General features: G+C 60.3%; 50 protein-coding genes (2 of these 50 only partly in view). 33 read left to right on the top strand and 17 right to left on the bottom strand.

Translation table 11 applies throughout. The features are described 5' to 3' along the window. The 10 genes from GVK95_RS06370 to GVK95_RS06325 form a co-directional block, all read left to right on the top strand. A protein-coding gene (locus tag GVK95_RS06370) for an ABC transporter permease (RefSeq protein WP_159947720.1) crosses the window boundary here: on the top strand, positions 1-147 show its 3' end. It extends 882 nt beyond the left edge of the window; only the last 147 of its 1,029 coding nucleotides appear in the window; the start codon falls outside the window, past its left edge; the stop codon is at positions 145-147. Further along, positions 147-1,028 carry an ABC transporter permease gene (locus GVK95_RS06365; RefSeq protein ID WP_159947718.1) on the top strand — a complete coding sequence of 294 codons (882 nt, stop codon included), beginning with the start codon at positions 147-149 and terminating at the stop codon, positions 1,026-1,028. Before GVK95_RS06370 ends, GVK95_RS06365 begins: the two co-directional genes overlap by 1 nt. A gap of 1 nt (position 1,029) precedes the next feature. Continuing rightward, on the top strand, positions 1,030-2,676 hold the full coding sequence (locus GVK95_RS06360) for an ABC transporter ATP-binding protein (RefSeq protein ID WP_159947716.1): 1,647 nt from the start codon (positions 1,030-1,032) through the stop codon (positions 2,674-2,676). Between the two features lie 17 nt (positions 2,677-2,693). Next, positions 2,694-4,250: a hydantoinase/oxoprolinase family protein gene (locus tag GVK95_RS06355; RefSeq protein ID WP_159947714.1), complete on the top strand. Its 1,557-nt coding sequence runs from the start codon at positions 2,694-2,696 to the stop codon at positions 4,248-4,250. Then, a complete protein-coding gene (locus tag GVK95_RS06350; RefSeq protein ID WP_159947712.1) occupies positions 4,243-5,376 on the top strand; it encodes a DUF917 domain-containing protein in 1,134 nt (377 codons plus the stop codon). The genes GVK95_RS06355 and GVK95_RS06350 overlap by 8 nt, the downstream gene beginning before the upstream one ends. Positions 5,377-5,424: 48 nt before the next feature. Beyond that, entirely contained in the window at positions 5,425-7,020 is a 1,596-nt protein-coding gene (locus tag GVK95_RS06345) for an ABC transporter substrate-binding protein (protein WP_159947710.1), read from the top strand. A gap of 175 nt (positions 7,021-7,195) precedes the next feature. Continuing rightward, positions 7,196-8,272 (top strand): DUF917 domain-containing protein, encoded by a 1,077-nt coding sequence (locus GVK95_RS06340; RefSeq protein ID WP_159947708.1) that lies wholly within the window; start codon positions 7,196-7,198, stop codon positions 8,270-8,272. Further along, a complete protein-coding gene (locus GVK95_RS06335; RefSeq protein WP_159947706.1) occupies positions 8,269-9,807 on the top strand; it encodes a hydantoinase/oxoprolinase family protein in 1,539 nt (512 codons plus the stop codon). Before GVK95_RS06340 ends, GVK95_RS06335 begins: the two co-directional genes overlap by 4 nt. Before the next feature lie 109 nt (positions 9,808-9,916). Beyond that, complete coding sequence (locus tag GVK95_RS06330; RefSeq protein ID WP_159947704.1) at positions 9,917-10,861, top strand: isoaspartyl peptidase/L-asparaginase; 945 nt, start codon at positions 9,917-9,919, stop codon at positions 10,859-10,861. A gap of 343 nt (positions 10,862-11,204) precedes the next feature. Then, the gene (locus GVK95_RS06325; RefSeq protein WP_159947702.1) at positions 11,205-12,050 is read left to right on the top strand and encodes a DUF2182 domain-containing protein; all 846 of its coding nucleotides are present in this window, start codon (positions 11,205-11,207) and stop codon (positions 12,048-12,050) included. Between the two features lie 114 nt (positions 12,051-12,164). Here GVK95_RS06325 and GVK95_RS06320 read toward each other — a convergent pair whose 3' ends face one another. The 6 genes from GVK95_RS06320 to GVK95_RS06295 all read right to left on the bottom strand — a co-directional run bounded on the left by GVK95_RS06320 (position 12,165) and on the right by GVK95_RS06295 (position 19,336). After that, entirely contained in the window at positions 12,165-12,971 is an 807-nt protein-coding gene (locus tag GVK95_RS06320) for an ABC transporter permease (protein WP_159947700.1), read from the bottom strand. Between the two features lie 13 nt (positions 12,972-12,984). Next, positions 12,985-13,920, bottom strand: coding sequence for an ABC transporter permease (locus GVK95_RS06315; protein ID WP_159947698.1), 936 nt, complete (start codon positions 13,918-13,920; stop codon positions 12,985-12,987). Between the two features lie 32 nt (positions 13,921-13,952). Then, positions 13,953-15,068, bottom strand: a complete 1,116-nt coding sequence (locus tag GVK95_RS06310) for an ABC transporter ATP-binding protein (RefSeq protein ID WP_244618674.1) — start codon at positions 15,066-15,068, stop codon at positions 13,953-13,955. Positions 15,069-15,141: 73 nt separating this feature from the next. Next, positions 15,142-16,320 carry a PotD/PotF family extracellular solute-binding protein gene (locus GVK95_RS06305; protein WP_244618673.1) on the bottom strand — a complete coding sequence of 393 codons (1,179 nt, stop codon included), beginning with the start codon at positions 16,318-16,320 and terminating at the stop codon, positions 15,142-15,144. 79 nt (positions 16,321-16,399) lie between these two features. Next, complete coding sequence (locus tag GVK95_RS06300) at positions 16,400-18,385, bottom strand: primary-amine oxidase (protein WP_159947694.1); 1,986 nt, start codon at positions 18,383-18,385, stop codon at positions 16,400-16,402. A gap of 255 nt (positions 18,386-18,640) precedes the next feature. Then, entirely contained in the window at positions 18,641-19,336 is a 696-nt protein-coding gene (locus GVK95_RS06295; RefSeq protein WP_159947692.1) for a LuxR C-terminal-related transcriptional regulator, read from the bottom strand. Positions 19,337-19,643: 307 nt separating this feature from the next. On the opposite strand from GVK95_RS06295, the gene GVK95_RS25210 reads away from it, so the two are divergent. Next, complete coding sequence (locus GVK95_RS25210) at positions 19,644-19,820, top strand: hypothetical protein (RefSeq protein WP_244618672.1); 177 nt, start codon at positions 19,644-19,646, stop codon at positions 19,818-19,820. On the opposite strand, the gene GVK95_RS06285 is transcribed toward GVK95_RS25210, so the two are convergent. From GVK95_RS06285 to GVK95_RS06260, 6 genes are all read right to left on the bottom strand, one after another. Continuing rightward, positions 19,789-21,222, bottom strand: a complete 1,434-nt coding sequence (locus GVK95_RS06285) for an aldehyde dehydrogenase family protein (protein WP_159947688.1) — start codon at positions 21,220-21,222, stop codon at positions 19,789-19,791. The genes GVK95_RS25210 and GVK95_RS06285 overlap by 32 nt on opposite strands. Before the next feature lie 12 nt (positions 21,223-21,234). Next, positions 21,235-21,972 (bottom strand): MBL fold metallo-hydrolase, encoded by a 738-nt coding sequence (locus tag GVK95_RS06280; protein ID WP_159947686.1) that lies wholly within the window; start codon positions 21,970-21,972, stop codon positions 21,235-21,237. Between the two features lie 10 nt (positions 21,973-21,982). Beyond that, entirely contained in the window at positions 21,983-23,068 is a 1,086-nt protein-coding gene (locus GVK95_RS25425; RefSeq protein WP_159947684.1) for an ABC transporter ATP-binding protein, read from the bottom strand. Beyond that, a complete protein-coding gene (locus tag GVK95_RS06270) occupies positions 23,065-23,853 on the bottom strand; it encodes an ABC transporter permease (RefSeq protein WP_200844230.1) in 789 nt (262 codons plus the stop codon). Before GVK95_RS06270 ends, GVK95_RS25425 begins: the two co-directional genes overlap by 4 nt. A 2-nt stretch (positions 23,854-23,855) precedes the next feature. After that, positions 23,856-24,719 (bottom strand): ABC transporter permease, encoded by an 864-nt coding sequence (locus tag GVK95_RS06265; RefSeq protein WP_159947682.1) that lies wholly within the window; start codon positions 24,717-24,719, stop codon positions 23,856-23,858. 266 nt (positions 24,720-24,985) lie between these two features. After that, positions 24,986-26,002, bottom strand: coding sequence for a spermidine/putrescine ABC transporter substrate-binding protein (locus GVK95_RS06260; RefSeq protein ID WP_244618699.1), 1,017 nt, complete (start codon positions 26,000-26,002; stop codon positions 24,986-24,988). A gap of 197 nt (positions 26,003-26,199) precedes the next feature. Between GVK95_RS06260 and GVK95_RS06255 the strand changes: the two genes are divergently transcribed. The 6 genes from GVK95_RS06255 to GVK95_RS06230 all read left to right on the top strand — a co-directional run bounded on the left by GVK95_RS06255 (position 26,200) and on the right by GVK95_RS06230 (position 32,402). Beyond that, on the top strand, positions 26,200-26,844 hold the full coding sequence (locus tag GVK95_RS06255; protein ID WP_159947678.1) for a TetR/AcrR family transcriptional regulator: 645 nt from the start codon (positions 26,200-26,202) through the stop codon (positions 26,842-26,844). A 4-nt stretch (positions 26,845-26,848) separates the two neighbouring features. Further along, positions 26,849-27,253, top strand: a complete 405-nt coding sequence (locus GVK95_RS06250) for a nuclear transport factor 2 family protein (RefSeq protein ID WP_244618671.1) — start codon at positions 26,849-26,851, stop codon at positions 27,251-27,253. Between the two features lie 237 nt (positions 27,254-27,490). Further along, the gene (locus tag GVK95_RS06245; protein WP_159947676.1) at positions 27,491-28,156 is read left to right on the top strand and encodes a hypothetical protein; all 666 of its coding nucleotides are present in this window, start codon (positions 27,491-27,493) and stop codon (positions 28,154-28,156) included. Positions 28,157-28,163: 7 nt separating this feature from the next. Then, positions 28,164-30,821, top strand: coding sequence for an OmpA family protein (locus tag GVK95_RS06240; protein WP_159947674.1), 2,658 nt, complete (start codon positions 28,164-28,166; stop codon positions 30,819-30,821). A gap of 12 nt (positions 30,822-30,833) precedes the next feature. Further along, complete coding sequence (locus tag GVK95_RS06235) at positions 30,834-31,328, top strand: Rab family GTPase (RefSeq protein ID WP_159947672.1); 495 nt, start codon at positions 30,834-30,836, stop codon at positions 31,326-31,328. A gap of 3 nt (positions 31,329-31,331) precedes the next feature. Next, entirely contained in the window at positions 31,332-32,402 is a 1,071-nt protein-coding gene (locus GVK95_RS06230; protein ID WP_159947670.1) for an adenylate/guanylate cyclase domain-containing protein, read from the top strand. A gap of 133 nt (positions 32,403-32,535) precedes the next feature. Here GVK95_RS06230 and GVK95_RS06225 read toward each other — a convergent pair whose 3' ends face one another. After that, positions 32,536-33,099, bottom strand: coding sequence for a hypothetical protein (locus tag GVK95_RS06225; protein ID WP_200844229.1), 564 nt, complete (start codon positions 33,097-33,099; stop codon positions 32,536-32,538). Between the two features lie 1,417 nt (positions 33,100-34,516). Here GVK95_RS06225 and GVK95_RS06220 point away from each other — a divergent pair. The 5 genes from GVK95_RS06220 (at position 34,517) to GVK95_RS06200 (ending at position 41,179) form a co-directional block, all read left to right on the top strand. Continuing rightward, positions 34,517-35,437 carry an ABC transporter substrate-binding protein gene (locus GVK95_RS06220; protein WP_159947668.1) on the top strand — a complete coding sequence of 307 codons (921 nt, stop codon included), beginning with the start codon at positions 34,517-34,519 and terminating at the stop codon, positions 35,435-35,437. Positions 35,438-35,505: 68 nt separating this feature from the next. After that, positions 35,506-37,104, top strand: coding sequence for an amino acid ABC transporter permease/ATP-binding protein (locus GVK95_RS06215; RefSeq protein ID WP_159947666.1), 1,599 nt, complete (start codon positions 35,506-35,508; stop codon positions 37,102-37,104). 43 nt (positions 37,105-37,147) lie between these two features. Next, positions 37,148-38,389 carry an acetamidase/formamidase family protein gene (locus GVK95_RS06210; protein ID WP_159947664.1) on the top strand — a complete coding sequence of 414 codons (1,242 nt, stop codon included), beginning with the start codon at positions 37,148-37,150 and terminating at the stop codon, positions 38,387-38,389. Positions 38,390-38,433: 44 nt separating this feature from the next. Beyond that, positions 38,434-40,788, top strand: coding sequence for an acetamidase/formamidase family protein (locus GVK95_RS06205; RefSeq protein WP_244618670.1), 2,355 nt, complete (start codon positions 38,434-38,436; stop codon positions 40,786-40,788). 4 nt (positions 40,789-40,792) lie between these two features. Next, positions 40,793-41,179, top strand: coding sequence for a RidA family protein (locus GVK95_RS06200; protein WP_159947662.1), 387 nt, complete (start codon positions 40,793-40,795; stop codon positions 41,177-41,179). Between the two features lie 6 nt (positions 41,180-41,185). Here the strand turns inward: GVK95_RS06200 and GVK95_RS06195 are convergent, their stop codons facing one another. The 3 genes from GVK95_RS06195 to GVK95_RS06185 form a co-directional block, all read right to left on the bottom strand. Then, positions 41,186-42,907: a nitrilase-related carbon-nitrogen hydrolase gene (locus GVK95_RS06195; protein WP_159947660.1), complete on the bottom strand. Its 1,722-nt coding sequence runs from the start codon at positions 42,905-42,907 to the stop codon at positions 41,186-41,188. Between the two features lie 62 nt (positions 42,908-42,969). Beyond that, on the bottom strand, positions 42,970-43,968 hold the full coding sequence (locus tag GVK95_RS06190) for an acetamidase/formamidase family protein (protein ID WP_159947658.1): 999 nt from the start codon (positions 43,966-43,968) through the stop codon (positions 42,970-42,972). Positions 43,969-44,009: 41 nt separating this feature from the next. Beyond that, positions 44,010-44,741, bottom strand: coding sequence for an ABC transporter ATP-binding protein (locus GVK95_RS06185; protein ID WP_244618669.1), 732 nt, complete (start codon positions 44,739-44,741; stop codon positions 44,010-44,012). A 615-nt stretch (positions 44,742-45,356) separates the two neighbouring features. Between GVK95_RS06185 and GVK95_RS06180 the strand changes: the two genes are divergently transcribed. The 9 genes from GVK95_RS06180 to GVK95_RS06140 all read left to right on the top strand — a co-directional run bounded on the left by GVK95_RS06180 (position 45,357) and on the right by GVK95_RS06140 (position 55,425). Further along, positions 45,357-46,997: an ABC transporter ATP-binding protein gene (locus GVK95_RS06180; protein WP_159947654.1), complete on the top strand. Its 1,641-nt coding sequence runs from the start codon at positions 45,357-45,359 to the stop codon at positions 46,995-46,997. A 293-nt stretch (positions 46,998-47,290) separates the two neighbouring features. After that, the gene (locus GVK95_RS06175; RefSeq protein WP_159947652.1) at positions 47,291-47,776 is read left to right on the top strand and encodes a MarR family winged helix-turn-helix transcriptional regulator; all 486 of its coding nucleotides are present in this window, start codon (positions 47,291-47,293) and stop codon (positions 47,774-47,776) included. After that, positions 47,776-48,486, top strand: coding sequence for an SDR family NAD(P)-dependent oxidoreductase (locus tag GVK95_RS06170; protein ID WP_200844241.1), 711 nt, complete (start codon positions 47,776-47,778; stop codon positions 48,484-48,486). Before GVK95_RS06175 ends, GVK95_RS06170 begins: the two co-directional genes overlap by 1 nt. 1 nt (position 48,487) lies before the next feature. Beyond that, complete coding sequence (locus GVK95_RS06165) at positions 48,488-49,819, top strand: FAD-binding oxidoreductase (protein WP_159947648.1); 1,332 nt, start codon at positions 48,488-48,490, stop codon at positions 49,817-49,819. Positions 49,820-49,956: 137 nt separating this feature from the next. After that, on the top strand, positions 49,957-51,621 hold the full coding sequence (locus GVK95_RS06160; protein ID WP_159947646.1) for a peptide ABC transporter substrate-binding protein: 1,665 nt from the start codon (positions 49,957-49,959) through the stop codon (positions 51,619-51,621). Positions 51,622-51,792: 171 nt separating this feature from the next. After that, entirely contained in the window at positions 51,793-52,743 is a 951-nt protein-coding gene (locus tag GVK95_RS06155; RefSeq protein ID WP_159947644.1) for an ABC transporter permease, read from the top strand. 42 nt (positions 52,744-52,785) lie between these two features. Further along, on the top strand, positions 52,786-53,676 hold the full coding sequence (locus tag GVK95_RS06150) for an ABC transporter permease (protein WP_159947642.1): 891 nt from the start codon (positions 52,786-52,788) through the stop codon (positions 53,674-53,676). A 13-nt stretch (positions 53,677-53,689) separates the two neighbouring features. Beyond that, entirely contained in the window at positions 53,690-55,015 is a 1,326-nt protein-coding gene (locus GVK95_RS06145) for an FAD-binding oxidoreductase (RefSeq protein WP_159947640.1), read from the top strand. 62 nt (positions 55,016-55,077) lie between these two features. Then, the gene (locus GVK95_RS06140; protein ID WP_159947638.1) at positions 55,078-55,425 is read left to right on the top strand and encodes a cupin domain-containing protein; all 348 of its coding nucleotides are present in this window, start codon (positions 55,078-55,080) and stop codon (positions 55,423-55,425) included. Here GVK95_RS06140 and GVK95_RS06135 read toward each other — a convergent pair. Next, positions 55,409-56,503 (bottom strand): LacI family DNA-binding transcriptional regulator, encoded by a 1,095-nt coding sequence (locus GVK95_RS06135; RefSeq protein ID WP_159947636.1) that lies wholly within the window; start codon positions 56,501-56,503, stop codon positions 55,409-55,411. The two genes, GVK95_RS06140 and GVK95_RS06135, sit on opposite strands and share 17 nt — an antisense overlap. Positions 56,504-56,730: 227 nt before the next feature. Between GVK95_RS06135 and GVK95_RS06130 the strand changes: the two genes are divergently transcribed. Both GVK95_RS06130 and GVK95_RS25365 read left to right on the top strand, forming a co-directional pair. Further along, complete coding sequence (locus GVK95_RS06130) at positions 56,731-57,567, top strand: ABC transporter substrate-binding protein (protein ID WP_159947634.1); 837 nt, start codon at positions 56,731-56,733, stop codon at positions 57,565-57,567. 59 nt (positions 57,568-57,626) lie between these two features. After that, positions 57,627-57,671, top strand: partial view of an amino acid ABC transporter permease/ATP-binding protein gene (locus GVK95_RS25365; protein WP_159947632.1) — the beginning only. Its footprint extends 1,464 nt past the window's final position; the window shows 45 of its 1,509 coding nt (coding positions 1-45); its start codon is at positions 57,627-57,629; its stop codon lies off the right edge, out of view.

The following is a 57,671-nucleotide window of genomic DNA, read 5'->3' as shown; positions in this document are numbered from 1 at the left end:
GGCCTGACCTCGATCCTGCAGAAGGATCTGAACGCGGTGACCGCCGTGGTGCTGGTCGCGGGCCTGTTCTTCATCATCGCCAACCTGATCGTCGACGTCGTGATCTCGATCATCGACCCACGACTGCGCCGCAAGGAGGCACGCTGATGGCCGACATGAAAATGCTTGACGCTTCCGATCGTGGCCTCAGCTCAGGCTACATGATGTGGTATCGCTTCAGCCGCAATCCGGCGGCTGTGATCGGCTCGCTGATCCTGATCTCGATCGTCATCCTTGCTGTCTTCGCGCCCTGGCTGACGCCTTATCCGAAGCATGTCGGCGCGGTCGTCGATTTCCGCGCCCGGCATCTGCCGCCGGATGCCAGCCACTGGTTCGGCACCGACAAGGCTGGACGCGACATCTTCTCGCGCACAGTCTTTGGTCTTCGGGTGTCGCTGCTGCTGGTGATCGGCGTTCTCGGGATTTCGGTGCCGGTCGGCACGGTGCTTGGCCTGATCGCCGGCTATTTCGGTGGCTGGGTGGAAAAGCTGATCACCGGTCTGACCAATGTCATGCTGGCCATGCCGCCGCTGGTCATGGCGCTCGCCGTCTCCAACCTGCTCGAGCCGACGCTGACCAATGCGATGATCGCCATCACCCTGCTGTGGTGGACCTGGCATGCGCGGCTGATCTACTCGGTCTCCAAGTCGATCGCGTCCGAAGACTATATCGAGGCGGCGCGTCTGGCCGGTGCCGGGCCGATCCATATCCTGTTTCGCGAAATCCTGCCGAACTGCCTATCGGTGATTTCGGTGAAGACGACGCTCGATGCGGCCTTCGTCATCCTGTTCGGCGCAACGCTCAGCTTTCTCGGTTTCGGCGTCAAGCCGCCGACCCCTGATCTGGGCTCGATGGTGGCCGATGGCCGGCAGTTCATGCCCGATTTCTGGTGGGAAGTGCTCTGCCCCGGCGCGGTGGTCTTCTACGTGACGCTCGGTTTCAACCTGCTGGGCGACGGCCTGCGCGACATGTTCGATGTGGAGAACTGAGATGGCCGAACCGCTTCTGAACGTCGACAATCTCAATGTCTCCTTCGTTACCTATGGTCGCAGCCGCCAGGTGCTGCGCAATGTCAGCTTCTCGGTGGCAGCCGGCGAGCGTGTCGCCCTGATCGGCGAAACCGGATCCGGCAAGTCGGTGACGGCAAAGGCAATCATCGGCACATTGCCGAAGAATGCCAATATCAGCGCCGGCACGATCAGCTTTGCCGGTCGCGACGTGTTGTCGATGCCGCGGGCCGAGCGCGAGGCTCTGAAGGGTACCGCCTTCTCGCTGATCATGCAGGACCCGTTGTCTTCCTTCAATCCGGTGTTCAAGATCGGTACGCATCTCGATGACGTGATGCGCTTTGCCGACAAGCGCAACGGCATTTCCTCGTCCAAGTCCGAGCGCCGCACCCGGATCGCCGCCGTGTTGCGCAGGGTTCAGCTGGCCGATGGCGAGCGGGTGATGAATGCCTATCCGTCGGAACTGTCAGGCGGCATGCGCCAGCGCGTGCTGATCGGCCTTGCGCTTCTGCACCAGCCGAAACTTCTGATCGCCGACGAACCGGGCACGGCACTCGACGTCACGACGCAGGACGAGATCCTCAACCTCATCAATCAGTTGGTGAAAGAGGAGAACATGGCGCTGCTGATGATCACCCACAATCTCGGCGTCGTGCGCAAGGTCGCCGACCGGGTGGTGGTCATGCATCACGGCGACATCATCGAAACCGGTCCTTGCGCCGAGATCCTCAGCAATCCGTCCGAGGACTATACCAAAGCGCTGCTGGAAGCGGTGCCGCCGCTGTATGGCCCGCGGGTGATCGATCTGCCGCAAAGTGACCGCGCGCCGATCGTGACGATCAAGGGGCTGAACAAGATCTATGGCAAGCGTCCCGGTTTCCATGCGATCCGCGATGTCGACCTGACGCTGCGCGAGGGCGAGATCTTCGGTCTGGCCGGAGAATCCGGCTCGGGCAAGACCTCTGTTGCCCGTATCATCATGGAGCTGTCGCGGGCGACATCCGGCACGGTCGATATCGATGCATCGGCTCCCGGCCGCGGCCGTCGTCTCACCCAGATCGTCTACCAGAACCCCGGCACGTCGCTGAACCCGAAGCGTACCGTCAAGCAGACGCTGAGCCTGCCGCTGACGTCGATCGGCATGGATGCGGATGCGCGCGAAGCACGGATGCGGGAATTGCTTGATTTGGTGCGCCTGCCGCAATCCTATCTGGCGAAATATCCGCATGAACTGTCGGGCGGTCAGAAGCAGCGCGTGGCGATTGCCCGGGCGCTGGCGGCCGAACCGAAGATCCTGATCCTCGACGAGCCGACTGCTGCACTGGACGTCTCGGTGCAGAAGACGGTGATCGAGCTTCTGGTGCAACTGCGCCAGGATCTCGGCCTGACCTATCTGATGATCAGCCACGACCTGTCGCTGATGCGCAATTTCTGTTCACGCATCGCGGTGATGCTGCGTGGCGAGATTGTCGAGGAGGGCGTAACGCCCGAGGTCTTCGCCGACCCGAAACACCCCTACACACGGGCGCTGATCGCCGCGATCCCCGTCGTCACCGACGTCGAAGAGCGGTTGAAGCCCATCGTTACCGAGGAAGAGCGGATGCGCTTCCTTGTCAAAACAACAGCATGATTGAGGAGGCACCTGACGTGTATCGCGTGGGGATTGATGTGGGCGGCACCAATACGGACGCTGTCGTTCTGGATGGAAAAACGGTCCTGGCCGGGGTCAAGGCCTCGACAACCGAGGATGTGACGTCGGGCGTGCTCGAGGCGCTGGAAAAGGTGATCGCTGCATCCGGCATCGACCGGGCCCGGATCGCCGCCGTCATGATCGGTACGACGCATTTCACCAATGCCGTTATCGAGCGGCGCCATATGGACGAAGTCGCGGCGATCCGTCTGGGCCTGCCGTCCGGCGCCGGCCTGCCGCCAATGGTCGACTGGCCGGATGACCTGCGCGATATCGTCGGTAACCATGGCTATCAGATCAAGGGCGGCTATGAATTCGATGGCCGCGTGCTGTCTCCCCTCGACGAGGACGCGATCGTGCGCATCGCCGGCGAGATCCGCGCCAAGGGTCTGAAGGCTGCGGCCGTGACCTGCGTGTTCAGCGGCATCAATGATGCGATGGAACTGCGGACCAAGGAAATCCTGCAGCAGCAATGCCCGGGGCTTCCGGTGGTGATGTCGAAGGATATCGGCCGTCATGGTCTGCTGGCCCGCGAAAGTGCCGCGATCATGAATGCCAGCCTACTGTCGCTGGCCGACCGCACGGTTGCCGCTTTCGGCGAGGCGCTGAAGGCCGCGGGCATCACGTGCCCGTTCTATATCACGCAGAATGACGGAACGCTGATGGCGGCCGATGTGGTCCGGTCCTTCCCGGTGCTGACATTTGCCTCCGGCCCGACCAATTCGATGCGCGGCGCGGCATTTCTCACCGGCATCAAGGACGCCGTTGTCGTCGATGTCGGTGGCACCACGTCCGACGTTGGCTCGTTGTCGCATGGTTTCCCGCGTCAGGCCTCGACGACTGTCGATATCGGTGGCGTGCGGACCAATTTCCGCATGCCCGACGTCTTCTCCATCGGTCTCGGTGGCGGTTCGCTGGTGGTCAAGGGCGAGAGCGGCATCACCGTCGGTCCCAAGTCTGTCGGCTACCGCGTTCGCAGCGAGGCGATCTGCTTCGGCGGCTCGACGCTGACCGCGACCGATATCGCCGTGGCATCGAACAAGGCCGATGTCGGCGAGCGCGCACTGCTTGACGGTCTCGACAAGGCGCTGGTCGAGGCGGCGATGGCCAAGATCGACCAGATGCTCGAGGCCTGCGTCGAACGCAGCCGCATTTCCTCGACGCCGGTGCCAGTCATCGCTGTTGGCGGCGGTTCGATCCTGATGCCGGACCGGATCGGTGATCTGGAGGTCATCCGGCCGGAGAATTTTGCGGTTGCCAATGCGGTTGGCGCTGCCATTGCCCAGATCAGCGGCGAGACCGACCGGGTCTTCTCGCTGATCGATGGCCGCACGCGTGAAAGCGCGCTGGCCGAAGCCGAAGCGGAAGCACGTGAAAAGGCGATCGCTGCCGGTGCGCTGGCCGAAACGCTGGAAGTCATCGAACGCGAGGACATGCCGCTGGCCTATCTGCCGGGCAATGCCACGCGCATTCACGTCAAAGTCGTCGGAGAAATGGGAGTCCATCATGGCTGAGGTGCGCAAGCTGAAATATGACGAAGCCGACCTGCGCACGCTGACGGTGGAAGATCTGGACGCGCTGGAAATCGGTGCCGGCATTCTCGGCACCGGCGGCGGCGGCAACCCTTATCAGGGCAAGCTGCTGGCGCTGCAGGCGATGAAGGAAGGTTACGAGATGAAGATTCTCGCCACCGACCGGATCGAGGGCGATGCCCTGTGCATGTCGATTGGCGGCATCGGTGCTCCGGTGGTTGGCGTCGAGCGGCTGCGCGAAGGCCGCGAGGGCCTGCGTTGCCTGAGGGCGATGGAAGACCTGATCCGCGCGCCGATCGATGCAATGGTCTGCGAGGAAATCGGCGGTGCCAATGCGATCAACCCGCTCGTGACTGCGGCGCTCGGCGGTCTGCCGATGCTCGATTGCGACGGGATGGGCCGTGCCTTCCCGGAAATGCAGATGACGACGTTTTCGATCTATGGCCATAGCTCGACGCCGTCTGTGATGTGCGACCTGCATGGCAATGCGGTGATCTTTAGCCATGCGGTTTCAGAAGTCTGGCACGAACGCATGGCGCGTGCCTGCGTGGTCGCCCAGGGCGGCGGCGCGATGCTGGCGACGGCGCCGATGCAGGCGCATTATGTTCATCAGTACGGCATTCCGAAGAGCTACACCAAGGCGATCGCACTTGGAGAAGCGGTGATCCGTGCCCGCAAGGCGCAGGAAGATCCGATTGCGGCTGTCTGCGCGCTGGAAGGCGGACGGCGTATCTTCAACGGCAAGATCAGCGACCTGAAGCGTCATTTCCGCGGCGGCTTCTCGGTCGGCGATATCGAGCTCACCGGTTTCGATGACTGCAACGGCCAGACGGCTGGCGTGGCGATCCAGAACGAGTTCCTGATCTTCCGCCGCAATGGCGAGGTCGAGGTGACCGTGCCCGATCTGATCGTGCTGCTGGATGTCGACACCGGATATCCGATCACCACTGAAATGCTGCGTTATGGCCAGCGCGTCGCGGTGATCGCGATCCCATGCCATGCGCTGCTGCGCACTGCGCGCGCGCTTGATGTCGTCGGCCCCGCGGCCTTCGGCTATCCGGAAATTACCTATTCGCCGCTGCCTGCCTTTGTGCAGAAGGCTGCCTGAAGAGCTTCAACACAAGCGGGGACAATCCCGCGAAAGAGGAGAACTTGAATGAACGTGCATTCCATCAAATCGCGCCTCGCCATGCTGGCGGTCGGCACTGCCATGGGCCTGTCCCTGACGTCTGCCGTTGCCCTGTCTGACGACAAGGTCTCGATCGCCGTCAACACGATGCAGATCTTCTCGTCGCTCGATCCGGCCAAGGTCACCGACTATACCGGCTACATGGCGATCGTGAACCTGTATGACGGTCTGACCACCGTCAGCCCGTCCGGCGAGATCGTGCCGCATCTGGCGAAGTCCTGGGATATTTCTCCAGACGGCCTGACCTATACGTTCCACCTGCGCGACGATGCGAAATTCCAGGACGGTACGGCGCTCAAGGCTTCCGACATCGCCTGGTCGGTAAAGCGCCTGATTGGCATCAACAAGGGACCGTCCAACCTCGTTGTCGGCCTGATCAAGCCGGAAAACATCACCACGCCGGACGATGTGACCGTCATCTTCAAGCTTGAACGCCAGTTCGCGCCCTTCATGTCGGTCACCCCGATCTTCATGGCTTTGAACCAGAAGCTGGTCGAGAGCAATGCCACGGCTGACGACAAGTGGGGCGAAACCTATGTCGGCGAACATTCCTCAGGTTCCGGCCCCTACAAGCTGGTCAGCTACAATCGGTCTGCCGACATGGTCATCGACCGAAATGCCGATCATTTCCTCGGCTGGACCAAGGGCAAGCCGATCGACGAAGTGCGCTTCGTCCAGACCAGCGACGACGCAACCGTCAAGGCGCTTGCCGAAAAGGGCGAACTCGGCCTTTCCTCGCATGGTCTCGGCAACGACACCTATGAGGCGATTGGCAAGATGGACGGCTACAAGCTGATCCAGACCCGCACGGCCGGTGGCTTCGTCATCAAGCTCAACACCAAGGTCTACCCGACCGACGACGTGCATGTGCGCCGCGCCATCGCCTACGCAACCGATTACAAGACCATTCAGGAAGTCATCTATCCGGGCTTCGACATGAAGGGGCCATTGTCTGACGCGTTCAAGGACGCCCATAACGACGGCATCGAGCCTGGCGTCTTCGACCTCGAAAAGGCCAAGGAAGAACTGGCGAAGTCGAAATATGCCGGCCAGCCGATCACGCTGGTCAACAGCTATGTCGCTTCGCTCGCCTTCGAGGCGGAAGTGGCACTGCTGCTGCAGGCCAATCTCGAGCAGATCGGCATCACGCTCGACATCAAGCCGGAGCCTTGGAACCGCATCGTCGAGCTGTCCGCCAAGCCGGAAACGACGCCGGCCTCGACCCAGGTCAACGTCTCACCGAGCTATCCCTCGCCGGATGCGATGTTCTACAACCAGTATCATTCCAAGGCTGCCGGCACCTGGTGGGCGATGGAATGGCTGCAGAACCCGGAGATCGACGCGCTGATCGACAAGGCGCGTGGAGAAACCGATGTGGCTGCCCAGAACGCCACCTACAAGGAGTTGCAGACCAAGATCGCAGAACTGCAGCCCGACGTCTGGGCCGTTGCGCCGAACCGCCGTTACGGCGCGAACAAGTGCCTGCAGGGCTATGCTTTCATTCCGATGCAGAGCTGGGACCTGAACTTTTCCAACTTCCATTGGGATTGCAACGCGAACTGATCTTCGCATTGCGCCGAGACAAGCCGGTTCCGCGGATGCGGGGCCGGCCCCCCCTTGCAACATCGCCGGTTGGCTGTTGCCCCGACGATGAAAAATCCAAGCCGCAGAATGACAGATTGCAGCTCGCCGCATGGTCGATCGACCGCGGGCGACGTTGCATGACCGAAGGTGACACATGCTTCAGGAATTCGCAGAAGAGAATATCGAGCCGCTCGCCACCGGCGCGTGGATTTTGGGAACCGGGGGCGGGGGCAATCCCTATATCTCCACCCTCAACCTGCGCCGCCTCTATGCCGAAGGCCGCCGCGTCCAGCTGATGGATCCGATGGCGCTCGAGGATGACGACATGGTGGCGGTCGTGTCGAATATGGGCGCACCACTGGTTGGCCAGGAACGTCTCGGCGATCCCGCCCATCTCGCCCGGGCGGTCGAGGTGATGGAAGATTATCTCGGCAAGCCGTTCCGCGCCATCATGAGCGTCGAGATCGGCGGCTCGAATGCGCTGTCGTCATTTCTCGCTGCCGCCATGCTCGGTCGCCCTGTCGTCAATGCCGATGCCATGGGCCGCGCCTATCCGGAAGCGCAGATGACCTCGTTTGCGATCGGCAATCTGCCGATGTTCCCGCTGTCGCTGGTCGATGTGCGCGACAACGAAGTGATCGTGACGCGCGCCGCCTCGTGGAAATGGATGGAGCGCATTTCGCGCAAGGTTTGCACCGAAGTCGGCTCGACGGCTGCGACCTGCAAGGCGCCGCGCACTGGCCGCGAGGTCAAGGACTGGGGCATTCACTACACCGTCACCAAGGCGGTCGAACTCGGCCGGGCGGTGATCGAAGCGCGGGCACGCCACGACGATCCGGTCAAGGCAGTGCTCGACCATGAAGGCGGCAAGCAGCTGTTTCGCGGCAAGGTGATCGATGTCGCCCGCGAAACCACCGGCGGCTTCCTGCGTGGCACGACCCTGATCGAGGGTATCGATGCCGACAAGGGCTCGCGCATGGAACTCGGCTTCCAGAACGAATGGGCGGTTGCCTTCCGGGATGGTCAGCCGGTTGCCATGACGCCTGATCTCATCTGCCTGCTCGACACGATTTCGGGCAGCGCCATCGGCACGGAATCGGTGCGCTACGGCCAGCGGGTGACAGCTATCGCCTTGCCGGCGCCCGCGCTTTTGACCTCACCTGCAGGTATCGCTGCCGTCGGCCCCCGAGCCTTCGGTTATGACATTGACTTTACATCGGTATTCCCATGAAGCGCATCGGTATTGACGTTGGCGGCACCAATACGGATGCCGTGCTGATCGACGGCGAGACAATCCTGTCCTCGATCAAGGTTCCCACAACGCAGGACGTGATGTCCGGCGTGAAAGCGGCTCTGGCGCATGTCTCCGGCTTTGTCGGCCCGACGGACCGGCCGATCGACGCCGTGATGATCGGCACGACGCATTTCACCAATGCCGTCGTCGAGCGCGCCCGCCTCGAACGGGTAGCGGCGATCCGCATCGCGTTGCCGACCGGTGGCTCGCTGCCGCCGATGTGCGACTGGCCGGTTGATCTGCGCGCGGCTGTCGATCCGATGATCTTCATGGTGCATGGTGGTCATGAATATGACGGCAGCCCGCTGGTGCCGATGATTCCGGACGAGATCCGCGAAGCGGCGATGAAAATCCGCGACGCCGGCATCACCTCGATCGCGATTTCGGCGACGTTTTCGCCGCTGACCACCGAATGCGAGGTGGTGGCTGCGGAAATCGTGCGTTCGGTGATCCCCGACGCAAAGATCACGCTGTCGCACACGCTTGGCCGGATCGGCCTGCTGGAACGTGAGAATGTCGCACTGTTGAACGCGGCGCTGCAATCGCTCGGCAGGACGACCGTGCAGGCATTTTCGGATGCCCTGCGCGAGGCGGGGGTGACGGCACCCTTCTACCTGACGCAGAACGACGGCACGGTGGCGCTGGCGGATGTGGCGGCGTCAAACCCGGTGCACAGCTTTGCCTCGGGACCAACCAATTCGATGCGCGGGGCTGCCTTCCTGACCGGATTGACGGACGGAATGGTCGTCGATGTCGGCGGCACAACGTCGGATATCGGCTGCCTTGTCGGCGGTTTTCCGCGCGAAGCCAACAATATCGTCCATATCGGCGGCGTGCGCACGCTGTTCCGCATGCCTGATCTGCTACCGATTGCGCTCGGTGGCGGCACGATCGTCGATCCGGAAACCGGCAAGATCGGTCCGCGTTCGGTCGGTTACCGCATCCTCACCGAAGCGCGCGTCTTCGGCGGTCAGACGCTGACGACTTCGGACATCGCGGTTGCCGCTGGCCTGATCGAAATGGGCGACCGGGACCGGGTGAAGGATCTCGATCCGGCATTCGTTAAGGCAAGCCTCGAGCGCCTCCGCACCATGGTCACCGACAGTTTCGACCAGATGAAGACCTCGGCCGATGATGTGCCGCTGATTGCCGTCGGTGGCGGCGCCTTCCTGATCCCGGATCAGATCACCGGAGCCTCCGAGGTGCTGCGGGTCGAGAATGCCGGTGTGGCCAATGCGCTGGGCGCTGCGATGGCGCAGGTTTCCGGCGAGGTCGACCAGGTGTTTTCCGGCTTGAGCCGCGACGAGGCGCTTGCCAAGGCCGAGACCGAGGCGCAGGACGCGGCCGTTGCGTCGGGTGCCAGCCGGCAGAGCCTGAAAACGCTCGAGGTCGAGGATATCCCGATCGCCTATCTGCCCGGCGGTGCACGCCGCGTACGAGTGCGGGTGATCGGCGACATCGCCTTCGTCTGAGACGGCGCGTCCGGTGCAGTCACCGGGCATTTGCCAATGCGGGTTTGCATGAGAGCAAGATCGGTCCGGTGGGTGCCGGCTGATCCTGCGATGATTATCGGAGCAGGACATGAAGAAGATTGCACTGGCCATTCATGGCGGATGCGGCGTGATGCCGGAAGCGAGCATGACGCCGGAAGACTGGCAGGCGGCCCGACAGGACCTCGCGGCGGCACTCAAGGCCGGTTATGCAGTGTTGCAGACCGGCGGATCGGCGCTCGATGCGGTCGAGGCTGCCGTCGTAGTGATGGAAGACAGCCCGCATTTCAACGCCGGTCATGGCGCCGCACTGAACGAAAACGGCGTGCATGAGCTAGATGCCTCGATCATGGACGGTGCAACGCTGGAAGCGGGCGCAGTCTCGGCTTCGCTTGCGATCCGCAATCCCGTCAAGGCGGCGCGCCTGCTGATGCAGGATGGCCGCGCCGTTCTTCTGACCGGGGCGGCAGCCGATCGTTTCGCTGAAGCGAGCGGTCTGGCCACGGAGCCACAGTCCTATTTCACCACGGCAAAACGCGTCGAGGCGCTGGCGGCAATGAAGGTCCATGCTGCGGCCGGCACCGACGGCACCGAAAACGAGAAACACGGCACGGTCGGCGCGGTAGCGCTGGATGCTGCCGGACATCTGGCGGCCGCGACCTCGACAGGAGGTTATACCAACAAGCCGGACGGTCGTGTCGGCGACAGCCCGATCATCGGCGCCGGCACCTATGCGCGCGATGGCGCTTGTGCCGTTTCCGGCACCGGCAAAGGCGAGTTCTTCATCCGCCATGTCGTGGGGCACGAGATCGCCAGCCGGGTCGCCTATCTCGGCCAGGACCTTGCAACCGCCGCAGATGGTGTCGTCAATGGTGATCTGGCGGCCCATGATATCGGTGCCGGACTGGTGGCGGTCGGTGCAGACGGAGCCATCACCGCGCCTTACAACACGCCGGGCATGTTTCGCGGCTGGGTGACGGGCGATGGCAAGGCTTTTGTCGCCACACATGAGACAATCTACGAGGTCACTGTGTGACGGAGCCAAGCATGAGCAATGACATGATCAGGATCCCGGTCTTCGATGACCGAAACAATATCGTGTCGCGTCTTATGCGTGAATGACGTGAGCGACGCGAAGGCGCAGAGGAGCGCGTCCTGAATCGGCAGCCAGTCTGCACATCGATCTGCTGTGCGCTCATGAAGGTGGGCTCGCTGGTGGGCCTTTGCACTGTCTGAGTTCCGTCGCCTGGCATGGCATCTTGATACCAACCAATGTCGTTCCAGACCCTCCACCAAACGGTCGATTGCGTAGCGACCCCCTGGCGCGCAGACTTGGGTCTCATATCACGATACGGTCAGCCTGGAGAGGAACGACCGGGATGGCTTCTCTGCGATTTTCGCCTTCAATATGGTTTCCGCATTTCGCACCACCGCCATTTCTGCTGGCGGCAAGCATTGTCGCGCTCGGGTGGCTGGCTATTTTCGATATGCTCAGTGCGGCGATTTTCTCGCCTGAAACTGGGTCGCTCGGCCCCGGCATGGCGACCGCCAGTGGCATCGTCCTTATGATGAAAGGTATGCCCTTTGAACTCTGGCAGTCACTGTGTATCACGGATGTAACGCCATCTTTCTCATGGGGTTCCTGGAGCCAATTCTGCGAAATGGGGGCAATAATGACGCTGGCGATGATGTTGCCCTGCGCTACTCCTGCGTGGCGCGTGCTCAGAACCGGTGGTTCTGCCGCCGCTGCTTTCGGCTTCCTCGGCGGCTACGGCGTCATCTGGACGCTGTTTTCCCTGGTGCTCGCGACAGTCGATATGGCCTTGCACCTTCAAGTCGGCCCACACCTCGTCTCCACGGCGGGCATTGCGGGTGTTGTTGCTGCCGGCGCTATCATCGGTGCCGGAGCTTTTCAATGGACACCGTTCAAACACAGCGCCCGGCTCAAGATCGCAACACGCAACGTTCCGGCAACTCATGGCGACGCGAACATTTGCGCGTCGTTTGCGGCAGGCATTCGCTACGCCGGATACTGTGTAAAATCCAACGGACCGCTGATGATGACCATGATTTTTCTTGGCATGATGAACATCGTTGCCATGACGTTTCTTCTCTTGGCAATGGCCTTAGAGAAAGGAGTGGCGAAAAGCCATGTCTCGCACGGCATCGGCATTTCCCTCGTTCTTGCCGGATCTACGTGGATGTATGCCGCGGGAACAGCCTAATGCATTCCTTGCATTCAGGCTTGCTTCTACCCGAGGGCCTTGTCGTGCTTCGTCGGCCTCGGCGAACCAAGTGGCGGCCCTTTATCAGCGGCCAACCCGCTGATCTGGTTTGAGCTACTCGCCTTTGATCTGACGGCGCTTCATGAGAGCCGAGACCTGGTGACCGATTGCCATCACTACGGCCGCGGCGAGGATTGTGAGAGTGCCGACCGCCGGGACCTGTGGTGTATATCCGGATTGAAGTTTGGCGCTGACCCATTCCGGAATGGTGGAATCGGCCCCTGACGACAGCATGGAGAGCGGGAAATTCGCCCAGGACAGCAGGAAGGCGAAGGTGAAGCCGGAAAAGATGCCCGGAGCCAGCAAGGGCAGGGTGATTTCACGCATCACCTGCCAGCGGCTCGCTCCCAGATCATAGGCGGCCTCCTCCACCGCCGGATCGAAGGAATAGACCTGGATGGCGATCACCAGCGTGGCGATCGGCGCGATCCAGACCAGATGGGCAAAGACGGTCGCCTGCCAGGTGGGCGTGATGCCGAGTGCGGTGAACCACAGCAGCAAGGCAAGGCCCAGCACGGCCTGCGGAAAGAGGATGGGCAGCAGAATGACCTTTTGGAACAGGCGTCGACCTTTCCAGTCGTAGCGGGCAAAGGCCAGCGCGCCGAAGAAGGCCAGAACCGTCGACAGGCAGGCGACCGCGATGGCAACCACCGTCGAGGTCCAGAAGAAATCACGGATCGACAGGGACGCGAAGACTTCGAGATACCATTTGTCCGAGTATTTCGGCACCGGGAAGCTGAAGTATTTGGAGCGCGAGAACGACGCAAGCGCCATGGTGATCATCGGCAGATACATGAACAGGATGAGGGCAGCCATGGCGCTGCCATAGACGAAAGTGGCGCGGCGGCTGAAATCGTTCATGGGCGTGGTCCTCTCATCCCTTGCGACCGAAGATGGCGTCGAGATCGACGCGCTTGAACATGGCAAGCGCCAGCGAGCCGGCCAGCACGATCATCAGCATCGATAGGGCCGAGCCTTTCGGCCAGTTCTGCGCGAAGGTAAATTCCTTCTGGATGTCCTGGGCGATCATCACCACGGCCGTGCCGCCGAGCACTTTGGCCTCGGTGATGGCGCCGGCGGCGAGGATGAAGGTGATCAGCGCGCCGATCATGATGCCGGGCATGGCCAGCGGTATGTCGACTTCCTTCATCACCTGCCAGCGGCTGGCGCCGAGATCGAAGGCTGCCTCGCGCATCTGGGCGGGCACCATGGAGACGCCGAGGATCATCGGGAAGAGCATCATCGGCAGGTTGATGTAGACGAGGCCGAACAACGTGGCGCTGAAGGTGTAGAGCATGGAATCGACCGGAATACCGAAATAGGTCTGCATTGTGCCGGAGACGACGCCGCCCTTGACCAGGAACAGCATCCAGCCCATCAGCCGCAGATTGTCGGCGACGAAAAGGGGAGCGGCCAGAACCAGCGCCAGAATACCGGCCTTTCGGGTAAACACCCGCACCATCGCGACAGCCAGCGGATAGCAGATCACCAGAAGGATGGCGACGGTGGAGGCGGCCAGTTGCAGGGAGGCGAGGAAGGACAGGTAATAGCTGTCGGCAAAGATCGTGCGGAAATTCTCAAGCGTCGGCATCTGCCGCACGGAAAAGGTCTGCGGCGGCATGAAGGCGAAGATGAAGACCAGCGTCAGAGGGCCGAGAAAGCCCAAAAGTAGCAAAAGCCCAACCGGAAGTGCGGCCAGAAAACCCGGTTTCCTCATGCCACGGCCCAGCCGCACCGGCCAGGGCTCCGACCGTGACATCCGGCGCGGCAGAGCGACATTGTGGCTGAGCGTTTCGCTAGCATCCGTCATGCTGTACAAGTCCCTCGTCAAGTCTGGTCCGGTCAATTGGCAAAACGGGCGGTCGGGAAGATGGTCGAATCCTTGGCGTCCCAGGCGATCGTCACCCTGCCGCCGCGGGCGTTTGTCAGCTGCTGCTCGCGCAGCTTCTCGACCAGGAAGACCTGGGCATCGCCGACGCGCACCTGATATTGCACCCGCGATCCCAGCAGGTATTCATTGTAGACCACGCCTTCGAGCTTGTTGGCGGCCGGGGCGGCGGGATCGTCGAGAAAGCGGATGTCTTCGGGGCGGATGACCAGCGAACCGCCGGCAAAGGCATCGGCGATCGGCGGCGCGTGATAGGAAGCACCGGTGTCCTGGTCGATCACGGTGCCGTCCGGGCCGGGGCCGACGTCGAGAATGTTGACCTCACCCATGAATTCGGAGACGAAGCGGGTCGAGGGATTGCCGTAGATCTCGTTGGGCGTGCCGATCTGCACGAAGCGTCCCTTGTTCATTACGCCGATGCGGTCCGACATCACCATCGCTTCCTCAAGCGAATGGGTGATGTAGACGAAGGTCTTGCCGGTCTCGCGGTGAATGTCCTTGAGTTCCTTTTCGAGGATCTTGCGCAGCTTGTAGTCGAGCGCCGACAGCGGCTCGTCGAAGAAAAGGATTTCGGGATCGAAGGCGAGCGCCCGGGCGAGCGCGACGCGCTGGCGCTCGCCGCCGGAGCATTGCAACACGCCCTTGCCGTAATAGCTTTCCGGAAGGCGTAGTTGCGCCATCAGTTCGAGCGCCCGTTCCTTGCGGCTTGCTGCCTTCACGCCGCGGATCTTCAGGGGGAATTCGATGTTCTGGCCGACGGTGCGATGGGGAAACAGCGCCAGGGACTGGAAGACCATGCAGGTCGGACGCTTGTTGGCCGGCACGTCGTTGATGCGTTCGCCGCGCAGCAGGATATCGCCATTGGTCGGCTTGTCCATGCCGACCAGCATGCGCACCATGGTCGTCTTGCCGCTGCCAGACGGGCCGACGATGGTGAAGAACTCGCCCTCGCGAATGTCCAGGCTGATGCGGTCGACGGCCGGGAATTCACCGAAGAACTTGTCGACGGCGCGCAGCTGGAGAATGGGCATGGAGGATGCGATATCGGTGTCGCCGGTGGCTGCTGTCATCATGCGGTCCTATCGGTCTGTTGAGCAGGGTCAGAACGGTGGGGTGGCCGGGAGTGCCGGCCTCCCGTTTTTGTCAGGCCTTTTCGCGCACGGCAGCGGAGAAGATCTCATGCAGCTTGGTGTAGCTCGGGATGATGTCGAAGTCGGCGCATTTTGCCATGTCCGCCGACAACGTATCGTACTGGAAGGCGTCGAGTTCTTCCGTGTTGAATAGCGCCATGACCTTGGGATCACCCATCTGGCCGACCGGATTGTAAGTTCCCTCGGCGAATGAGACGTTCTTGGCTGTTTCCGGGCGGAAACAGTATTTGAGGAAATCCTCGGCGCGTGGCGAGAGCTCAGGGTTGTTGACCAGTGAGGTCAGTTCCATCCAGCAGACGCCGGCCTTGCCGCCCATTTCCTCCGGCCCCTTGTTGGGCACGACGCAGCGCAGGTTCGGGTTGCCGTCATAGCGGGCCGCCGAGACCGAATAAACGCTGCCGGGGAAGGAGCCTTCGATCGAGCCGTTGATCATGCCGAGCGCAATGGCGTTCATGTCATCCGACAGGAAGGCGGCATTGTTGATCAGCTTGCGCATCACCGTCTCGTATTTGCCGATTTCTTCATCCGTCAATTCGCGGAACGGGCTGAAGCCGGCGGCGATCACCACATGCATGATGACCCAGTCGTCATACATCAGCACGGCATATTTGCCCTTGTAGCTATCCTGCAGCATCAGGTCGTAGCCTTCGTCTGCCAGGGTCGCGGCCGACACCTTGTCGGTGTTGACCAGCATGCCGGACGGTCCATAACGCTGGATCATGCCGAGCAGGGAATTGCCGTCGTCGGACATGGCCCAGTGGTAAGGCCATTTGAATTCCGGGATCATCATGTCCCACAGCGGTTCGAACTTCGCCTTGTCCAGCGGCTTGATCAGGTTCTCCGGATACAGCTGCCGGCGGCCCCAGGCATTGTTGAGGTTGATGATGTCCCAGACCTTGGTGTCGCCGGCGCGCAGCTGGTTGACCGCTTCCGGGTCGGAGATAAGCCCCTGCGCCTTGACGTTGCAGTCGAATTCCTTGCGAAACGGGTCGAGCACCTTGTCGGAATTGTAGCCCTCCCAGCAATAGATGTTCATTTCCTTCTCACGAGCAGCCCAGGCGCCGCGTGGCAACATCGAGGCGGCGGCAATACCGGCCGATATCGACACGGTGTCGCGCAGGAAGGCACGCCGGGATTGGCTGAAGGACTGCAAGAGGTTTCTACGCTTCATGGATGGGGTCCCTCTGGTTGGACATCGACAATCATTGCGAAGTGGCATTGCGGGTGAGATCGTAAGCGGGCAATGCCGGTCAACTGTGGCAGCAGGCGGCACCTTGCGTATTGGACTTGCTGGCCTTGTTGGTGTCCGGCGGCAGGTTGATCAGCGGATTGCCGTTGAAGAAGCCGACCGGCATCAGCTTGAAACCGCACAGCACGCAGGGCTGGACCGGGTGATCCTCGAGGCGCGGAATGTGGTGCAGGCCAAAGGAGTGCCAGACGACGATATCGGTATTGTCGGTCGGCCGGTCCTTCGCCGTCCAGGCAGGAAGGCCGTCGCCACCGATCGAATGGTTCATGTATTCGCCGGCCGGAAAGCGCTCCTCGGGGTCGTAGGGCGTCACCCAGAGATGGTTGTAGACGAAGCCGCCGCGTTTGCCCGATGGCCCTTCCGGATTGGTATAGGCCTGGATGGCGGACGGCGTTTCCAGCTTGTAGGCGGTTGGCTTGCCGACCCAGTTCTTGACATTGGGATTGGTGATCTTCCAGTAGCGCGACTTTTCGAAGTCGACCCGGCGCTGTGCCTTCAACTCGCTGGTCAGCGGCGTCTGCTCGACATAGAAGGCATTGCCCATCGGATTGTCCGGTCCGATCGGCGGGGCCACCGTGTCGCATTCGACGACGGTATTGTCGGGGCCGTCGACCTCCATGTCGAGGCGCATGCAGAAGACGTGCTGGTGGATGTGGCCGACCACGCCGGGGGCGACTTCGGTGCCGTATTTCTGTTCCGTGCCGGGAATGCAGGCGGCGGTGTTGATGACGCCGGTCGCCTTCATCTCGAATTCGATGGTGCCATCCTGGAACAGATACCAGTAGCAGCAGTATTCGTAGTTGCCGACGGTGGTGATCGAGGAGATGACCAGACGACGCATGCGGCGGGTTTCGGTGCGCTCCGAGCGGAAGTCGAAATGTTTCCAGGCAAGGCCGGCATCCTCTTCATGGATGCAGATGGCGCTGGGGATCAGGCGCGGATTGCCCATCATGTCGGGCAGAACGACATCCATGTAGTGGATATGGCCGAGGCAATCGCAGCCGAGCGCCAGGGAATTGACCAGCTTGCCGAAGCCGTATTCGCCGCTGTCGAAGACGTTCTTGCGATAGTGCACGCCCTCCGGGGTACCGTAGGGCACGACCATTTCGGCCATCGACACCCGGTAGAGGATCGGCCGGCGCTGGCGGTCGATGGTATAGCCGACCTGCTGGAGGACCAGACCCTCGCGGCCGTTGAAGCTGATGCGCACATCCCAGTTGTCCCAGGTGAGTTTGTTGCCCTCGATCGTGAAGCTCGGTCCTTCGCTCTGCACCACATCCAGCGGCTTCAGCGGTGTGCGGAAATCGGTGAGCAGTTCGGGATCGTAGTTGATCAGCGTTTCCGGCACCGGAATATGCTGGCCGGAGGCGGGCAGATGATTGTCGACCCGCAGCACCTCGAGCCTGTCGATATCCACGACGACATTCAGTCCCTCGACGGGATGGGCGTAATAGTTGTCAAGGTCGGACATGCGCAGCCAGACGAAAGCATGTGACAGACGCCGGTTTTCTTCTCCGGGAACCGGGAAATTGCCGGCCGGCCAGGGATCGACGCAGACATGGGCCATGTTCTCGATGCCGCGCGCCCGAATGGCGTCCTGGAAGCGTGGATCGGCTTTCGCGACCTCCTCGATCAGCAGAAATTCTTCCGGCGAGATCATTGGCCGGGCATCGGCCAGGAACTCAACGCTGGTGATCGTGCCGAGCCCAAGATCCAGCCGGCCGCGCCAGACGCCTGTACCACCGCGCTTGTGCACGTTGAATCGGGCCTTGCGTTCGATCGGCATGCCGGGAACGAATCCCCGGACGACGTCTTTGGCCGGCTCCAGCAATTCGATCGTCTCGAACAGCAGGGCAGGGCCGAAATCGAAGTGGGCGCGCAGGATCGAGGCGGCCTTGACCAGTTCTTCCGCCGTCAGCGGATCGAGAGGATGCTCGAAGGTGGGCGATGCCTGCAGGGACAGGGAAACATTGGGCCTCTCGTTCATGGCCGATCCTCCATTTCAGGTTTTTCACCGAAGATATCAGCAGGTGTCATTCCTGCGTTGCGTCAACTCTTGGAGGTCAATATTTGTGCACGCCTAAATAATGTCCATCCACCGAACGGTTGACATAAGTCAAAGGGGAGGAGGTGTTGTCCGCAACTGCAAAGAGATGCGTCCGAAGTCAGCCACCCGGCCGCGAACGGTCAGGCCAAGATGCCGTGCTTTGATCGGTCTTCGGTTTTCGAATGGGTCGGGCGCTTAGCTGAACTGCATCATCCGCGACACCAGGCCGGCCCGATTATCAACGCCGGCCTTGTCGAAGATGTGGATGAGATGGGTCTTGACCGTCGAAAGCCCGATCCCCAGACATTGGGCGATGTCGGCATTGGTGCGGCCGCAGCACAGAAGCCTGGCAACTTCTGCCTCGCGCTGGGTCAGATGCAGTAGCGCATTGGCGTTTTGGGCTGTGCCTGCCTTGGAGCGAGGCAGGACCTCCTTGAGATTGAAGGAGATGTAGGGATGAAGCGTGTCGGCCAGATGAAACTGATCGTCGGTCGGCACAGTGTCGTCGGCCGTCCACATTACGCTTATTCCCGCGTAAATCTGGCTGTCGCGCTGAAAGATCAGTTCGATTGTATTGCTGACCTGGAAGACGTCGAGGAATTGCCGGTACAGGGCCACTTCGCTTTCCGGCGCATAGCGGCCGGCATCCATCATATTGATGACCGGGTTCTGTTCATGCTCGATCTGGCGCACATGCAGCGGGTCATGGGCGTACATCTCGCGGATGTAGATTTTCAGGAAGTCGGAGGGGACACGCGAGCACACAAAATTATGCAGGTTATTGTTGTCATCAACTGAGTAAAATACCAGTCGGCTTGCCCCCAATGCCCCGGAAAGCAGCCGAAATGTCTCATCGATGAATTCCCGCTTGCGAACTTCTGAGAAAGCCATGACCATGCTCCACAGTGCGCCAAAACGCCGCATGGCAATTAATGGTGCGATGCAGCAAGCGAGTCAAGCGCCCGTTCGATGTCGCTCTGAGTAGAATGATGTGGAGTTGCCGCGTCAGAATTGCCCAGGATCAACCCCGGCAGTCGCGGTCATAGCCAGACTGCACTGATATTAAACCCTGATCACCCCATGGGGCAGGCCTGCCCTGGCCGACCGCCACGATGCGGCCGATGCCCGCGTGACCCTGGACGAGTGGATACATGTCTTGCGGCAGGTTCTCATCGCCGTTTCGGAGATGCGGGTCTGAATGGCAGACACCGCAGTTCTCGCGCTTGATCAGGAACCGACACCGTCGGAGTTCGGGACGGGTATGTATCAGATGACAAGGGCCGGGCCTGGAGCCTCGGAGACCGCAGCCTTCATCGTCTTCGGGATCGTCACAGAGGCCACCTTCATGCTGCGTGCGGCCGGTGGACCGTCTTGATTTCGAGGAAGTCCTCGAGCCCGAACATGCCGCCTTCACGGCCATTTCCCGACTGCTTGTAGCCGCCGAAGGGACTGCCATAACGATGCGGTGCACCATTGATGTGCACCATGCCGGCGCGCAACTGGCCGGCCACGCGCTCGGCGCGGCCGAGATCGCCGGTCTGGATGTAGGCGGCCAGACCGTAATTCGTGTCGTTGGCGATCTCGATTGCTTCTTCCTCCGTCTCGAAGGGAATGATGGTGAGCACAGGGCCGAAGACCTCTTCGCGTGCGATCCGCATCTGGTTGTTGACACCGGCAAAGATCGTCGGCTTGACGTAGTAGCCGGCCTCGAAGCCTCGTGGCTTGCCGGTGCCGCCGACGAGGAGCTCCGCACCTTCTGCGATACCAGCCTCGATCAGGGTCTGAACGCGACCATACTGGATGTCGCTGACCAGCGGCCCGATATGCTCGCCTGCCTCGTCCGGATTGCCGACCTTGACCTCGCTGCCGACCCGCCGGGCGATCTCCACCGCCTGGTCATAAACCGAGCGCTGAACCAGAATCCGTGTCGGCGCATCGCAGGACTGGCCGGAATTGTTGAAGCATTCGAGCACGCTGCCGGTTATGCGCTCTTCAAGATCTGCGTCCTCGAAGACGATATTGGGCGACTTGCCGCCAAGTTCGAGGGTTACACGCTTGACGGTGTCTGCGGCATCCTTGGCGACGGCGGTGCCCGCGCGGGTAGAACCGGTGAACGACATCATGTCGACGTGTCTGTGTTTGGACAGTGCGGCGCCCACAGTCGCACCGTCGCCATTCACCAGGTTGAACGTACCGGCCGGGAAACCTGCCTCGTGGATCATCTCGGCGTAGAGCAGGGCATTCAGGGGGGTAAACTCGGATGGCTTGAGAACGCAAGTGGAGCCGGTCGCCAGCGCCGGAATAACCTTCAACGCGATCTGGTTGATCGGCCAGTTCCAGGGAGTGATCAGGCCGCAGACACCGATCGGCTCGCGAAGCACGATGTCTCCATTCGGCAGTTCTTCACGCATCTTGATGCGCTTCAGGGCTTCGATGAAGCCTTCAAGATGGCCGACGCCGACATGGGCCTGCTGATCGATGCTCATGCTGATCGGCGCGCCGAGTTCGAGCGTGATCGTCCGTGCCATCTCGTCATAGCGGCGCGTGTAGATCGAAAGCAGTGTCTCCAGCAGCGCGATGCGGTGGTCGATGCTGGTGCGGTTGTAGCTCTTGAAGGCCGTCTTGGCAGCTGCAACGGCGCGGTCGATATCGGCAGCGCTTCCCATCGAGATCACGGCGATGGGCTGTTCGGTCGCTGGATTGATAACCTCAAGGTCGTTCGGCGTGATCGGATCAATCCACTCGCCATTGATGTAGAACTTGCGCTTGTCGAGCATGCTTGCCTCCAGTCAGATTGTCTTGTGCTTGGCGTCGAGCCAGCCGGTGATCAGCTCCCGGCATCGTTCGCCGCTGAAGCTTGAAAAATGGCCGCCATGGACCACGCGCACCGGAAGCGTCAGAAGACGCTCCATCGAGGCGACATAGTCGCTGGCATTCGAATGGTAGGTGTCCTCGATCAGCGGACCGTCATAGAGGATATCGCCGGAAAACAGGATCTCGGTCGCCTTTTCGTAAAGCGCGATTCCACCCGGAGAATGCCCGGGCGTGTGGATCACCTCGAATTGCCGGTCGCCGAGATCGATGACGTCGCCGTCTTCGAGAATGCGTGTCGCCGGGGCCCGCTTCACCGCATAGCACTTCGAGCAATAGGGCTCGGGCGGCAATGCATCGAAGATCTCGTCGGTGACGTAAGGATCGGCGAGCGTGTTCTCGCGCGTCGGCTTGGCCAGTAGATCGGCCTCTGCTGCATGCACGGCGCGGCATTCGAATTCGTGATGGCAGCCGATATGATCGAAATGGGTGTGGCTTGCGACCGCGATCAGCTCGCGTTCCGTGACAAGCGGTACCCATTCGCGAAGCGAGACGACGCCCATGCCGCTGTCGATCAGCATGTCGCGATCACGGCCGCGCACATGCCAGATGTTGCAGCGATAGAACTCCTGGATATGGGGTTCGCAGATATAGGTCACTTCGTCATAGAGACGGCGGACACTGTACCAGTCTTGCGGGCGCATGCGCGGTTTCATGATCTGTCTCCTAAGCGTCGACCAGGGCGACGATCGTGTCCGCCTTGACTGTCAGCTCCAGTTCATCGCCGGGCCGCGGCTGCGCGGTCTGCGGCAGATGGGCGGTGATAACGATGTCGGAAACGGCCGTCGGCTGAAGATGGCATCGGTGATGCGCCCCGAAAAAGGCACTGTCGGTGATCCTCGCACGACCGAGTGCAACCGTTGCGCCGTCTTGGCCGGCGGACCGGAAATGTTCGGGGCGGATGCATAAGGTGATCTTGCGATCTGGTGCAGGCATGGCCCCGGTGAAAGCCGTGACCGGAATGATGGCTGTGCCGAGCGCCGTTTCCACCTGCGCTTCGGCGGCTTCAATCGAGATCACCCGACCGGGCAGGAAGTTCGCCTCGCCCATGAAGCCGGCGGCAAAGAGCGAGCGCGGCCGCATGTAGATGTCGCTGGGTGCGCCGACATCCTCGATGTGGCCGTGGTTCATCACCACGATCCGATCAGCGATCGCCATTGCCTCTTCCTGATCGTGGGTGACATGGATGAAAGTGGTGCCTACGCGCTTCTGGATTGCTTTCAGCTCGTCCTGCATCTGCCGACGCAGCTTGAGGTCCAGCGCGCCGAGCGGCTCATCGAGCAGCAGCACGTCCGGATCGACGGCCAGCGCGCGGGCGAGCGCCACGCGCTGACGCTGGCCGCCGGAAAGCTCGTGCGGTTTCTTCGCTGCCGATGCCTTGAGCCCGACCAGATCGAGCATGGCGAGCGCCTTTTCATTGCGCTCGGTCCTGGCCATGCCACGCATGCGCAGGCCGAATCCGACATTCTCGATGAGCTGCATGTGTGGGAACAGCGCATAGTCTTGGAACATGGTTGTGGTTGGCCGTTTCGCCGGCTCCACATGCGTCATGTCCTTGCCGCTGATGGCAATGGTGCCGGAACTCGGCTCGATAAAGCCGCCGAGAATGGAGAGTAGGGTCGTCTTGCCGCAACCAGACGGGCCAAGCAGGACGATGAACTCGCCGGCTGCAATCTCCAGCGATACATTGTCGAGCGCGCGGAAGGCACCGAAGACTTTCGTGGCGTTTCGGATCGAGACGTCTGCGGTCATTGGGATTTCCCGGATTTTCTAAAGACGGCGAGTTCCAGAACGATGAGGAACGCGACCGAGATGAGGAAGACGACGCTGCCGATGGCATTGGTCTTGGGGTCGAGGCCGGAGCGCAGCATGCTCCAGATCTCGACCGGCAGCGTCACGTCGAAGCGCGACAGCAGGAAAGCGATAATGAACTCGTCCCAGCTGAAGGTTACCGACAGGAAGAAGGCGGCGAGGATGGACGGCATCAGCATCGGTGCGGTGACGAGCGCCATGACCTGCCAGTCCTTCGCGCCGAGATCGCGTGCCGCGCGTTCGATGTTGATCTGGTGTCCGCCCATGGAGGCATAGATGATCGCAAAGCAGAGCGGCAGGTTTATCACGACGTGGCCGATGCCAACTGTCCACAGCGACAGCGTGACGTTGAGCCGTGACAAGACCGAGAGCAGGCCGAGCCCGATGATGAGGGTGCTGACCGTCATCGGAGCAACGATCAGTGCGCGCTGGAGGCTTGACGCGGGAAGCTTGTAGCGCGCCAAGGCGTAGGCTGCGAGGAAGCCGAGCAGACAGGAGACCGCAGACGATACAATGGCAACAACAAGCGAATTGAACAGCGCCGACATCAGCTTTGAATCGGCAAAGACTTCACCATACCAGCGCAATGTGAGTCCATGCAGTGGCGGCACTGGCAGCGTGCCCGCCTGGAAGGAGAAAAGGACGAGGACGGCGACTGGCAGGAAGATGAAGATGTAGAGCGCACCAGCATAGAGGAGTGCGAGCGCCGTGCTGATGTGCCGCATGGTCAGGTCCTTTCCATCTTCAGCCAGCGGGCGCAGGCCAGATAGGCGATCGTCACCACCACCATCAGCACCAGCGAAAGGGCTGCCGCCATGGGAAAGTCGGCGCGGCGCCCGAGCTGCAACATGATGACCTGCGGCAGCACGAGTTCGTTGTTGCCGCCTAGGATCTGCGGCGTGATGTAGTCGCCGATGCACAGAACGAAGGTCAGGAAGGCACCGACCATGATGCCGGGCAGTGTCAATGGCAGGATGACGTGCCAGAAGGTCTGCAAGCTGCTCGCCCCGAGATCGGCAGCCGCACGGCGGTAGTTCGGCGAGAGTTGCACGAGGTTGGCGTAGATCGTCAGCGTCAGGAGCATGACGAAGAAGTGTACGAAGCCGATCACCGTGCCGGTCCGGTTGGCCGAGAGCTCCAGTGGCTCGGCAATAAGCCCTGCCCACATCAGCGCCTGGTTGACGACGCCGCCCTCGGAGAGCACCAGCAGCCAGGAATAGGAGCGCACCACATAGGATGTCCAGAACGGCAGGATCGCCATGATCAGCGCAAAGCGCTGCCAGCGCCGAGGCACGCGCTCGGCAATGATCCAGGCCAGCGGATAGGCGAGCAGGATCGAGATGACGGTGACGGTAGCGGTCACTTCGAGAGAGTTTAACAGTGCTTTCAGGAGATGCGGTTTGCCGAAGAAGGCCGCGTAATTGTCGAGCGTCCAACTGGCGACGATCTCACGCCTCTCGCGTGTCCAGAAGCTGATCGCCGCCATATAGAGAAATGGCACGAGGAAGAAGGCGACGGTCCACAGGATCGCCGGTAGCGCAAATCCCCAGGCCTTGCGGCGTTCTCGACGGTCCAGGGCAGTGACGGTCATGGACGAGACACTCCGTTCGTGCTTGGGTATGGCTGTCCTCATGGACGGCTGTTGGCGAATGCCGGCCCGTAGCGGCGGCGAACAGGTCATATCTGTTCGGTGAACCGAGGTGAGGCAGGATATCTCCGCGTTACGCCAATATGCGGGCGCAACCCCCGGTTGACTGCGCGAAGATGACGGTCGGTGAACGGCGATTTGACCCAAACATCGTTGTCGAAAGAGGCCGGGCGCGGGAGATAATTGGCTGCCGCGCCCGTCCCAACGGTTTACTGCTGCAGCATTTCCGTCCAGATGTCCTGCATCGCTGTGTCCATATCAGCATCGACCACCGGATAGAGCTGGGTGTTCTTCAGGTAATCCGGCTGCTTGTCCCACCGCAGAGCCGCCTTCTGCTCGCCTGAGAGCTGCTCGCCGGCCTTCGAGTTTGCCGGCATGCCCCAGTAGCATGAGGAGGTGGCAAGCTTTGCCTGTCCTTCAGGGCTTAAGATGTACTGCACGAACTTGATGGCGAGATCCTGTTTGGTCGAATCCTTGAACACGCCGATCGACTGTGCCCAACGCAGGGCGCCCTGGTTCGGGACAGTCCAGTCGAGGTTCGGCTTTTCTGCGGTCAGGCCGGCGGTTACCCACTCGCCGCCGCCAAGGATGATGTCGACTTCACCGCTGACCAGCGCCGTCTGCGACGCGACGACGTCGCTCACCTGGCGCGCGACCTTTTTCATCTCGAACAGCTTTTCCCTGATCGCCGGCAGGTCATCTTTGGTCAGGTCCGCTGTGTTCTTGCCAATGGCAAGGCCCGCCAGGCCCATCACCGGCAGGTAATAGTCATAAATAGCAATGCGGCCCTTGTACTTGTCGGACCAGAAGATCGACAGGTCTTCCATGTCCTTCGGGTCGACCTTGGTCTTGTCGTATGAAATCGTGTTGTAGCCGAACTTTTCCGTGACGGCGTAGATCTTGCCATCCTTCGTGTTGTTGGCCTCCATGCGGACCTCCGGGAAGATGTCGGCGGTCGGCAGCTTGTCGGCCGGGATTTCGGCCAGGAGGTCCATCTCGACGGCACGCGGCACGTCGACACCGTCGATCACGAAGACGTCCCAGTCACCCGGGCGCGACTGCTCGACGATCGAGAGACCAGCGCCAGTGCCTTCATATTCCTTGAGATTGACCTTGACGTTGTTGGCCTTTTCGAAGGGTTCGATCAACGCCTGGTCGGTGTGGTCGCACCAAACGAGCGCATTCAGTTCTTCCTGTGCCAAGGCCCCGCCGGACAAGGCAGACATGGCAACTGTCGCAAGAAGCAAGCGGCGGGAGAGCCCGCCCAGTACGGTCTTATCCATATGTTCACCCTCTTGTCGAAGACCCGCATCGAGCCCTCGCGTTGAATAGTAGCGCTCGTTTCGGCGCCTTGAGAAAAAGATTGAATGAATTCATTTTTTAAGTCAATCTCAAATTTGAGGAGATTCCAAAGGAGCTGGCCATGACCGGATTGCGCGCCCGACAGAAGGCCGACAGGAACCGTCGTATCCTGGAAGCGGCCACAACTTTATTCCGCGAACAGGGTTATGACAGTGCGCGTATCGAGGACATCGCCGAGATGGCGGAGGTCTCGGTCGGCACGCTTTACAACTACTATCAGAACAAGGGCGATGTTCTTGTCGCTACGGTTTCGATGGAAGTGACCGAGGTGCTCGAGGCCGGTGAACGCATTGTCGCCAACCCGCCGCCCAATGTGAACGAGGCGCTCGGCGCCTTGATCAACCAGTATTACGATCACTCGCTCGTCTATCTCAGCAAGGAGATGTGGCGCACCGCGATGGCGTCCGCGATCCAGCAGCCTGAGACACCCCTGTCGAAGCGCTATACCGAACTTGACGCGCGTCTATGCGCCCAGGTCGTCCAGCTCATCGAGACGCTCCAGCGGCGTGGCGTGATCATCGCCGGCGTCGAAACGCGGGCGCTGGGCGAGGTATTCTTCAACAATCTCAACATGATGTTCATCGAGTTCTGCAAGCATGAGAGCATGCCACTTGAAGAGCTCAAGGCCCGCGTCGCCGAGCAGAACCGCCCGATCGCCGAATTGATCAGCAGCGTCAAGCGCGTTGGAATTCCACGGAAATCCTGAAGAAATGACAGAGATGACAGATTACACGACCGCAGTGCTTTCCGCAGCCGACGCTCTCGTTACAGCCTTCGGCCGCCACGACACCAAGGCTTACTTCGATGCCTTTTCCCCGTCTGCAACCTTCATCTTCTACAATCTCAATCGCACTCTCGCCAACCGCGCCGCCTATGAGGCTGAATGGGCGCTCTGGGAAAGCCGCGACGGCTTCCGCGTCAAGGCCTGCCGCTCGAAAAACCGCAGCGTGCAGCTCTTTGGCGACATCGCGATCTTCGCACATGCGGTGGAGACCGATCTCTCGATTGGCGGCGAGAACGTGACGAACTACGAGCGCGAGACGATCGTCTTTGCCCGTCAGCCTCACGGTCAATGGCTTGCCGTTCACGAGCATCTCTCGCAGCTCTTGAGCTGAGACCCATTGCTCTCCGCCGTCTATATCTTGAGCGACACCTGATTAGCCCAAAATTTACATCGCTACGTCGGTGACTTAGCGCTCGACTGCGTCACGAATCGGCTTGAGCCGATGGTGCTGCGTCATGAATCGTTTTGGGTCAAGAGAGTTCCGGCTTGTGGGCCAGCTATTTTGCTGACATTCTTCGCTTTCAACGGGGTTGCACTGTGGCACGGGTTCAAATGGAGGGATTTAAGCATGGCAAAGGAACCTTCGATTGCTGCTTCTTCTACGAGTAAGGCGGATGAAAATCTGTTAGGTAATATTGAGGGAAACGGGCTGAACTTCCTGGCGGCCCAGGGCCGCGAGGGCGGGATCTCCGGTGACGCTGTAGGTGTCGACAAGATACGCGATCTGCTGTTCGGCAACCAGATGCAGGATTATGACCGCCGTTTTTCCAAGCTTGAAGAACGGTTCCTGCAGCGCTTCAAGGATGTCGAATCCGAGGCCAAGCGCAATCTTGAAACCTACGAGTCAAATGCAAAGAAACAGGTCGAGTCGCTCGCGGCACAATTGCGGAGCGAAAAAGATGCGCGAGCCGAGGCCGACAAGGAGATTGACCGAAATCTTCGCGAGCAAAATCAGGCGCTTGAGAAGCAGGTGCGCTCGTTGTCGGATCAATTGAGTGAGCTTGAGCGCGACGTTGCGGACCGGATAAATCGCATCGATCATTTGCTGCGTGAGGAAATCAAGCAAAAGAACGAAAGCATTCAGATGCTTATGGAGAAAATGTTCTCCGATCTCAACCACGTCAAGACCGACAGAAACCTTCTTGCTGGCCTGTTTGTCGAGGTTGCAAAATGCATAAATCAGGATCCCGGCGGCAGCAATGGCAACTCGGAACGTAGCTGGAAAGGGAGTTGATCGGAACTTGACGTCGAGCGTCGACCCGATCAGGATTCCGCAAAGAGCCGCCTCGAACGATACCGAAATCGATCGCGCGGCTCTGGCTCTTCTTTTGGTCGAAATTGCCCGGAACGTCGATCCGGATCATCATGCGCGTCTTGACGGAGTTCCAGCCTCCGATCATCGCATGGAAACGCTGCGCCAGTTGCTGGTCGGCCGCGAAATTTCGGAGCTTACACGCGTTACGCATCTGCTGGGCGAACCGGAGCAGTTTGCGGACGCAGTGGGCGGCGTTCTTCCCAGTGCAACCGCACGTGCGCCTCATGCGCAACTCGGCGAGGCCCTTGTGCCAGCCGTAGAGAGAGCTGTGCAACGGTCGATCCAGAAGAGCCCGGGCACGCTTACGGATATAATGTACCCGGTGTTTCTGCCGGCAATTCGCAAATCGATCGCGGAAAAGATCGACCAGACCTTTCAGTCGCTGAATGAAACTTTAAGGCACATATTTACCTGGCATGGGCTGAAGTGGAGATTTGAATCCTGGAGAACTGGTGCCAGCTTCTCGGAAGTTGTCCTGAAGCATTCCCTGGTCTATCGGGTAGAACATGTCTTCCTCATCGACCGAAATTCGGGGCTTTTGATCGCGCATGTAACTGCCGATAATGCAACGAGTGAGGATCCCCAACTCATTTCCTCGATGCTCAGCGCCATCCAGGACTTTGTGAAAGACTCATTTCACGAGAAAGAACAGAGCGGCCTCGACACGATCCGCTTCGGGGAGCTTCGTCTCTGGTCGGAAGTGGGACCGTTTGCGACCTTGGTTGCGGTGATCCGGGGAAATCCGCCAGAGGAACTGCATGAAATCGTTCGCGATGTGTTGCTTCGAATCCATGATGAATACGCGCAGGCTTTAGAGCAGTTCGACGGCGACGGCTCTCAGTTGGCCGGCATAGAAACGCGGCTGCAGGCCTGCGTTGAACTGAAGCAGGAGGACTCAAACCAGGGATTTCCGTGGCTGGTGGTGGCTGCAGTCCTGCTGGTTTCGATCCCGACAGCCGTTTGGCTCTTTCTTTCCTGGCAATCCGGGCAGCGCTGGCAGGCGTATGTGTCGCGACTGGAGGCCCAACCGGGCATTATCGTTGCCGAACAAACGGTGAGGGGCGGGCAATTCTACATTTCCGGCCTGAGAGACGCGCTTGCAACCGACCCGCTGTCGCTGTTGTCCGGAACGCAGGTTGATCCCGCCCAGGTTCATTCGCAATGGCAATTCTATCAGAGCCTTGAGCCGGAGTTCGTGTTGAAACGGCTGACGGCGTCGCTGGCTCCGCCCGATACCGTAGGACTTTCGATCGTCAAGAATAGCATCGTTGCCGAGGGCGAGGCTCCCGACACCTGGATAGAACGGGCGCGTGCTGCGGCCAGACAGCTTTCGGCAGGCGGACCGGAATTCGACATCTCCAAGGTTCGTGACGTGAGCCCCGAAGCACGCGCGGCAGAGCGCTGGCAAGCCTATGTGTCGCGGCTTGAGGCCCAGCCTGGCATCGTCGTCGCCCAACAAACGGCGAGGGGCGGGCAATTCTACATTTCCGGCCTGAGAGACGCGCTTGCCACCGACCCGCAGTCGCTGTTGTCCGGAACGCAGGTTGATCCCGCCCGGGTTCATTCGCAATGGCAATTCTATCAGAGCCTTGAGCTGGAGTTCGTGTTGAAGCGACTGACGGCGTCGCTGACTCCGCCCGATACAGTACGACTTTCGATCGTCAAGAATAGCATCGTTGCCGAGGGCGAGGCTCCCGACACCTGGATAGAACGGGCGCGTGCTGCGGCCAGACAGCTTTCGGCAGGCGGACCGGAATTCGACATCTCCAAGGTTCGTGACGTGAGCCCCGAAGCACGCGCGGCAGAGCGCTGGCAAGCCTATGTGTCGCGGCTTGAGGCCCAGCCTGGCATCGTCGTCGCCCAACAAACGGCGAGGGGCGGGCAATTCTACATTTCCGGCCTGAGGGACCCGCTCGGCGCCGACCCGCAGTCGCTGCTGTCCGGAACGCAGGTCGATCCCGCCCGGGTTCATGCGCAATGGCAATTCTATCAGAGCCTTGAGCCGGAGTTCGTGTTGAAGCGGCTGACGGCGTCGCTGTCTCCGCCAGATACAGTACGACTTTCGATCGTCCAGGGCCGGATCGTTGCCGAGGGTGTGGCTCCTGCCAACTGGATAAACCGTGCGCGGGCCTCCGCGGAGCAACTTTCGGCGGACGGTGTGGTTCTGGATGTCGCGCAACTGCGTGAGCTGAACCTTGCAGAACTTAATTATTTGAGAGAGGCCATCCAGGCGACCGATATCTTCTTCTATTCCGGCAAGGCTGTGCCGGGACCGGAGCAGACGCCGGTCCTCGACAGGTTGGCGGAGCAGATCAAGGAATTCGCCCAAAAGGCTCGCAAGGCAGGCGTAACAGCGCGGTTCATGTTGACCGGCCATGCGGATGCCACGGGCCGTGAGGCGGCCAATGTGTCGATGAGCGCTTCCCGCGCCGAAACGGTTCGTGCGCTGCTCAACAAGCGCGGTGTTGCGCCGGAACTGCTGCTGGTTCGGGGTGCTGGCACCTTTGAACCGGTGGTGCCTGAAAATAGTCGAACGGGGAGCTCCACCAATCGCCGGGTTTCGATTACGGTAAACCTGGAGTAGTGCGGAGCTGGGATGTTGCAAAAGAAGATCTGCATGTTGGGTGGCTTCTCTGTCGGAAAGACGAGTCTGGTGCGCAGGTTTGTGCAAAGCATCTTTTCAGATACCTACCTGACCACGGTGGGAGTGAAAATCGACAAGAAGAGTGTCGCACTCCCGAACAGAACCGTGGATCTGATTTTGTGGGATCTGGCCGGCGAAGACGACATCGGTTCATTCCGCGTCAGCAATGTGAGGGGTGCGACCGGGCTCGTGCTTGTCGCCGATGGGACCCGCGCCGCAACCCTTGCCGTGGCGCTCACTCTGCGCGAGCGGGCCGAGGCCGAATTCGGCGCCATGCCGTTCCTGCTGCTGCTCAACAAATCCGACCTGAGAGATCGGTGGGAAATATCGGATCGTGAGATTGACGAATTCAGGCAACTTGGATGGCAAATCCATCTGACAAGTGCGCTTTCGGGTGAGCATGTTGATGATGCGTTTCATCAGCTTGCCTCGATGGTCACCGCATAGACCATGCGTAGATTGCCAAGAGAAATCGGAAGCTGGATTTATGATTTCTTCTACAATGAGCACTCTGTCGCATATCTGAAAATTGACGCCCGGCTTTGCATAGCTGCCAAGGGCGGAAGCGTTGAACATTACGGGCTTTCGTCGCTTAGCATTGGCAAGCCTGTTGTCGATCAACTTGAATTCATGGAAGGTTTGTTACCTTGCCCAGAGCTCCCATATCATATGGCCATGGTAGAACTGCCCAACGGGCGTGTCGCGGACCTTCATCTTTTTGCCGGCAATGCCTGCGTGTGGCTGCTTTTTCTTGACACCACTGTTGAACGCGACATTAAGCAGCGGCTTCAACAGAAAGCCTATGAAATGACACTCCTGGAGGAGAGGGAGCGTCAACTCAACGAGAAACTGCAATCGACGAACGAGGCGTTGAGGAAGAGCCAGGAAGGACTGTCGCGTGAATACCAGCGCGCCGAATCTCTACTCCTCAACATCCTTCCGGCGTCGATCGCGGAGCGGTTGAAGGCTCACAAAAAAATTGCCGACAATCACGCAGAGGTGAGTGTTCTTTTTGCCGACATCGTCGGCTTTACGGAAAGAACGCGGAGCGTCGGAGCCGTGACAACACTCGCCATGTTGAATTACTTCTTCAAGACGGCGGATCGGCTCTCGGAACGATACGGCTGCGAAAAGATCAAGACAATCGGCGACTGTGTGATGGTGGTCGCTGGGCTGCCCGTCGCACGATCCGATCACGCAAATGCCCTCGCGCGCTATGCACTTGAACTGCGCAAGGCGGTTAAGCGCGAACGTTTCGCAGGAGAACCGTTAAGACTCAGAATTGGAATTCACTCCGGACCAATCGTCGCTGGCGTCATAGGCAAAAGGCGGTTCGCCTACGACCTGTGGGGCGAGACAGTCAATCTCGCCTCACGCATTCAAACGTCCGCGGAGCCGGATGAGATCCGTATTTCGGATGCAACTCACCAACTGCTTGGACCAAAATTTGTTTGCGACCCTCTCGAGGAAACGGAATTGCGCGGCACAGGTCGTGTGCGGATGTGGAGGCTCTCGGCCTGATTTGTCACTTGCAGTGCCGACCCTGGAACGCATTGCATCTCAAGCCAATCAAACATCATGGTTTTGAATGTCCGCAGAGGCGCGCGAAGCAGTCGACCACCGAGAGACCGCCAATGGTTTGTCCTGGGTCAATTCAGAACATCGGATCCTGGAGATTTAGGTCCGCTGTCGTTCTTCCCTGCGCCAAAAGCGGACCTCCTGCTCTCGCCCCCATTGCGCCACACCAGATATGGTGAGGTCTTCGATCGCGTTGCGCGGAACGGGAGATAATTCCCATGCGTCGAGCGACCCTGATTGCGTCCGTCATCTCCTGTTCTTCGAGCCGGTAGTCCCACATCGGCCGCGCAATGGCGAAGATCGCCGCGAGATGACTGGCGGAGTTTCCCACGGTTTGCGGCTTGGCCGTTAGCGACGGCAGAAGTTCAATGATGTCTCTCGATTTGCTCGAAGAGCAGGGCATGATGGCGATGTCGTCGTTCTCTATTGCCTTCAGGATTTGCGCTTTTGTGCGACCGATCGCTCTGAAGGATTCCTCCGTGTATCCGTCGATGGTCTTTGCGAGGCTAGGATCAGCAGCGGCAACATTGGCGACTGCCCCTGGTTTGGAGAGTTCCCGTTCGCGTTTTGAAATCCAGGCTGCAGCCGCAGGACGTCTGTCAAAGGTCTCGGTCTCGTGATAAGTCACGCCATCCTGCATGACCCTCACTCGCGCCCGGTAGGCGACGCTGCCATCCTTGCGCTTGCGCGCTGATCGTGCCCATGACTGGTTCCTAATTTGGTCCAAGGGTATTGCAGGTGGTCCATTGGACCAAATCCAGTGTTAAAATCGGTGGATTTGGTCCAGGATGAGCATAAACAAGACGGAGAAAAAAGTGCTGCAAGAGCCTGTAAAAGAACAAAATATTAGATAATTCAAGGCTCCCGTTTTTGCCGTTGCGCCGATGATCGACTGGACGGATCAGCGCCAGTTTCTTTATATATAACAATATAATATGTGAAATTGCATGTACCAAGTACCAAATCATTCTGAATGAACGCGTATTATGGAAAGGCGATTATCGCTTTGGGGCGGGGCAGAATGGCAGCTTGCGGCGCAGCCACGTTAAGGACGATACCGGGCGGTTTCGGTCGATAAAGACCCGCTTTGACCCAAAGGCCGACAGCTTGAGTTGGCATATTTCAGTATAGCGCGTTGCATTTTGAATGGAGCAAACCGCTTCCAACAAGTGTGATTACAGCAAGGGCTGCGACGACATCGTTTTTCAACATAACCTGACCGGAGCCTTCCCAGGATACTGCACGGGTTCACATCTTGGAGCAAAACGCTCGATAGCGTCCCATGATGTGAGCGCATGGCCGATTGATATCCTCGGACCGTCAAAATGAGGACCGGAGCCCTGTGGCGCGATTTTAGGTCGAACTCGGTCCTTTGGCCGATCCTGACGCCGACTTCAAGCTGCCAACTTTATCTGGATGATGAGTTCCCGATACGTAGCAGGCCAACACGCAGTACGCCGAAGTTGCTCGTCACCTCTCCTCACATGCTATACGCCCTCATATTTAAAAGAACCTATTAGCCCATCCTCTGGGTTTGATGGATTTGAGGCGCCAAGGTTGGCTTTCGGGCTTGCGCCACGCGCCTTTGTAGCGGGCGAGATATCATCGTGGGATTTCAGGATGCTTTTATAGGCAGTTTTGTCGCATCAACGGCCAGAGGGTTTCCACTGCTTTGAGTTCAGGCGGTCTTGGGGGTATCGACAGGAGGATCGATCTGGCGATCAGTCGAGCGTCCGTCAGCATGGGCATGGCGGGCTGACGTGTCGAGCTGCTGGTCCGCGGCCTATGCAGAGCTCAATATCTGCAACGTCCATCTGCTCGAACCCCAACCGGGGTTATCAGCATTTCGCGAAAGCCGATGCTGCTTTCGTGGCCAGTCTGCTTGTTTTTTACCCGCCTGCCGCACAATACTTAAGCATATGAATTAACGAGTGAATTTCATGCCCCAGTATGACAATAATATGTGCGCCCGCCGACAATAACCTAGGGCGGATTTCCACTTAAGCTCCGGTTGTCTGCTGCGTGAAGAAAGCAGCGTCTAACCAATGGAGCGGGAAATGGAAAAATTTGGAACTGGGAGTATTCCGGCACTTCGCCGGACGTGGCTTGGCCTCGGTCTGACGGCTCATCTCTTCGCAGTCGCCGTTGGTGCCGCAACCTTCACACCCTCGTCGGAAGCCTATGCCGCAGCGCCTGCAGCCTGCGCCGACCTGCAGGCGAAATATCCTTCGCTGAAGGGCAAGACGCTCGTCAACGCCATCAACCCGCACACGCCGGGATATGAGACGATCGATCCCAACGACCCGATGAAATATATCGGTTTCGACATCGATCTCGCAGAGGCGATAGGCGAATGCCTCGGCTTCAAACTGGAATACAAGGCGGTGACGTTCGCAGCGCTCTTAACGACGCTCCAGGCCGGCCAGGCCGATATCGTCATTTCGGATATCTACGCCACCAAGGATCGCGCCAAGGCTGCCGACTTCATCACCTATCTCAAGGTTTCCGATGGCGTTCTTGTCGCCAAGGGCAATCCGAAAAAGATCAACGGCATCAACAAATCCCTTTGCGGCACGGTTGCCGCAGAAAACACGGGTTATGTCGAAGTGCCGCTAATCCAGGCGCTGGAAGCGGACTGCAAGGCGGCCGGATTGCCGGCACCGGAAATTCAGCTCTACGACAACAATGCCAATTGCATCCAGGCCATCCTGGCCGGCCGTGCGGATACGTACATCAACGATGTGAATACCGTCGATGGCGCCGTCAAGGCCTATCCTGACAAGCTCGAAAAGGCGACGGCGGTCACCCTTCCGTACTCCGTCGGCATTGCGGTGCCGCGCGACAATCATGATTTCCGTGCCGCCGTCATGGCTGCGCTCACCGAAATCCAGACGTCCGGCCAGCAGGTCGAGATGATGAAGAAATGGAACCTTCCGGAAGGCCAGATCGAAGAGCCCAAGCTCGTTCTCGCCGATTGAGCCCGATCGATGAACTGACCGGGCGCTCCGAGGCCCGGTCAATGCTCCTCAAACGCCAGTAGGCCAAGATGGATCTTTTCTTTCATTATCTGAGCCAGCCCTATCTGATTACCGGCATTGTCTACACGGTGCTGATCACCTGCTATGGCCTTGTCGGCGGTGTTGTCATGGGTATCGTGCTTGCCGTCATGCAGCTCAGCCGGTTTCGCGTGCTGGCGAGTTTCGCTCGTGGCTATGCGATAATCTTTCGCGGCACGCCGCTGATCCTGCAGATGATCTTCTGCTACAATGCGTTGCCGATGATCGGCATCCGGCTCAGCGCTATCGAGGCGGCGAGCCTGGCGCTGGCGCTGAATGAGGCGCCGTTCATCGCCGAGATCATCCGTGCCAACGTGATCGCCGTCGATCGCGGGCAGATTTTGGCAGGCCAGGCGCTTGGCATGCGACCGCTTTCGATCATGCTGCGTATCGTCGTTCCCCAGGCCATCCGCACGATGGTGCCCGGGCTTGGAAACGAGGCCGTCAGCGCCTTGAAGAATTCCTCTCTTGCATCGGTCGTTTCGGTTCAGGAACTGACCCTGCGCAGTACCCAGCTTGCATCGGCGACCTTCGACTTCTTCTCGATATTCTTCGCCTCCGGTCTGATGTATCTTTTGCTCACCGGGGCAATCGCGGTCATCCAGCTTGTCGTCGAGTCGGCGCTGGATCTTGAGAGGCAGAAGACAGGCAACTACTTCGCGCGGCTTTTGCCGTGGCACCGCTCCGGGAGGGCCGATGGCGTTACAGCCGATCCCGTGTCGCCGGTTGCCGCAGCCGAGGCACCCTTGCCACCGGCCACGGCGAAGGCTTCGCGTCCGGTGGACAAGGAAAAACGCTGGGCGGCGCTCGCCTCCAGCCGACCCGCTGTGGAAATCCGAGAGCTTCGCAAGAGCTATTCGGGGCGAGTCGTGCTCGACGGGCTTACGCTTGACATGCGCATCGGCGAGGTCGTGGCCCTTCTGGGACCAAGCGGCTCGGGTAAGAGCACGTTGCTGCGTTGCATCAATCATCTTGAGACCTGGGACAGCGGCGAGATTGAAGTTTTGGGGCGCCGGATCGGTACCAGCCCCAATGGCCGAACCCTTTCGCCACGGGCGATTGCGAACGAAAGGGCAAGCATCGGCGTTGGCCTGGTATTCCAGAACTTCAACCTGTTTGGGCACCTGACGGCCAAGGAAAATATTGCCGGTCCGATGCGTTGGGTCCAGGGCCTGTCCGTCCGCGAGGCGGATCGCCGGGCCAGCGAGCTTCTCGCCCGTGTCGGCCTTTCCCACCGGGCAGAGGCATTGCCGCGCCATATGTCTGGTGGACAGCAGCAGCGTGTTGCCATTGCCCGGGCGCTGGCGCCCAATCCGGCAATCTTGCTTCTCGATGAGCCAACTTCGGCGCTCGATCCGGAACTCGTCAGCGAAGTGCTTGAAGTGATCCGGCGCCTTGCGGTGGAAGACGGGCTGACGATGGTGATTTCGACCCACCAGATCGGCTTCGCACGCGATGTTGCCGACCGGGCGGTTTTTCTAGCCGACGGCGCGATCGTCGAACAGGGCGCCGCCGAGGAGATGCTTGTGAGGCCCAAGAACGCGCGCACAGCGCAATTCCTTCAGATCATGGAAAATGAGGCCGGCTAGACCGCGTGACGGTCTGTGGAAAGCTTCGCAATCGGAGACGCAGATGAAACACTACACATTGCCAGTTTCGCCTACCACGGTGCATTGGGGCTATTTCAGCAAGGCGGTCGAGCCTGCGCTTGTGCTGAAGTCGGGCGATCGCGCCACGATCGAAACGCTGACACATCACGCCAATGACGACTACGAGCGAATGGTCGAAGGCGATCCGGCAGCGGAAGCCATTTTTCACTGGACCAAGGAAAAGAAGACGATCGCGCGGCGCGGTTCCGGCCCGACGGAGGGACCGTTCAAGGTCGGCGCGGGCGAGGGGGTGGGGGTCCATCTGCTGACCGGTCCCGTCGCCATCGACGGCGCCGAACCCGGCGACATCCTGGAAGTGCGCGTTCTGGATGTCCGGCCACGCCCCAGCTGCAGCGCATGTTACGCCGGGCGCTGTTTCGGCTCCAACGTGGCAGCGAACTGGGGTTTTCACTATCACGACCTGATCGAGGATCCGAAGCCGCGCGAGGTGGTAACCATCTTCGAACTCGACACGGCCGGTGAACCCTATGCCAAGGCGGTCTATAACTATGTCTGGACGCCACAGACTGACCCGGACGGCATCGTTCATCCGACAATCGACTATCCTGGCGTACGCGTTGACCACCGACTGGTGAAGCGTCGCGAGAACATTCTGCAGAACGTGCGCGTACCGGCGCGGCTGCATTTCGGCACGATGGGCCTTGCGCCAGCGGAAGCCGATTTCGTCAGCTCCATCCCGCCGTCCTATACCGGCGGCAATATCGATGACTGGCGGATCGGAAGAGGTGCGCGGATGTATTATCCGGTCGCTGTCCACGGGGCTTATTTCTCCGTTGGCGATCCGCATGCGGCGCAGGGCGACAGCGAACTCGGGGGTACGGCGATCGAGACGTCGCTAACCGGTGATTTCGAATTCGTCCTTCACAAGAAGGCGGATCTCGCGGGAACGATCCTCGAAGGGCTGTCTCATCCGATGCTCGAAACCGACGATCAATGGTCGGTCTATGGTTTCACCTATGCCAATTATCTGGAAAGTCTCGGCGCCAATGCGCAGACGGAGATCGCCCGGCACTCCAGCGTCGACAGTGCCATGCGGGACGCTTTCCGCAAGCTCCGCCGTTTCTTGATGACGGCGCACAAGCTCAGCGAAGACGAGGCGATCGCATTAATGTCGGTGGCCGCGGATTTCGGCGTGACGCAGGTAGTGGATGCAAACTGGGGCGTTCACGGATCGATCCGCAAGAACGTGTTCCGATGCTATTGAGACCGGGTCTGGCATTTCCTTCTTCGCAGGTGCAAGATAAACCGATGAAGGCGCCGACAGCGCCGATCGGCACCTTGGATGAAGGGATGAATGTCAGGCAGTTCATAGCCGAATCCTATCCCGGCGACACGCGCGACGACATGTGGCGCGAGGTCCTGGCGGAGCTTCACCTCCGTTCGCTCGCCCTTGAAGGAGAGACCGGCCGGTATTCGAGTGCGATCCTGCGCGGTGACCGGGAGAGCGTCATTTTGGCGAGGCTGGTCGCCAGTTCGCAGGCCCTGTCGTCGATCCCGCAGCGATCCCGGATGCTGATGGGCATGATCCCGCTCGACGCCGATGTCGAGGTGACCGGCGGAAATTTCCGCCTACGGGTCGACAGTGGAGCGCTGGTGGTCCTGCAGATGGACCGGCCATGGGAGATGAAGCTCCCGGGCAACAACCGTATCCTGGCCCTTGGCCTTTCCGATGCTGCGCTGCAGCGGCGAGGCGCCGGCTGGACGCCGTTTGCCGATCCGCGTTGCTACCTGCCGAAAGGGCTGGCATCGGTCTTCATCCGTGCGGTGGAAAGTGCAGCGGCGGAAATCAACGCTTTCTCAGCTGCCGAGTGGCAATCGTTCGAGCAGTTCATGGCCGATCTGTTCGTGACCATGATTGTCGAAACCGAATCGGCGGACATGCGTTCGACGCCCAGTCTGGCAGCACTGTTCAACCGGATGACGGTCGCGATCGAGAAGCGTCTGCACGATCCAGATCTATCGTCCGCCAGGGTGGCCAGGGTCGAGGGAATCTCGGAACGCTATCTGCAGAAACTGTTCGAACAGAACGGCGAGAGCTTCACCCACTATCTGCGCGAACGTCGCCTTCAGCGCGCTCGTGCGGCACTGGTCACGTCGGCCGAAGTCAGGCTGCCGGTGGCCGACGTCGCCTATAGCTGCGGTTTCGGCGATGCGGCGAATTTCAACCGCGTGTTCAAAGAGCGCTTCGGCCTGCCGCCCGGCGCGTTCAGGAACCGTCACCTTGAAAGCCAGATCGACGGCGGCAATGCCGAGCAGCGTGGTTGGCCGGTCAAGGCGCTGACCGCCAAGAAGTCGCTGTCGAGCAACAGGCTGGACGGCACCATGAAGCGTGACGAACGTGCCCCGGAAATAACTGCGCGTCCCGCCACAGTGCATCACAAGCTGAGCATCAATGCCTCAAATGTTCATTGGGGCTATTTCAGCCGTTCGCTCGAGCCGGTGCTGGAGATCAGCTCGGGTGATACGGTCGAGATCGAAACGCTCAGCCAGCATGCCTCCGATGCACCCGAACTGATGATCGAGGGCGATGGTGGCGCCGAAGATGTGTTTCACTGGACGGAACACCGCAAATCCGTCGATCGCCGCGGCGCAGGCCCTGTCGATGCATCGATTTTCGGGCGTGGCGCCGGCGAGGGGTTCGGCGTGCATATCTGCACCGGACCGATCTATGTAAAGGATGCCGAGCCCGGCGATGTGATCGAGGTTCATATCGAGGACATGCTGCCCAGGCCGAGCCGCGGACCGGGCCACGAGGGGCGCTATTACGGTAGCAATGTTGCCGCCTGGTGGGGGTATCACTACGGTGAGCTGCTGACCGAACCGAAGCCGCGCGAGAATATAACGATCTACGAGGTCTTTCCCGAGGAAGGCTATGCCCAGGCGCTCTATTCCTATCCCTGGGCGCCTCAGACGGATCCTTTCGGGGTCGTCCATCGAACCTATGATTACCCGGGCGTACTGGTGAAGTCTGCCAGTCTTGATATCCGTCGATCAACCAGCGGGCGTGTGCATATTCCGCTTCGGCCGCATTTCGGCGTCATCGCGCTGGCGCCGCGGGAGGTCGATTTCATCGATTCCGTGCCGCCGGCCTATTTCGGCGGGAATCTCGACAACTGGCGGCTGGGAAAAGGCGCAAGCGTCTTTCTTCCTGTCTCGGTTCACGGCGGGTTGCTGTCGATCGGCGATCCCCATGCCGCGCAGGGCGATGGCGAGCTTTCGGGAACTGCGATCGAGTGTTCGATGACCGGGCGAGTGCGGGTCACCTTGCACAAGAAAGACCCGCGCTTTAGCGACCTGACGTATCCGCTGATCGAGACGCCGGGCGAATGGGTGCTGACCGGGTTCAGTCATCCCGACTATTTGGCCGAGTTCGGCGCCAAGGGACAGGGCGAGGTCTATGCAAAGTCCTCCCTCGATCTGGCGATGAAGGACGCCTTCCGCAAGGCGCGGCGGTTCCTGATGTCCGTTCAGGGCCTCGGCGAGGACGAGGCGATCGCCGTGATGTCGGCCGCCGTCGATTTCGGAGTGACCCAGGTGGTCGACGGAAACTGGGGCGTCCACGCCATCATCCGCAAAGCAATATTCGAGACCGAACAGGAATGACCAGGTGCAGTTTCACATGATTTCCGGCGGGCCGAAGCCGGTCGCGCCTTTTAGCCATGCTGTGGAGACGGATGGATTCGTCTTCGTCACCGGGCAGATGCCGGATACACCGGAGGTACCGGGTGTGTTGCCGGACGGGATCGAGGCCCAGACGCATCACGTTATGGCAAATCTGAAGACCGTGCTCGCCGGCCTTGGCCTTGGGCTTGAGCATGTCGTGATGGCCAGGATCTATCTCACGCGTTTCAAGGAAGACTACGAGGTGATGAACGCAACCTATCGCGGCTATTTTTCCGCCGATCGACTGCCGGCCCGAACATGCGTCGGCGTTACCGGTCTGGCCTATGACGCCCTGATCGAGATCGATCTGGTCGCCCGACGTCCGGGCTAGGGCAGGTTATCTGATCAGCGCCGTATAGTGATGCGGCTGTCGCATGAGGACCAGATCCTTGCGACGCGCTACATTGGTTGGATAGGTGGGGCCGGCATTCGAGAGATCGATGTTTGCCACGGCGAGAGCGCCGTCACGGACGATCGCTTCCCGTCTCGGAAAAGCGAAAGTATCCGGGCCGAAAATGCCGCTCAGGCCATGCGCATTGCTGGCCGTGCTCCTCGTGTTCGCGAAGGCCAGATAGCAATTGTTTTCGCCGGCGCGAACCCGGTAGTGATGCCAGTGCACCGGGTCGCTGCCGCACGGGATCGGATCTGGCTGGCGGACCGCGCTGCCCTCGTGTCCGAAATGGAAGCCGTTTTCTATACTGGATGGGCAGCAGATAAGATCGCAGCCCCTGAGGGCCAGGATGCGGGCGGTTTCCGGAAAGGCTGCATCATGGCCGATCATGATGCCAATCCGCCCGAAGGACAGATCAAGCACGCAGAATTCGTTGCCGGGCTTTGCCCAGGTCTGCTCGCTTTCGGTCAAGTGAATCTGGCGACAGAAGGTGATCGGACGGTTCGGCGTCGTGATGACGGCGCTGCTGTAAAGCGCGTCGTCGTGTTTCTCGGCAAAGCCGGCGACGATGGAGATGTTCAGCCGGTCGGACAATGCTTTGAGGGACTGCAGGGCGTCATGGTTTGCCGGGATTGCCGCGGCCGCGGGATCGGTCGAACCGGTCAGGGCGAGCGCTGGAAAGACGACGAGTTCCGCGCCCTGGGTCTTGGCGCCTTCGGCCAATTCCAGAAGGGATAACAAATTTTCCGCGATGTCTGCCGATGGTGCCAGTTCGCCAACCGCAATGCGTGCCGGACGGCCTTCGGGAATTGGCTGGTGGCCATAAAGGCTGAAGAAGTCTCTCGGATTCCAGCTGAACGTGTTGGTCATCAGTTCCAGGTAAAGTTCAGGGCGACGCTGGGCCATCACCGGTTCGCCGGAAGCAAGCCTTTGACGCGCTCTGGCCGGATCTATGGTCCCGTATGCAATCCCGTCGCCATCATCGACGACATCGAGGATTTCGGCATCCGGAGCGATGATGCAGCTGCCGCCGGAAAACTGGACGCCGCGCTCCAGGCCCCAGCGGTTGCTCTCGATCAGATAGCAGCCGTTCTCGTAGGCCCGGCTGATCCAGTAGGGAGCCGGGGTCCGCTCGGCCAGCCAGTTGGATATGTGGCAGATTACGTCGGCTCCGCCGAGACCCGCCAGCCGCGCCGTCTCGATGAAGTGGATGTCCATGCAGATGAGCATGGCGATGCGGCCGATCTTCGTCTCGAAGACCGTGTGGCCGAGATCGCCGGATGCGGCCCATTTTGGCTCCGAAATGTAGGGATGGGTCTTGCGATGCACGCCGACGACGCCGTCCGGCCCGATCAGCGCTGCCGAATTGTAGTAGAGGTTCGTCTCCTGATCGACTTCGGGAAGGCCGATGACGATGTAGCAGTCGTGTCTGCGGGCCAGTTCCACAAATAGGTCGGTGCTCGGACCCGGAATGGTCTCGACGAAAGGGGCGACTTCTGCTCGGTCATACCAGCAGTAGCCCGTGGTCCCCATTTCCGGCGTGGTGATCAGTTTCGCGCCGCTCGTGGCGGCCTCCTCAACGAGTGCCAGAAGCGCGTCCAGATTTCGTGTCTTCTCACCGAAATGGGGTTCGAGCTGTACGGCTGCTGCCTTGAACGGGGCTGTCATCAAAATCTCCATCGGGACGGAATGGACCGCCCGGATATCGGGCGGTCCGCAACACGGGTCGATCAGGCAGCAATGCCGACGATCGATTTCAGTACCGAGGCGCCGACCGTGTATTTCGGGTCGACCATGTTGCCGAGGCGCACGCGACCGCATTGGGTCAGCAGCATGTAGGCGTCGATCTCGTCGAAGCCGAAGTCGGCAGCCATCCAGCGGATGAGCTCGCGGTATGCGCTGCGGGTCGCATCCTCCATCGGCCGTGCCGAGCCGATCGTCATGTAGAAGCGGTCGTTCTCAAGGCGTGGCGTCTTGATGGTCCAGCCCTTGATCAGGTCGATCTGAACGGTGGTCACGGTCGGGTGCTCGACAGCCACGCCGCAAAGTTCGCCGTCGCCCTGCGCGGCATGGCAATCGCCGAGGTAGAGATAGGCACCCTTGGTGTTGACCGGCAGGTAGATCACAGTATCGGGGCAGATGTCTGGAAGGTCCATGTTGCCGCCGTAATAGTCCGGGACCAGCGAGGAAATCGCTTCGATTTCCGGTGCGGTCCCGATAGTGCCGATGAACGGCTCATAGGGAAGGGTGATCCGGTCGCTCCACTTCACACCCGTCTGCGCATCGACATGCAGCTTGCGGACCCGCTCGGGCAGGGGTGCGGTCAGCATTGCGGTATCTGCCGTTGGAACCAGACCGCCGAATTCCGGCATGATGACGGTCGTTCCTCGTGGCTGCGGTCCGCGCGGCACGACGCTCTTGATATAGACAGCGAGGCAATCGCCCTTTTCGGCGCCGTTCACATAGATCGGACCGTTCTGCGGGTTGAGGAAGGGGAAATTGAGGATCTGGGACGGGATATCAGTCTCGTTTTGGATCGCCCCTTCGAAGGCATCGTGGGTTTCTGCCGAGACCACAGAACCCGGATCGACCGTTAGCACCGGATCGACATAGGCACCGTAGACATAGTGGTATTTGCCCTGGCTTTCCTCGGTAATGCTGTAGGTCTCCCCGACCTTGCCCTTGGCAACGCCCTTGCGGGCCATGATCGTTTCGTCGAACCAGCTCATGGGTGCGCTCCTTTATTCGCTCATTTTGCTGTTTTCAGGTATCAGACGGCCAGATAGCGGCGAACGGCATCGCGGTCCTCCAACGTTTCCGGCATGATCTCGTGTGTGATGCGCCCCTTGTCGATGACGTAGCAGCGCTGTGCCATCGCGGGGATCATCTCGATATTCTGCTCGACGAAGACGACGGTCACGCCTGTCGTTCTGTTGAGCTCGACCATTATGCGGGCGATGTCCTGGACGATACTGGGTTGGATGCCTTCGGAGGCCTCGTCGAGCAGGATCAACGACGGCTTGCCAATCAGCACGCGTCCGATCGCAAGCTGCTGCTGCTGGCCGCCGGACATCGTGCCGGCTTGCTGGTTTCTGCGCTCCTTGAGGATCGGGAAATAGGTGAAGATTTTCTCGATTTCGTCTGCTGTGGCACGTCTGCCGCTGATCTGTTCGCCGACCATCAGGTTTTCGATGACGCTCAGCCTGGGGAAGACATCGCGTCCCTGCGGCACATAGCCGATGCCGAGACGCGCGCGTTTGTAGGCCGGTATCGTGTCGATCGCTGAACCGCGGAAGACCACCGAGCCCTTGTCGCGGGGAAGAAGGCCGATCAGGCTTTTAATGAGCGTCGATTTTCCAACGCCGTTGCGGCCGATGACTGCGACGATCTCGCCCTCGCGGACATCTATGTCGATGCCTTGGAGAACCGGCTTTCCGCCATAGCCCGACCACAGGCCGACGCTGCCATCTTTTTGCTTGGGCGCGGTGATAGCGGCGTTCACAGATTGCCTCATCGGCCCCAAGACAGGCACAAACCAAATGGAGAGTCGAGGATCGACAGAGCCTTAAAAAAGCAAGATATTTCAAGGCTATTTTTGCGTTGCGCCGAAGATCGGCTGGACGGATCTGCACGAATTTCTCAATAGAAACAATGGGCTGCGCGGTTCTGCATGTGCAAAGTATTAAAAGACGGAGATAAAGAAGTGTCTTTTGTTAGGCGCTAACTCCGTCAGCTCACCTTTCAGCTGGCGCTCGCGCCATATACGCGTGACGTCTGCGCAATTTGGTCAATAGCCTTATGGGTATTCGGCCACCACAGTATCACAAGCCCTTTGCGCATCATCTTTGTGAACTGAACCGCTTCGGCATCTCGATCAGCGCTGGCTCTTGATAGTCGGTTCGTCGCAACGAAGACGATAGCAAAACGGAATGGCGGTTTAGAGCCGAGACCTCGCTCACGCGACCGTTCGCGATCGCGATCCAGAACACACTGCCGAAGGATTTGCAGCCCACCAACATCAACCGCTGGACAAGATAGTGGATATAATCCACTATCTTGTCCAGCACATTATGTGCAGTCGAGCGCGGACAAAGTTACAGAAAAGCAAGGGGAACTTATGTCGCAAACCACCACGTCGGCCGACGTGGTGCTCTCCGTTCGTAATCTCACGGTGGATCTGCCGCCGGGAATGGAGCGTACCCACGCAGTCAAGGAAATTTCCTTCGATCTTTATGCGGGGGAAATCCTCTGCATCATCGGAGAGTCCGGATCGGGCAAGTCCGTCACTGCCAACACCATTATGGGCCTGCTGTCACCCGCGATAAAAGTCAGTGCGGGCGAGATCCATTTCCGTGGAATGGATATCCTATCCGCTCGCGAGGAGGCTATCCGTCCCCTGCGGGGCCGGGCCGTCTCCATCATCTTCCAGGACCCGCTGTCCGCGCTCAATCCGCTGATGACCGTGGGCGACCAGATCGGCGAGGTGTTGGCAGCACATGGGTACGGCACGGCAGAAACCCGGAAGGCCAAGGTTCTTGCCTTGCTGGAGGAAGTGGGGCTGCCCGATCCGCCACTGATGCGACTGCAATATCCATTCCGTCTTTCCGGTGGCCAACGACAACGGGTGATGATCGCCATGGCGCTGGCGCTTGATCCGGAGGTGCTGATTGCAGACGAGCCGACGACGGCGCTCGATGTGACAACTCAGGCACAGATCCTCGATCTCATCCGCAGTATCCAGAAGCGCAAGGGCATGAGCGTGATGTTTATTACGCATGACTTTGGTGTTGTGGCCGAGATTGCTGATCGCGTCGTGGTGATGGAAAAGGGCTATGTAGTGGAGCAGGGGCGGGCCGATCAGGTACTGGTCCATCCTGCCCATGCCTATACGAAGCGGCTCGTTGCGGCCGTGCCGCGCATGCGGGCAAGCGCCGGCGCGGTCAGCGATGCTCCGCAGGTAGTGTTGGAAGTGAAAAATCTGCAAAAGGAATATCGCAGCGGCGGCACACTTTTTCACAAGGCGCGCGTCGTCAAGGCGGTGGACGGCATCAGCTTCCGGCTGCGCAAGGGCCAGACGCTGGGTGTCGTCGGCGAAAGCGGGTCGGGCAAGTCTTCTCTGGGCCGGATGCTTCTGAAGCTTCTGGAGCCGGATGGTGGATCGATTCATTTCGACGGGCGCGACATTGCCGCCATGCCGGAAGAGAGCTTCCGGGCGCTTCGCCCCTATATTCAGATGATATTCCAGGATCCCTTTGCCTCGCTTAACCCGCGCCATACGATCGGCAGAATTCTCACGGTCGGGCCGGTTGCGCACGGCACCTCTGTGACGGAAGCCCGGTCGAAGGCGCTGAGGCTCCTGAAGCTCGTCGGTCTCGACGAGCAGGCCTATGACCGTTTCCCGCACGAGTTTTCCGGCGGCCAGCGCCAGCGTATCGGGATTGCCCGGGCGCTGATGTTCGATCCCGTGGTGCTGGTGGCCGACGAGGCGGTCTCGGCGCTGGATGTGTCGATCCAGGCGCAGATCCTCGAATTGTTGGCCCGTGTGCAGATGGAAATGAAGGTCGCCATGATCTTCATCACTCATGATCTGCGGGTGGCGAGCCAGATCTGCGATGAGGTGATTGTCATGCACAAGGGCATCGTGGTGGAGCAGGGGCCACCGACCAGGATTTTCCGCGATCCGCAGCACGACTATACCCGCAAGCTCGTTGCCGCGATCCCCGGCGCGGACTGGGAACCGGTGGCCGCGACCGCCTGACCAAGAGAGGAGCGGCGGCGAAGTCCCCCCGGCCGGCCGCTCTGCCGCCTTCTAGGGCACCTTTTTCCGCCGGCTCCTTGCGAAGCCTGCGACGAACCTCTTTGTTCCAGCAAGGCATTGAAATTAAATAAAAATATTTAGATCAGGTCAAACAATTTAGTTGATCTTGTCCACTAATTGCCCTTTCATATCGTCACCGAACTGCAATACGAGATGGTCGAGAACCCGACGGCAGTGCCAGATGATGGCTGCGCCGTGCTGGAGCCCCTTTGTCCATTCGAACGGAATCCCTGATGATCAAACCGCCTGCCAAACCGCCGACAATTCCAGAGGACATCAATATCGATGTGCTGGAAGACACGCTGAGCTTCTACATCCGCACCGTCAATCTTGCCGTTTCGCGCGATCTCGATGTGCGACTTGAGGGGCTGGATGTGGCGAAGGGGACAGGAAAAATCACGACCTTGCTTCTTGTGGACGACTATCCGGGCATACGGCCTTCCGTCATCGCCCATCTGATCCTGAAGGATCGTTCGGCCATGGGACGGCTGATCGACCAGATGGAACTGCACGATCTGATCCGCCGCGACGTATCGCCAGAAGACAGCCGCGCACAGGAGCTCTACATCACAGAGGCTGGCGCCGCCCTTGCAGTCAAGGTGCGCGAGATTGTGCCGAAGCAGTCGCGCGATTTCTTTTCCTTCATCCCCGAAGACGAGCAGAAGCTGGTGATGGATATCCTGAGACGCGCTTATCGGCGGATTGTGGGGCTGCCATGATGACTTGTCCAGAAGGCGCTGTGGCGCTCATTTCCGGTGCAAGCCGCGGGATCGGCGACCATGTGGCGGCCGAACTGCTGCGGCAAGGATGGTCCGTGTCGCTCGGCATGCGTCAGCCGATGCTGCCCGCCTGGGCGGAAGACCACGAGGACCGCGTGCATGTCATGGCCTATGACGCCGGCGATGTCGGCGCGGAACAGCGATGGGTCGACGCAGCTCTGGCGCGCTTCGGCCGCATCGATGCCCTCGTCGCCAATGCCGGCATCATGATCCCGAAGACGGTGATCGAGGCCGACGACGACGATATCGACGCGATGATGTCGGTCAACGTCAAGGCGCCGCGCCGTCTGGCAAAGTCCGCGTGGCAGGCGCTGTGCGCAACGGGCCGCGGTCGTGTCGTAATCCTCGCCTCGCTGTCCGGCAAGCGAGTGAAATCTGCCGGAGCCGGCAGCTATTCGCTGTCGAAATTTGCGGCCGTCGCACTCGCCCACGGCATCCGCCAGGCCGGCTTCGACATGGGCGTGCGGGCGACTGCCGTCTGCCCGGGATTTGTGGCAACCGACATGGCCGCCGTGCTCACGGAACGCCCCGCCGATCTGCTCACACAGCCGGACGATCTCGCCCGCATCATCGCCATGCTGCTTTCTTTGCCGAACGAGGCCTCCGTCGCCGAATTCGCCGTGAATTGCCAACTTGAGGAGTTCTTCTGAAATGCCCGGTCCTTTTGTCGTTCCCGTCCACGGCGATGCCGAATTGCCGAAAGAGGTGGATGTCGTTGTCATCGGCGGCGGGATCATCGGCACCTCGACGGCTCTGGAACTTGCCGAGAGCGGCTTACGGGTTGCGTTGTGTGAGAAGGGTGGCATCGGCCACGAACAGTCCAGCCGCAACTGGGGCTGGGTCCGCATATCCCGTCGCGACCCGCGCGAAGTGCCGCTGATGGCGGAGGCGCTGCGCATTTGGGCCGATCTCAACGGCCGCACCGGCCGCGAGACGGGTTTCAAGCGCTCCGGCATCGTCTTCACTTGTGCCGACGACAAACAGTTCGATGAGCACGAGCGCTGGAACCGCAACCTCGAAGGCTACCAGATCGAGAGCCGCATGCTGAGCGCGGCCGAATTCAACGCGAAGTACCCCGGCAACCGAATGAAGATTGCCGGCGCGCTCTATACCGCCGGCGATTGTCGCGCAGAGCCGCAGAAGGCGGCACCAGCAATTGCAGAAGCCGCTCGCGACCGCGGCGCCCACATCATTACTGAATGCGCTGTGCGTGGTCTGCAAATGACCGGCGGCCGGGTGTCCGGTGTGGTCACCGAACGTGGCGAAATCGCCTGCTCCTCCGTCGTGTTGGCGGGCGGCGCGTGGTCGAGCCTGTTCATGGGCAATAACGGCCTCGATCTGCCGCAACTGAAGGTCCTGAACTCCGTGCTGCGGACCAAGCCGCTCGAAGGCGGGCCGGAAGAGGCAATCTGGGCCAGCGGCTTTGCGCTGCGGAAACGCCATGACGGCGGCTATACGATCGCCGACGGCACCCAGAACGTCGTCGATATCGTCCCGGCCTCGTTCCGCTACGCCATGAATTTCATGCCGGCCTTCTCGCACGAATGGCGTTCACTGCACTTCCGGGTCGGTGGGCGCTTTTTCGACGAGGCCCGCATCCCGCGTCACTGGGCACTCGATGAGGCCTCGCCCTTCGAATACAACCGCGTGCTCGATCCCGTTCCTTCTAAAGCCATGGCCGACGAGGCCCTCAAGCGCCTGTCGGAAGCGTTCCCGGTGTTCGGCAAGGCCGAGATCACGCAACGCTGGGGAGGCATGATCGATGTGACGCCGGATGCCATTCCGGTTATCGATGCCATCAATTCGATACCAGGTTTTCATGTCGCGACCGGTTTTTCCGGCCATGGCTTCGGCATTGGCCCGGCCGCCGGTCGCCTGATGGCCGATATTGTCACGGGTCGTAATCCAATCGTTGATCGCCACGATTTCCGTTTCAGCCGATTTTCCGATGGCTCGAAGATTGAGCTGATCAGCGGCTTCTGAAGAGAGGAGGCAGGCGGCCTGACCGCCCGTTTCCGATGCGTGCCGGCAGGTAACTGCCGTCGGGAGGCTTTACCGCCCGCAGAGGCGGATTGAACGACGAGAGATCAATGCCAATCCATCGGATAAAGGGGAACAAAATGTCCGACCAGAAAAAAACGTTCATGAATACAACACGCCGCCAGGCGCTCGGCCTTCTCGCTCTTGGTGCCTCGGGCTTCGTGATGACCGGCCTTCCCGGGCTCACGCGTGCGTTCGCCCAGGAAGCAAAGACGCCGAAAGGCCAGCTAACTGTTGGCTTCTCTCAGGAGCCAACCGTCTTCAATCCGCATATGCCGCATATTGAGGTCGACGAAGGCATTCATTTCAGCATCTTCGACCCGCTCTTCTATGTTGATGAGAAGGGTGCCTTCGTCGCAGCGCTGGCCGCCGAGGTCCCGACGGTCGAAAACGGCGGTATTTCCGCCGATGGCCTCTCCTGGAAAGTGAAGTTGCGCGACGACGTGAAGTGGCATGACGGCACGCCGTTCACCGCCGAAGACGTGAAATTCACGCTCGAGTTGTTGGTGGATCCGAATTTCCGCTCCTGGCGCAAGACCGGTCATGAATATGTTCGCGAGCTGACAGTCGTGACTCCGACGGAAATAACCTGGAAGATGGAGAAGCCATTTGCGCCCTATCCGTCGATCCTCGCCTCTACCTTCATTACGCCGAAGCACGTTCTGGGTGCCGCAGCCGACAAGAATACTGCGCCTTACAACAACGCGCCGGTCGGAACCGGCCCGTTCAAATGGAAGGAGCGCGTCGCCGGCGACTATATCCTGCTGGAGGCCAATAGAGACTATTTCGCCGATGGCCCGCATATCGAAAAGCTGATCTACAAATACGTGCCTGATCTCAACGTCATGTACACGCAATTCAAGACCGGCGACATCGATGTGGTCGGCCTGCAGTGGATCACGCCGGATCACTATGACGAGGCGAAGGCGCTGGAGGGCAAGGTCGTCACGGTGGTGCCGGGTTCGACGGTCGAATCCTTCACCTTCAACATGGAACGGCCGCAGTTCAAGGACCCGAAGGTTCGCGAGGCGCTCTACCACGCCATTGACAAGCAGACGATCATCGACGCGCTCTATTACGGTCTGCCGTCGCCGACCGAGAGCTACGTGCCGCAGCAGTCCTTCTACTACAATCCGGACCTTCCGAAACACGAGTATTCGATGGAGAAGGCCAAGGCAATTCTGGACGAAGCTGGCTGGGTGGCAGGCGACGACGGCATTCGCGCCAAGGACGGAGTGAAGCTCGCCTTCACTTGCTCGACCACGGCAGGCAACCACATTCGCGAACAGGTGCAGCAATACATGCAGCAGTCGTTCAAGGAACTCGAAGTGGAGATGACCATTTCCAACCTGCCGCCAGCCGTCATGTGGGGCGACTACTGGATGCTGTCAAAGTTCGACACAGTGATCGTCGGGCTTGATTTCCTCACCGGTCCGGACCCGGACACGTCGGACTTCTTCCGCTCCACCTCCAGCCCGGCCAAGGGTGGCTCCGGCCAGAACACCTGGCAGTTCGCCAATACGGAAGTGGACGAACTTCTGGCCAAGGGCGGCAGCCTCTTCGTGCCGGAAGAGCGCAAGGCGGCCTATCTCAGGATCCAGGAGATCATGCGCGAGGAGCTGCCGTTCCTGCCACTCTTCCAGTATGCCACGGTGCGCGGCCACAAGCAGGGTGTCGAGAACGTTGTGTTCAACATCAACACCCGTATCGACACCTGGAATGTCGGAAGCTGGAACCTCAGCTGATCGCCGCAACGGGCGGGTCTACAACAGGCCCGACCCGTAGCGTCGTGACGTCCGGAAAGGGGCGGCTCCGCAAGGAGTCGCGCCTCAGCCGGCCGGCGCCGACGATCCCTTTGGCTGTCCCAAGGCATGTTTCCAACGGAACACGGCCTGGACCGACCCGGAGCACCACCCATGTTCGCCTATCTTCTGAACCGCCTCTGGCAGAGCCTCGTGTTGCTCGTGCTTGTCTCGATCATCGGCTTCGCCGTTCTCAATCTCGCGCCCGGTGGCCCGCTGTCGCAATTTGCGCTGACCCCCGGCATGACGCGCGAGGCGCTGGACCGCATCGCCCAGCAGATGGGACTCGATCGCCCCCTGCCGATCCAGTATCTCGAGTGGGCCTGGCGGCTGTTGCGGGGAGACTGGGGCACGTCCTACCGGGACCAGCGACCCGTGCTTGACATCATCTCGGGGCATCTCTTCGCCACGCTTCTTCTGATGGTTACGTCCACCCTCGTCTCGATCCTGATCGGGACCTGGATCGGCATCAAGGGCGCCACGAAGCGTTATTCGCTGTTCGACTATACAGCGACCATCGGGGCCATGGTGGCGCTGTCGATCCCAACGTTCTGGTTCGGCCTTGTCGCCATTTACGTCTTCGCGCTGAAGCTGAAATGGCTGCCAGCCGGTAACATGTATACAATCGGCGACCAGTCCTTCTATGACTACGCCATTCATCTGGTGATGCCGAGCCTCGTGCTGGCGTTGGTCAATATCGCGGTGTGGAGCCGCTACATGCGCACAGCCACGCTCGACGTCATCAACCAGGATTTCGTCCGAACGGCCCGCGCCAAGGGTCTAACACCGCGCCGGGTTCTGATTAAGCATGTGGTCGGCAATGCGCTGCTGCCGATGATCACGCTCGCCGGCCTGCAGCTTCCGACGATTCTGGGCGGCGCCCTCGTCACCGAGACCGTCTTCACGTGGCCGGGCATGGGCCGACTTTTTCTCGATAGCCTGGGCTATCACGACTATCCGGTTGTGATGGGCCTGTTGATGTTCTCCGCCATCCTTGTGCTCACCGGCAGCCTCATCGCCGACATTTTGGTCGCGCTCGTCGATCCGCGCATCCGGCTCGGGTGACGCCGTCCGTCGTGAACGCTGCCTTTTCCGAAGGGATAGACCATGTCCGCTGCAACGCTTCCATCTTCCGCCACTCCGGCCAGCTCCCGCTGGTGGCAGAACCGCACGCTCCGGCGTTTCGGACGCCACAGGCTGGCGGTTCTCGGTCTCGTCATGATCTCGATAATGATCGTCGCCTGCGTCGTGGGGCCGTATATTCTCCCCTATGACGAGCTCTTCATCGATCTGGGCTCACGCTTTGCGCCGCCGCTTACCGGTTACCACATCTTCGGCACGGATCCGTTGGGTCGCGACATTGCGGCTCGGCTTTTCAATGCGGGCCGCATCTCCCTGCTTGTCGGGTTTTTCGCCATGGTTCTTTCAACGCTGATTGGGACCGTCATCGGCGTGGTGGCCGGCTATTATGGCGGGCGCCTCGGCGCCGTCCTCATGCGCTTCGTCGATGCGTTTCTGTCCTTCCCAAGCATCTTCCTGCTCTTGGCGTTGGCCGCCTTCGTAAAGCCGAGTCCTTTCATGATCACGGTGATCATCGCCGTCACCAGCTGGATGGAAATTGCGCGGCTGGTGGAAGCAGAGGTGCGATCGCTGCGCGAACGCGACTTTGTGCTGGCCGCGCGCATGCTGGGGCTTCCCAATGCCTGGATCATGTTTCGCGAAATCCTGCCGAACGCCACCGGCCCGATCATCGTGGCGGCGACGCTGACGGTGGCGCGCGCCATCCTGTTGGAAGCCTATATCAGCTTTCTCGGCTATGGCATCCAGCCCCCACTGCCGAGTTGGGGCAACATGCTGAACGGCGCCCAGCAATATCTCGACAAGGCACCCTGGCTTGCCATCGTGCCGGGTGTGGCGATCACACTCGCCGTCACCAGCTTCAACTTTATCGGCGACGGGTTGCGCGATGCGCTTGATGCCCGCAGCGACCTGAATTGAGGCGAGGGCAGTGATGACCACGTTTTCTCCGTTCGACGTTACCCTGTGGTATGCGACGGCCGTGCCCGCTGTGAAGACCGAGACGCTTGGCCGTTCCGTCAAAGCCGATGTCTGCATCGTCGGTGCCGGCTATGCCGGCCTGACGACGGCGCTCGAACTGGCGAAGGCCGGGGTTCGCGTCGTCGTGCTGGAACGCGAGGAGGCGGGCTTTGGCGGTTCGGGCCGAAATGCCGGCCACTGCACGCCGACCTTCACCCATTACAGCCTGCCGGAACTACGGACCATGCTGGGCGAGCCCTGGGCCGAGCGGCTCATCGAGCGGCAGACGCGGGCCAATGACCGTGTCGGCGCGATGATCCGTGATTATCAGATCGACTGCGAATGGGTGCAGAACGGCTACGTGATGGGCGCGCCGCACCGTCGCGCTGTTGATGCGATCCGTGAGAAGGTGGAGAGCTACAACGCGGTCGGCGCAAGGACCCGCTTCATTGACCGCGACGAGGTGGCGGCATTGACCGGCAGTCCACGCTTCCACGGCGGCTGGCTGCATGAGGAGGCGGGGCACCTCAATCCGCTGGGTTACGCCCGCGGACTTGCCCGGGCGGTTCTGCAGGAAGGCGGCGCGATCTATACCGGATCCTCGGCAGTCTCCTGCGACCGCGACGGCGGTGGTGGCTGGAGGGTCGGCACGCGAGGCGGGCAGGTTATCGCCGACAAGGTGATCTTCACCACGGGCGCCTATACAGTTGGCGGCTGGCCGAAGCTCGACCGGACTTTTAAGATCCAGCGCGTCTTCGTGGCGGCAACCCAGGTTCTGTCGCCTGAAACGCGCGCCCACGTACTGCCGCACAACACCACGATCCACGACGGTCGCGGCGACATCTATGTCTACAAATACAATGCGGAGGGCCGCATCGTCGCCTCCATGTTCCCGATGGGAAAGCGCGGGCGCGACATGGCCTATACCCGTCGCGTGATGAGCGAGCGTCTCAAATGGCTGCATCCCCAGATCCGCGAGGAGATCCGCTGGGACTATTTCTGGTTCGGCGAACTCGATATGCAGTACCGCACGATCCCACGCTTCTACGATCTGGCACCCGGTGTGGTGGCGTTGACCGGTCTGTCCGGGCGTGGCGTGCCGACCGGCTCCATGCTCGGCTCCGTCCTGTCGGAATGGGCGCTCGGCAAGCCGCAGAACGAACTGGCGCTGAAACTGGAACCGCTCACGGCCGCGCCCTTCTACATGGCTTTCGGACCCTCTCTCACGCTGCGCTACTACCGCCTGCGCGACAATCTCGTCAGCCGCCTGTCCGGTGCCGCTCTGCCACCGTACGCCTGATCCCATATCCCAAAACCGGGTGCCGCCGATGCGCGCCGTCATCAATGACCAAGGAGACCTCCATGAGCATGCCCATCTACAACATTGCCGATGACATCGATCTTTCGCCGGCCATGCCGGCCGAGGGGCGGGACTGCGGCTCCTGGCGCCGCCCGATCTGGCAGGATCCGGTCGAGAACGGCACCATCGTTGCCGTGTGGAAGGCCGAGCCCGGCATTTACAACTATCCCGGCCGCGACCTCGAAGAGACATTCGTCGTTGTCGAAGGGGACGCGATTTATTCGCAGGCGGATGCCGCGCCTGTGAAAATCGGCCCTGGCTCCATCGTCAGTATCGCCAGAGGTGTACCGAGCCGCCTCGAAATCCTCTCGGCCTTCCGCAAGCTGGCAACCGTCATTCCGAAGCCGTAGGCATCTCTTTCATCGGGATATCGGCGACGGAGGCGCGTTCGACCAGTTCAGTCTGCAGCACAACTCGGCTTGCCGGGCCGCCATCGCCATTCAACCGTTCGACCAGCAGCCTGGCTGCCGTTTCACCGAGTTGATAGACCGGCTGGCGCACGACTGTGACCGGGGGGGTCGTCACCGATGTCCAGTCCGCATCATGAAACGAGACCAGTGACAAATCCCCGGGGATGTCAATGCCAAGGTTGCGGCAGACTTTGAAGACATCGAGACCTATCACGCTGTCGGAGGCGATGATGGCGGTCGGGGCGTGCTTCGCAGTCAGCATGGCGCCGACGATTCGCTGCGTCTCGCCCGGCGTCACCGCACCAAGCCGCACCCACTCTTCAATCCCCGGAACGCCCGCCTCGCGGCAGGCGCGTAAATAGCCCTCGATACGCCGGCGCACCGATCCGGTGCTGATGTCGGACGGTGTGCGGAAGTGGTGGTCCGGCGTATCGCAGGCGGTGAGATAGGCAATTCGTCGGTGGCCGCCGGCGATCAGCCGGCGCGTGATGCCTTCGGCCGCAGAGCCGTCATCAGCAACGACAGTATCGACGCCGAGCGTCCTGCTGCCGCGATCGAGCAGCACCATGGGGCAACCCGCACGGACCACGTCCTTCAGATGATCGACATCGCTTTCCTTCGCGGGCGAGACGATCAGCCCGTCCACGCGCTTGGCAAGCAGCGTTCGGATCGCGGCTTTCTCAGTTTCTGCGTCCTCACCGGAATTGGTGAGGATCACGGTGAAGCCCGCCTGTCGGGCAATGTCGGTGATGCCTCTGACGGCCAGGCTGAAGAACGGGTTTTCGATATCGCCGACCACCACACCGATCGTGCCGGAGCGGCCTGTCGTCATCGAACGGGCCAGTTCGTTCGGCCGGTAGTCCAGGCTGCGTGCGGCAACGGTCACGGCGTCGCGCACCCGGTCGCTGACGGTTCCGTAGCCGCCCAAGACGCGCGCAGCCGTTGCCTTCGAGACGCCCGCCATGCGAGCGACATCGGCCACTGTGACGGAACTGTTCCGGGGCGAGGTTGGGTCCATGGGCGGTAGCCTTACAAGAGATGTCAATGTTTGGCAAATACCAAGTTATCGCTTGACAAACATCAAAGAGACCGGTCTCAATATGTAAAGAGACCGGTCTCAATAAGAAAAAGACGCCATACGGTATGCGCACTGCCTTGGCCAGATCTACGGCTCCTGCCGTGGATCTGGCCGCGCCGGTGTGCCCTCGATGCAGCTGAAGAACATCACCAGAGGAGACGAAAACAATGCACATGAATAAAGCTCTCACCGCCCCCTTCGCACGACTGAAGGCCACAGCCATCATCCTGGCGCTCGGCATGGTGGCGGGGACCACACCGGCGAGCCATGCCCAGGACAATTCGCTCGGTCTCATCGACCCGACCATCATCAGCGTCGGTACGATGGGGGATGCCAAGCCTTACGCCTTCACGACCGCTGACGGTACCTTCACCGGCTTCGACATTGAACTCTTTCTCAATGTGGCTGAACGTCTCGGCTTCAAGAAGGATCAGGTCGTCTTCACCGGCCAGGAGTTCTCCGCGCTGATGCCCTCGGTCGCCAATGGTCGCTTCGATGTCGCGGCTGCTGCCATCGGCACGACGGACAAGCGCAAGGAGAACGTTGATTTCTCGGACGGCTATCTCGCGGGTTTCCTGACCGTGCTCACGCCGGATGCAGGCATTACTGATGCGGCCGGACTGAACGGAAAGCGGCTTGGCGTCGTGCAGGGTACGCTGCAGGAAATCTATGCCGAGAAGAATTTCACCGGTGCCGATTTGGTCAAATTCCCGGACAATAACTCCGCTGTCTCTGGCCTGAACAATGGCACAATCAGCGCCCACTTCCTCGATTACGAGGCAGCCAAAGAATATTCCACCCGTTATCCCGATCTCAAAGTGGCGGTCAATATCCCCAGCTTCGATGCGCCGGCCGGCTTCGTGATCCGCAAGGGCAATGACGCACTGCGCGAAGCGCTGAACAAGGCCCTGCACGACGCCATGCAGGACGGCACTTGGAAAACACTGCACGAAAAGTGGTTCCCCGGCACGCCGATGCCGGATTCCTATCTTCCCAAGCCGTGAGGCCACCTTGCCGGTCCGATCCTGTCGGTCGGACCGGCCTTTCTTGCAAGGAACCCCTGATGAACTGGCTTGAAAATCTGCGCCGCAGTTTCCTCGACTGGAAC

The organism is Rhizobium sp. 18065 (assembly GCF_902706095.1).
GTDB lineage: Bacteria > Pseudomonadota > Alphaproteobacteria > Rhizobiales > Rhizobiaceae > Allorhizobium.
The sequence above is the reverse complement of the archived record's forward strand: the minus strand, read 5'-3'. Positions and strand labels throughout refer to the sequence as shown.

Excerpts from the sequence above, each read along its gene's own strand:
- GVK95_RS25210 (WP_244618672.1), top strand. The coding sequence starts at position 19,644 with ATGGCAGACACCGCAGTTCTCGCGCTTGATCAGGAACCGACACCGTCG.
- GVK95_RS06170 (WP_200844241.1), top strand. The coding sequence starts at position 47,776 with ATGACTTGTCCAGAAGGCGCTGTGGCGCTCATTTCCGGTGCAAGCCGC.
- GVK95_RS06260 (WP_244618699.1), bottom strand. The coding sequence starts at position 26,002 with ATGTCTGCCTTGTCCGGCGGGGCCTTGGCACAGGAAGAACTGAATGCG.
- GVK95_RS06140 (WP_159947638.1), top strand. The coding sequence starts at position 55,078 with ATGAGCATGCCCATCTACAACATTGCCGATGACATCGATCTTTCGCCG.
- GVK95_RS06300 (WP_159947694.1), bottom strand. The coding sequence starts at position 18,385 with ATGAACGAGAGGCCCAATGTTTCCCTGTCCCTGCAGGCATCGCCCACC.
- GVK95_RS06265 (WP_159947682.1), bottom strand. The coding sequence starts at position 24,719 with ATGACCGTCACTGCCCTGGACCGTCGAGAACGCCGCAAGGCCTGGGGA.
- GVK95_RS06215 (WP_159947666.1), top strand. The coding sequence starts at position 35,506 with ATGGATCTTTTCTTTCATTATCTGAGCCAGCCCTATCTGATTACCGGC.
- GVK95_RS06280 (WP_159947686.1), bottom strand. The coding sequence starts at position 21,972 with ATGAAACCGCGCATGCGCCCGCAAGACTGGTACAGTGTCCGCCGTCTC.
- GVK95_RS06230 (WP_159947670.1), top strand. The coding sequence starts at position 31,332 with ATGCGTAGATTGCCAAGAGAAATCGGAAGCTGGATTTATGATTTCTTC.
- GVK95_RS06365 (WP_159947718.1), top strand. The coding sequence starts at position 147 with ATGGCCGACATGAAAATGCTTGACGCTTCCGATCGTGGCCTCAGCTCA.
- GVK95_RS25425 (WP_159947684.1), bottom strand. The coding sequence starts at position 23,068 with ATGACCGCAGACGTCTCGATCCGAAACGCCACGAAAGTCTTCGGTGCC.
- GVK95_RS06255 (WP_159947678.1), top strand. The coding sequence starts at position 26,200 with ATGACCGGATTGCGCGCCCGACAGAAGGCCGACAGGAACCGTCGTATC.
- GVK95_RS06245 (WP_159947676.1), top strand. The coding sequence starts at position 27,491 with ATGGCAAAGGAACCTTCGATTGCTGCTTCTTCTACGAGTAAGGCGGAT.
- GVK95_RS06235 (WP_159947672.1), top strand. The coding sequence starts at position 30,834 with ATGTTGCAAAAGAAGATCTGCATGTTGGGTGGCTTCTCTGTCGGAAAG.
- GVK95_RS06190 (WP_159947658.1), bottom strand. The coding sequence starts at position 43,968 with ATGAGCTGGTTCGACGAAACGATCATGGCCCGCAAGGGCGTTGCCAAG.
- GVK95_RS06320 (WP_159947700.1), bottom strand. The coding sequence starts at position 12,971 with ATGAACGATTTCAGCCGCCGCGCCACTTTCGTCTATGGCAGCGCCATG.
- GVK95_RS06310 (WP_244618674.1), bottom strand. The coding sequence starts at position 15,068 with ATGACAGCAGCCACCGGCGACACCGATATCGCATCCTCCATGCCCATT.
- GVK95_RS06335 (WP_159947706.1), top strand. The coding sequence starts at position 8,269 with ATGAAGCGCATCGGTATTGACGTTGGCGGCACCAATACGGATGCCGTG.
- GVK95_RS06350 (WP_159947712.1), top strand. The coding sequence starts at position 4,243 with ATGGCTGAGGTGCGCAAGCTGAAATATGACGAAGCCGACCTGCGCACG.
- GVK95_RS06130 (WP_159947634.1), top strand. The coding sequence starts at position 56,731 with ATGCACATGAATAAAGCTCTCACCGCCCCCTTCGCACGACTGAAGGCC.
- GVK95_RS06295 (WP_159947692.1), bottom strand. The coding sequence starts at position 19,336 with ATGGCTTTCTCAGAAGTTCGCAAGCGGGAATTCATCGATGAGACATTT.
- GVK95_RS06345 (WP_159947710.1), top strand. The coding sequence starts at position 5,425 with ATGAACGTGCATTCCATCAAATCGCGCCTCGCCATGCTGGCGGTCGGC.
- GVK95_RS06160 (WP_159947646.1), top strand. The coding sequence starts at position 49,957 with ATGTCCGACCAGAAAAAAACGTTCATGAATACAACACGCCGCCAGGCG.
- GVK95_RS06250 (WP_244618671.1), top strand. The coding sequence starts at position 26,849 with ATGACAGAGATGACAGATTACACGACCGCAGTGCTTTCCGCAGCCGAC.
- GVK95_RS06135 (WP_159947636.1), bottom strand. The coding sequence starts at position 56,503 with ATGGACCCAACCTCGCCCCGGAACAGTTCCGTCACAGTGGCCGATGTC.
- GVK95_RS06325 (WP_159947702.1), top strand. The coding sequence starts at position 11,205 with ATGGCTTCTCTGCGATTTTCGCCTTCAATATGGTTTCCGCATTTCGCA.
- GVK95_RS06150 (WP_159947642.1), top strand. The coding sequence starts at position 52,786 with ATGTCCGCTGCAACGCTTCCATCTTCCGCCACTCCGGCCAGCTCCCGC.
- GVK95_RS06205 (WP_244618670.1), top strand. The coding sequence starts at position 38,434 with ATGAAGGCGCCGACAGCGCCGATCGGCACCTTGGATGAAGGGATGAAT.
- GVK95_RS06220 (WP_159947668.1), top strand. The coding sequence starts at position 34,517 with ATGGAAAAATTTGGAACTGGGAGTATTCCGGCACTTCGCCGGACGTGG.
- GVK95_RS06285 (WP_159947688.1), bottom strand. The coding sequence starts at position 21,222 with ATGCTCGACAAGCGCAAGTTCTACATCAATGGCGAGTGGATTGATCCG.
- GVK95_RS06315 (WP_159947698.1), bottom strand. The coding sequence starts at position 13,920 with ATGACGGATGCTAGCGAAACGCTCAGCCACAATGTCGCTCTGCCGCGC.
- GVK95_RS06145 (WP_159947640.1), top strand. The coding sequence starts at position 53,690 with ATGACCACGTTTTCTCCGTTCGACGTTACCCTGTGGTATGCGACGGCC.
- GVK95_RS06270 (WP_200844230.1), bottom strand. The coding sequence starts at position 23,853 with ATGCGGCACATCAGCACGGCGCTCGCACTCCTCTATGCTGGTGCGCTC.
- GVK95_RS06340 (WP_159947708.1), top strand. The coding sequence starts at position 7,196 with ATGCTTCAGGAATTCGCAGAAGAGAATATCGAGCCGCTCGCCACCGGC.
- GVK95_RS06165 (WP_159947648.1), top strand. The coding sequence starts at position 48,488 with ATGCCCGGTCCTTTTGTCGTTCCCGTCCACGGCGATGCCGAATTGCCG.
- GVK95_RS06195 (WP_159947660.1), bottom strand. The coding sequence starts at position 42,907 with ATGACAGCCCCGTTCAAGGCAGCAGCCGTACAGCTCGAACCCCATTTC.
- GVK95_RS06360 (WP_159947716.1), top strand. The coding sequence starts at position 1,030 with ATGGCCGAACCGCTTCTGAACGTCGACAATCTCAATGTCTCCTTCGTT.
- GVK95_RS06305 (WP_244618673.1), bottom strand. The coding sequence starts at position 16,320 with ATGAAGCGTAGAAACCTCTTGCAGTCCTTCAGCCAATCCCGGCGTGCC.
- GVK95_RS06225 (WP_200844229.1), bottom strand. The coding sequence starts at position 33,099 with ATGCAGGATGGCGTGACTTATCACGAGACCGAGACCTTTGACAGACGT.
- GVK95_RS06330 (WP_159947704.1), top strand. The coding sequence starts at position 9,917 with ATGAAGAAGATTGCACTGGCCATTCATGGCGGATGCGGCGTGATGCCG.
- GVK95_RS06180 (WP_159947654.1), top strand. The coding sequence starts at position 45,357 with ATGTCGCAAACCACCACGTCGGCCGACGTGGTGCTCTCCGTTCGTAAT.
- GVK95_RS06155 (WP_159947644.1), top strand. The coding sequence starts at position 51,793 with ATGTTCGCCTATCTTCTGAACCGCCTCTGGCAGAGCCTCGTGTTGCTC.
- GVK95_RS06210 (WP_159947664.1), top strand. The coding sequence starts at position 37,148 with ATGAAACACTACACATTGCCAGTTTCGCCTACCACGGTGCATTGGGGC.
- GVK95_RS06175 (WP_159947652.1), top strand. The coding sequence starts at position 47,291 with ATGATCAAACCGCCTGCCAAACCGCCGACAATTCCAGAGGACATCAAT.